The 45997-nt window shown below is 73.2% G+C and carries 43 protein-coding genes and 1 pseudogene (1 of these 44 only partly in view); 24 read left to right on the forward strand and 20 right to left on the reverse strand.

The genetic code is table 11. The annotated features are described in order from the left end of the window. The 3 genes in view from AL2_RS22455 to AL2_RS22465 are tightly spaced (at most 5 nt apart) and all read right to left on the reverse strand, a layout consistent with a single transcriptional unit that may run on beyond the window. Window positions 1-721, reverse strand: the 5' portion of a protein-coding gene (locus AL2_RS22455) for a carbohydrate ABC transporter permease (protein ID WP_067636548.1). 104 nt of this gene lie to the left of the window's left edge; only the first 721 of its 825 coding nucleotides appear in the window; it begins with the start codon at window positions 719-721; its stop codon lies beyond the left edge, outside the window. Then, window positions 718-1707 carry a carbohydrate ABC transporter permease gene (locus tag AL2_RS22460; RefSeq protein WP_210747950.1) on the reverse strand — a complete coding sequence of 330 codons (990 nt, stop codon included), beginning with the start codon at window positions 1705-1707 and terminating at the stop codon, window positions 718-720. The genes AL2_RS22455 and AL2_RS22460 overlap by 4 nt, the downstream gene beginning before the upstream one ends. Before the next feature lie 5 nt (window positions 1708-1712). Then, complete coding sequence (locus tag AL2_RS22465; protein ID WP_067636550.1) at window positions 1713-3029, reverse strand: ABC transporter substrate-binding protein; 1317 nt, start codon at window positions 3027-3029, stop codon at window positions 1713-1715. A gap of 210 nt (window positions 3030-3239) precedes the next feature. Between AL2_RS22465 and AL2_RS22470 the strand changes: the two genes are divergently transcribed. The 9 genes and pseudogenes from AL2_RS22470 to AL2_RS22510 form a co-directional block, all read left to right on the forward strand. Continuing rightward, entirely contained in the window at window positions 3240-3941 is a 702-nt protein-coding gene (locus tag AL2_RS22470; protein WP_245666837.1) for a nucleotidyltransferase domain-containing protein, read from the forward strand. After that, window positions 3938-4684, forward strand: a complete 747-nt coding sequence (locus AL2_RS22475; protein WP_245666839.1) for a nucleotidyltransferase domain-containing protein — start codon at window positions 3938-3940, stop codon at window positions 4682-4684. The genes AL2_RS22470 and AL2_RS22475 overlap by 4 nt, the downstream gene beginning before the upstream one ends. 111 nt (window positions 4685-4795) lie before the next feature. Continuing rightward, on the forward strand, window positions 4796-5452 hold the full coding sequence (gene ribA / locus AL2_RS22480) for a GTP cyclohydrolase II (RefSeq protein WP_067636552.1): 657 nt from the start codon (window positions 4796-4798) through the stop codon (window positions 5450-5452). 11 nt (window positions 5453-5463) lie between these two features. Further along, window positions 5464-6270, forward strand: coding sequence for a CDP-alcohol phosphatidyltransferase family protein (locus AL2_RS22485; RefSeq protein ID WP_083946793.1), 807 nt, complete (start codon window positions 5464-5466; stop codon window positions 6268-6270). Further along, window positions 6227-7198: a zinc-dependent alcohol dehydrogenase gene (locus AL2_RS22490; protein ID WP_067636555.1), complete on the forward strand. Its 972-nt coding sequence runs from the start codon at window positions 6227-6229 to the stop codon at window positions 7196-7198. Before AL2_RS22485 ends, AL2_RS22490 begins: the two co-directional genes overlap by 44 nt. A gap of 59 nt (window positions 7199-7257) precedes the next feature. After that, on the forward strand, window positions 7258-7656 hold the full coding sequence (locus tag AL2_RS22495; protein WP_067636557.1) for a 6-pyruvoyl trahydropterin synthase family protein: 399 nt from the start codon (window positions 7258-7260) through the stop codon (window positions 7654-7656). Then, window positions 7653-8726 carry a glycosyltransferase family 4 protein gene (locus AL2_RS22500; protein WP_218003691.1) on the forward strand — a complete coding sequence of 358 codons (1074 nt, stop codon included), beginning with the start codon at window positions 7653-7655 and terminating at the stop codon, window positions 8724-8726. The genes AL2_RS22495 and AL2_RS22500 overlap by 4 nt, the downstream gene beginning before the upstream one ends. Further along, window positions 8723-9517 (forward strand): small ribosomal subunit Rsm22 family protein, encoded by a 795-nt coding sequence (locus AL2_RS22505; protein WP_067636561.1) that lies wholly within the window; start codon window positions 8723-8725, stop codon window positions 9515-9517. The genes AL2_RS22500 and AL2_RS22505 overlap by 4 nt, the downstream gene beginning before the upstream one ends. After that, window positions 9514-10278 (forward strand): annotated as a pseudogene (locus AL2_RS22510) (lysylphosphatidylglycerol synthase transmembrane domain-containing protein); the annotation flags it as partial. The gene AL2_RS22505 and the pseudogene AL2_RS22510, both read left to right, overlap by 4 nt. Before the next feature lie 3 nt (window positions 10279-10281). On the opposite strand, the gene AL2_RS36645 reads toward AL2_RS22510, so the two are convergent. The 3 genes from AL2_RS36645 to AL2_RS22520 are packed head-to-tail and all read right to left on the reverse strand — an operon-like array spanning window position 10282 to window position 13554. After that, a complete protein-coding gene (locus AL2_RS36645) occupies window positions 10282-11043 on the reverse strand; it encodes a creatininase family protein (RefSeq protein WP_157438300.1) in 762 nt (253 codons plus the stop codon). Window positions 11044-11077: 34 nt separating this feature from the next. Beyond that, on the reverse strand, window positions 11078-12232 hold the full coding sequence (gene metX, locus AL2_RS22515; RefSeq protein ID WP_083946794.1) for a homoserine O-acetyltransferase MetX: 1155 nt from the start codon (window positions 12230-12232) through the stop codon (window positions 11078-11080). Further along, window positions 12229-13554 (reverse strand): bifunctional o-acetylhomoserine/o-acetylserine sulfhydrylase, encoded by a 1326-nt coding sequence (locus AL2_RS22520; protein ID WP_067636565.1) that lies wholly within the window; start codon window positions 13552-13554, stop codon window positions 12229-12231. The genes metX and AL2_RS22520 overlap by 4 nt, the downstream gene beginning before the upstream one ends. 389 nt (window positions 13555-13943) lie before the next feature. On the opposite strand from AL2_RS22520, the gene AL2_RS22525 reads away from it, so the two are divergent. From AL2_RS22525 to AL2_RS22540, 4 genes are all read left to right on the forward strand, one after another. Beyond that, window positions 13944-14507 (forward strand): DUF1349 domain-containing protein, encoded by a 564-nt coding sequence (locus AL2_RS22525; protein ID WP_067636567.1) that lies wholly within the window; start codon window positions 13944-13946, stop codon window positions 14505-14507. 55 nt (window positions 14508-14562) lie between these two features. After that, a complete protein-coding gene (locus tag AL2_RS22530; RefSeq protein ID WP_067636569.1) occupies window positions 14563-15531 on the forward strand; it encodes an alpha/beta hydrolase in 969 nt (322 codons plus the stop codon). 146 nt (window positions 15532-15677) lie between these two features. Further along, complete coding sequence (locus tag AL2_RS22535; protein WP_067636571.1) at window positions 15678-16058, forward strand: VOC family protein; 381 nt, start codon at window positions 15678-15680, stop codon at window positions 16056-16058. A gap of 13 nt (window positions 16059-16071) precedes the next feature. Next, window positions 16072-16869 (forward strand): SDR family oxidoreductase, encoded by a 798-nt coding sequence (locus AL2_RS22540; RefSeq protein WP_067636573.1) that lies wholly within the window; start codon window positions 16072-16074, stop codon window positions 16867-16869. A 79-nt stretch (window positions 16870-16948) separates the two neighbouring features. Here the strand turns inward: AL2_RS22540 and AL2_RS22545 are convergent, their stop codons facing one another. Then, on the reverse strand, window positions 16949-18028 hold the full coding sequence (locus tag AL2_RS22545) for an ROK family transcriptional regulator (protein ID WP_067636575.1): 1080 nt from the start codon (window positions 18026-18028) through the stop codon (window positions 16949-16951). A 244-nt stretch (window positions 18029-18272) separates the two neighbouring features. Here AL2_RS22545 and edd point away from each other — a divergent pair, with 244 nt between their 5' ends. From edd to AL2_RS22565, 4 genes are read left to right on the forward strand one after another with little or no spacing between them, the layout of a single operon-like run. Next, window positions 18273-20084: a phosphogluconate dehydratase gene (gene edd, locus AL2_RS22550; RefSeq protein ID WP_067636577.1), complete on the forward strand. Its 1812-nt coding sequence runs from the start codon at window positions 18273-18275 to the stop codon at window positions 20082-20084. A 49-nt stretch (window positions 20085-20133) separates the two neighbouring features. Further along, window positions 20134-21105, forward strand: a complete 972-nt coding sequence (glk, locus tag AL2_RS22555) for a glucokinase (RefSeq protein WP_067636579.1) — start codon at window positions 20134-20136, stop codon at window positions 21103-21105. Next, window positions 21102-21722, forward strand: a complete 621-nt coding sequence (gene eda / locus AL2_RS22560) for a bifunctional 4-hydroxy-2-oxoglutarate aldolase/2-dehydro-3-deoxy-phosphogluconate aldolase (RefSeq protein ID WP_067636581.1) — start codon at window positions 21102-21104, stop codon at window positions 21720-21722. The genes glk and eda overlap by 4 nt, the downstream gene beginning before the upstream one ends. Window positions 21723-21758: 36 nt before the next feature. After that, window positions 21759-22142, forward strand: a complete 384-nt coding sequence (locus tag AL2_RS22565; RefSeq protein ID WP_067636583.1) for a PPOX class F420-dependent oxidoreductase — start codon at window positions 21759-21761, stop codon at window positions 22140-22142. 29 nt (window positions 22143-22171) lie between these two features. Here the strand turns inward: AL2_RS22565 and AL2_RS38130 are convergent, their stop codons facing one another. Then, complete coding sequence (locus tag AL2_RS38130; protein WP_168444608.1) at window positions 22172-22330, reverse strand: hypothetical protein; 159 nt, start codon at window positions 22328-22330, stop codon at window positions 22172-22174. 74 nt (window positions 22331-22404) lie between these two features. On the opposite strand from AL2_RS38130, the gene AL2_RS22570 reads away from it, so the two are divergent. Then, window positions 22405-23331, forward strand: a complete 927-nt coding sequence (locus tag AL2_RS22570; RefSeq protein ID WP_245666841.1) for a LysR family transcriptional regulator — start codon at window positions 22405-22407, stop codon at window positions 23329-23331. On the opposite strand, the gene AL2_RS22575 is transcribed toward AL2_RS22570, so the two are convergent. Then, window positions 23332-25962, reverse strand: a complete 2631-nt coding sequence (locus AL2_RS22575; RefSeq protein ID WP_083946781.1) for an ABC transporter permease — start codon at window positions 25960-25962, stop codon at window positions 23332-23334. It abuts the gene before it with no gap. Window positions 25963-26091: 129 nt separating this feature from the next. On the opposite strand from AL2_RS22575, the gene AL2_RS22580 reads away from it, so the two are divergent. After that, window positions 26092-27426 (forward strand): sensor histidine kinase, encoded by a 1335-nt coding sequence (locus tag AL2_RS22580; protein WP_210747951.1) that lies wholly within the window; start codon window positions 26092-26094, stop codon window positions 27424-27426. Then, entirely contained in the window at window positions 27423-28103 is a 681-nt protein-coding gene (locus tag AL2_RS22585) for a response regulator (RefSeq protein ID WP_067636588.1), read from the forward strand. Before AL2_RS22580 ends, AL2_RS22585 begins: the two co-directional genes overlap by 4 nt. Window positions 28104-28114: 11 nt before the next feature. Here the strand turns inward: AL2_RS22585 and AL2_RS38365 are convergent, their stop codons facing one another. Beyond that, window positions 28115-28618 (reverse strand): DUF1707 SHOCT-like domain-containing protein, encoded by a 504-nt coding sequence (locus tag AL2_RS38365; RefSeq protein WP_067636590.1) that lies wholly within the window; start codon window positions 28616-28618, stop codon window positions 28115-28117. Between the two features lie 2 nt (window positions 28619-28620). Further along, on the reverse strand, window positions 28621-29298 hold the full coding sequence (locus AL2_RS22595) for a PadR family transcriptional regulator (protein ID WP_083946782.1): 678 nt from the start codon (window positions 29296-29298) through the stop codon (window positions 28621-28623). Between the two features lie 206 nt (window positions 29299-29504). Between AL2_RS22595 and AL2_RS22600 the strand changes: the two genes are divergently transcribed. Further along, window positions 29505-31487: a bifunctional phosphatase PAP2/O-acyltransferase family protein gene (locus AL2_RS22600; protein WP_067636592.1), complete on the forward strand. Its 1983-nt coding sequence runs from the start codon at window positions 29505-29507 to the stop codon at window positions 31485-31487. A 39-nt stretch (window positions 31488-31526) separates the two neighbouring features. Here AL2_RS22600 and hpnH read toward each other — a convergent pair whose 3' ends face one another. From hpnH to hpnC, 6 genes are all read right to left on the reverse strand, one after another. Beyond that, complete coding sequence (hpnH, locus tag AL2_RS22605) at window positions 31527-32531, reverse strand: adenosyl-hopene transferase HpnH (RefSeq protein ID WP_067636594.1); 1005 nt, start codon at window positions 32529-32531, stop codon at window positions 31527-31529. A 3-nt stretch (window positions 32532-32534) separates the two neighbouring features. Next, the gene (shc, locus tag AL2_RS22610) at window positions 32535-34424 is read right to left on the reverse strand and encodes a squalene--hopene cyclase (protein ID WP_067636596.1); all 1890 of its coding nucleotides are present in this window, start codon (window positions 34422-34424) and stop codon (window positions 32535-32537) included. A 16-nt stretch (window positions 34425-34440) separates the two neighbouring features. Next, window positions 34441-35451: a polyprenyl synthetase family protein gene (locus AL2_RS22615; protein ID WP_218003692.1), complete on the reverse strand. Its 1011-nt coding sequence runs from the start codon at window positions 35449-35451 to the stop codon at window positions 34441-34443. Window positions 35452-35571: 120 nt separating this feature from the next. After that, on the reverse strand, window positions 35572-36891 hold the full coding sequence (gene hpnE, locus AL2_RS22620; protein ID WP_245666842.1) for a hydroxysqualene dehydroxylase HpnE: 1320 nt from the start codon (window positions 36889-36891) through the stop codon (window positions 35572-35574). Between the two features lie 87 nt (window positions 36892-36978). Continuing rightward, window positions 36979-37896, reverse strand: a complete 918-nt coding sequence (locus AL2_RS22625) for a phytoene/squalene synthase family protein (protein WP_067636599.1) — start codon at window positions 37894-37896, stop codon at window positions 36979-36981. A gap of 61 nt (window positions 37897-37957) precedes the next feature. Beyond that, window positions 37958-38818 carry a squalene synthase HpnC gene (gene hpnC / locus AL2_RS22630; RefSeq protein WP_083946783.1) on the reverse strand — a complete coding sequence of 287 codons (861 nt, stop codon included), beginning with the start codon at window positions 38816-38818 and terminating at the stop codon, window positions 37958-37960. A 126-nt stretch (window positions 38819-38944) separates the two neighbouring features. Here hpnC and AL2_RS22635 point away from each other — a divergent pair, with 126 nt between their 5' ends. After that, entirely contained in the window at window positions 38945-39928 is a 984-nt protein-coding gene (locus AL2_RS22635) for a DUF2804 domain-containing protein (RefSeq protein ID WP_067636601.1), read from the forward strand. Here AL2_RS22635 and AL2_RS22640 read toward each other — a convergent pair. Together AL2_RS22640 and AL2_RS22645 are read right to left on the reverse strand one after the other, a co-directional pair. Next, on the reverse strand, window positions 39891-41648 hold the full coding sequence (locus tag AL2_RS22640) for a glycoside hydrolase family 2 protein (RefSeq protein ID WP_067636603.1): 1758 nt from the start codon (window positions 41646-41648) through the stop codon (window positions 39891-39893). The two genes, AL2_RS22635 and AL2_RS22640, sit on opposite strands and share 38 nt — an antisense overlap. Further along, complete coding sequence (locus AL2_RS22645) at window positions 41645-42949, reverse strand: MFS transporter (protein ID WP_067636605.1); 1305 nt, start codon at window positions 42947-42949, stop codon at window positions 41645-41647. The genes AL2_RS22640 and AL2_RS22645 overlap by 4 nt, the downstream gene beginning before the upstream one ends. Window positions 42950-43088: 139 nt before the next feature. Here AL2_RS22645 and AL2_RS22650 point away from each other — a divergent pair, with 139 nt between their 5' ends. Further along, window positions 43089-44654 (forward strand): carboxylesterase/lipase family protein, encoded by a 1566-nt coding sequence (locus AL2_RS22650; protein ID WP_067636607.1) that lies wholly within the window; start codon window positions 43089-43091, stop codon window positions 44652-44654. A gap of 69 nt (window positions 44655-44723) precedes the next feature. On the opposite strand, the gene AL2_RS22655 is transcribed toward AL2_RS22650, so the two are convergent. Further along, window positions 44724-45002 (reverse strand): DUF1905 domain-containing protein, encoded by a 279-nt coding sequence (locus tag AL2_RS22655; protein ID WP_067636608.1) that lies wholly within the window; start codon window positions 45000-45002, stop codon window positions 44724-44726. A gap of 749 nt (window positions 45003-45751) precedes the next feature. On the opposite strand from AL2_RS22655, the gene AL2_RS38645 reads away from it, so the two are divergent. Beyond that, a partial coding sequence (locus tag AL2_RS38645) for a hypothetical protein (RefSeq protein WP_218003693.1) occupies window positions 45752-45997 on the forward strand: 246 nt, incomplete at its 3' end.

Consider the following 45997-nt stretch of genomic DNA (forward strand, 5'->3'; position numbering starts at 1 on the left):
TGCCGAACGGCTGGTCGAACCCGGAGACGCCGGTGAACTTGGAGATCGCGACCGTGGCGGTCTGCATCTCCTTCTTGTTGACCATGGACAGCGCGATGAGGAACTCGTTCCACGCCGCGATGAAGGTCAGGATCGCGGTGGTGAACACCCCGGGCGCCGCCAGCGGGACGATGATCTTGCGGAACGCCTGGCCGCGGGTGCAGCCGTCCACCATCGCCGCCTGCTCCAGCTCCAGCGGCAGCTGCCGGAAGAACGCGGTGAGCAGCCACACCGACAGCGGCAGCGCGAACCCGAGGCTGGGCAGCACCATCGCCTGGTAGGTGTTGATCCACCCGATGTCCGTGAAAAGTTTCAGCAAGGGAACAAGCTGCGAGATCCCCGGGAACATCGTGGTCGCGATGATCAGCCCGAGCACCGCGTTCTTGAACCGGAAGTCGAGCCTGGCCAGCGCGTACGCGGTGAAGGTGCCGATCAGCAGGGTGAGCACGGTCGTGCTGCCGGCCACGATGACGCTGTTCAGCAGGGCCCGCCCGAATCCGTTGTCGCCGGAGAAGACCGCGGAGAAGTTCTCCCACGACCACCGGGCCGGGACGATCGAGTTGTCGAACTGGTCCTGCGGGCGGCGGAACGCCGAGATCGTCATCCAGTAGAACGGCGCGAGGCAGTAGACCGCCACCGCGGCGAACCCGAGATAGGACAGCAGCCGCTTCGTCTGTGTCATGCCGCCTTCCTCCGTCCCCGTCTCGACTGCCGGCGGGCCTCGCCGATGATGTCGGCGCCGAGCAGCTTCACGAACAGGAACGCCATCAGCGCGATGTACAGGAACAGGACCGTCGCGTACGCCGCCGCCGACCCGTACCGCAGGTTGGACGCCTCGAACCAGGCGATCATCGTCAGCGTCTCCACCGACTTCTGGTTGACGCCGATCAGCACGGCGGGCAGGTCGAACATGCGCAGGACGTCCAGCATGCGGAACAGCACGGCGACCAGGAGCGCGGGCTTCACCAGCGGCAATGTGATGCGGAAGAACTGCTGGACGGGCCCGGCGCCGTCCACCCGCGCGGCCTCGTAGACCTCCCGGGGGATCATCTGCAGCCCGGCGAGGACGAGCAGCCCGATGAACGGGGAGGTCTTCCAGACCTCGGCGATGACGACGGCCGCCTTGGCGGGGAAGCCGTCGGCGGTCCACAGGATCTGCTGCCGCAGCACCGCGTTGGCGGCGCCGTCCGCCTGGAAGATCCACCGCCACAGCAGGCCGGAGATCGCGGTGGGGATCGCCCACGGGACGAGGATGCCGGCGCGCACGATCGCCCGTCCCCTGAACGCCTGATGCATGATCAGCGCCATCGTGACGCCGATCAGCGTCTCCAGGACCACGGTCGTCAGCGTGAAGAACGTGGTGTTGGAGAAGGCGTTCCAGAACGCGTCGGCGCGGTCGCCCTGGAAGATCGCGGTGTAGTTGTCCAGGCCGACGAACCGGTCGCCCTCGACGACGAACCCCTGCGCGTCCAGGCCCTCGCCGCGCGCGTACAGCGACTCGCGGAACCCGGCGAGAACGGGGTAGCCGATGACCAGTGCGAGCACGAGCAGCGTGGGGGACAGCAGCAGCGCCGCCAGCCGCTTCGTCCCCTGCACGTCGCGCGTGCGTCGGCGGGGCGCGTCCGCCGCGGGGGTGCCCGCGGCGGACGGCGTCTCGGTCGTGGTCACGTGGCTCACTGCGCGGTCAGCGGCTGGAGCTTGGCCTGCAGGTCCGCCAGGGCCTGGCCGGCGGGCTTCTTGCCGGTCACCGCGTCGTACATCTCGCCCTGGATCGCGGCGGTCACGTCGCCGTACTTCACCGCGACCGGGCGCGGCTTGGCGTTCGTGATGGCCTGCTTCAGGACGGGCAGGTACGGGAACTTCTTCACCATCTCCGGGTCGTCGTACAGCGCGGCGATGGTCGGGGCCTGCGAGGTGGCGAGCAGGTTGTCGCGCTGGGCCTGCTCACCGGTGAGGTACCGGATGAAGTCGAGCGAGGTCGCCTTGTTCTTGGCGAAAGCGGAGATCGCGAGGTTGTGGCCGCCGAGGTTGGCGACGCCGGGGCCGTTCAGCCCGGGCAGCGGCGCGACCGCGAACTTGCCCGCCACCTTCGACGAGCCGTCCTTCTGTCCGGCCAGCGCGTACTGGTAGGGCCACTGCCGCTGGAAGACCAGCTTCCCGGACTGGAAGTAGCGGCGCCCGCCCTCGGTGTCGAGGGTGACGGCCTCCTTGGGCATGTGCTCCTTCTTGGCGTTCACGAGGAACTCGACGCCCTGCCTGGCCTGCGGGGTGGTCAGCGCCGGCTTGCCGTCCGCGCCGATGATCGAGCCGCCGGCGCTGCCGATCGCCTCGACCGCGCTGATCGTCAGGCTCTCGGTCTTGTTGACCTCGGTGAAGAAGCAGTCGATGCCGCCCTCGCCGGAGAGCTTCTTCACCTTCTCGCAGTCGTCCCACATCTCGTCGTAGGTCTTCGGCGGCGCGGAGATCCCGGCCTTCTTGAGGAGGTCCTCGCGGTAGTAGAGCATCCCGGCGTCGGACGTGGACGGCACCGCGTAGAGCCGGTCGCGGTACTGCCCGGTGGTGATCGTCGCGGGCAGCATCTTCGACAGGTCGATCTTGTTCTTGGGCAGTTCGGCGAGCCAGCGGTTCGCGGCGAACTCGGCGGTCCACACCACGTCGAGGTTCAGCACCGAGTAGGCGTCCGACTTGGTCGTGGCGTTCTGGATCATCTGCTGCCGCTGGTCGTTGGGCTCGTCGGGCAGCTCGATGACGCGGACCTGCTCCTTCGCGTGCTCGGCGTTCCAGGCGTCCACCTGCTTCTGCAGGTTGCCCGAGCGGTCCTTGCCGGTGACGAAGGTGATGGGGCCGCGGCCGTCCAGGGCCGCCGCGCCCGCGCCGCCCGCGGAGCCGCCGCCGTCATCGCCGCCGCAGGCGGAGAGCGAGAGCGCGACGGCGGCGCAGACGATGCCGCCCGCGAGAGGTGCGCCGCCGATCAGGGGGATGCGCCGCATGGTGTCCTCCTTCGCGGGACGCGCCCTCGCCGGGGCCGCCGTCCCGCAGGTCCGTACTGGGGGTGACTGGACCGGGACGTTAGCAACGCGTTGCAGGCTCGTAAACCACTTGCAGAAAGTTTCAGCAAGTTCGTGCCCATTCTGTAACCGACTTACAGCGCCCGGACAATCGGGTCGACGCGCCCGCGGACGCTGCGCCAGGCTGCCCCCGTGACGATCTCCGACCATGGCGCCGCGCTCGACCTCGTCCGGGACCACACGATCCTGTCGGTGGTGACCGGGTCGCGAGCCTACGGGCTGGCGACCGGCGACAGCGACGTCGACCGGCGCGGCGTCTACGCAGCCCCGGCCCCGCTGTTCTGGCGTTTCACCAAGCCGCCCGCCCACGTGGACGGCCCGCTGCCCGAGCAGTTCTCCTGGGAGCTGGAGCGGTTCTGCGAGCTGGCGCTCGCCGCGAACCCGACCGTCCTGGAGTGCCTCTGGTCGCCGCTGGTGGAACGCGTCACTCCGGTGGGGGAGGAGCTGCTGGCCGTCCGGCCGGCCTTCCTGTCCCGGCACGCGCACCGCACGTTCCTCCGCTACGCCGAGGCCCAGTTCCGCAAGCTGGAAGGCGACTTGCGCAGCGGTGGCGCGCCGCGCTGGAAACACGTCATGCACATGCTGCGGCTGCTGGTGAGCGGCCTGCACCTCGTCCGGCACGGGGAGCCCCGCGTCGGCGTCGGCGACCTGCGCGACCGGCTGCTCGCCGTCCGCCGCGGCGAGGTCGCCTGGGACGAGATCGAGACCTGGCGCGCCTCCCTCGCCGCCGGCTTCGACGAGGCCCTGGAGCACAGCCCGCTGCCGCCCGAGCCCGACCGCGCGACGGTCGAGGACCTGCTGATCTCCATCCGCCGCAGGAGCGTGACCTGGTGAAACTCCCCGAAGGCATGATCGAGCGCTTCGCCGCCGACCATCCTTACCCGCGCGCGTTCCTCACCGTCAGCGGAGCGCATCTGTACGGGTTCCCGTCCGAGGACTCCGACATCGACCTGCGCGGCGTCCACCTGCTGCCGCTGGAGGAGATCGTCGGCCTGGAGAAGGGCGACGAGACGATCACGCTGATGTGGGACCACGACGGTGTGGAGGCCGACGCGGTCACCCACGACCTCGCCAAGTTCTGCGCGCTGCTGCTGCGGCGCAACGGCTACGTCCTTGAGCAGGTCATGTCGCCGCTGGTCGTGGCCACGTCCGAGGTGCACGCCGAGCTGAAGGCGCTCGTGCCGGGGCTCGTCACGTCCAACCACGCGCACCACTACCTGGGGTTCGCGCGGTCGCAGTGGCAGCTGTTCGAGAGGTCGCGCGAGCTGAAGCCGCTGCTCTACACGTTCCGGGTGCTGCTGACGGGCGTCCACCTGATGCGGACGGGCGAGGTCGAGGCCGACCTGACCCGCCTCACCGGCGACGGCCCGTCCTACCTGCCGGACCTGATCGAGGCCAAGCGCGCCGCCGAGCACGGCGCCCTCCCGGCGGACGCGCCCGCCGCGTCGCGCCTCCAGGACGACGTCGCCGCGCTCGCCGCCCGGCTGGAGGACGAGCGCGACCGCAGCGCCCTGCCCGGGTCCCCCGCGGGCCGCCGCGCTCTTCACGACTTGGTGGTTCGCACGCGCCTAGGCTGAACCCTGCGGTGCCTCCCCTGCGTGCCACCGGTTATACGGACCGTTTGGACGCAACCACCCGGATATGTGGCCACGTACCAGAGGTGATTGCGGAGCCGAGGAAGGGGAGCGATGCACGAGCAGGGCATCGACCAGAAGGACATCGCGGAGGCGGATCTGCGGACCAGGCGCGGCGTGTTCCGCGCCGTCGCGTTCCGCGACCCTGTCGACGGGCACGAGCACATGGCGCTGGTGCGCGGCGACGTCCGGGAATGCGGGGACGTGCTCGTCCGGATGCACTCCGAGTGCATGACGGGCGACATCTTCGGCGCCACCCGCTGCGAATGCGGGGACCAGCTCGGCGCGGCGCTGGACACGATCGTCCGCGAGGGCGCCGGCATCCTGGTCTACCTCCGCGGGCACGAGGGGCGCGGGATCGGGCTGGTGGCGAAGGTGCGCACCCACATCCTGCAGGACGACCAGGGCCTCGACACCGTCGACTCCGCCACCGCGATCGGGCTGCCGGTCGACGTCCGCGACTACGGCCCGGCCGCACGGATCCTGCGGCACCTCGGCGTCCGGTCGGTGCGGCTGATGTCGAACAACCCCGACAAGGTCCGGGCGCTGGAGTCCTACGGCGTGCTCGTCGCCGCCCGGGTGCCGCTGCTCGTCCCGGTCAGCGACGACAACGTCCGCTACCTCACCGCCAAGCGCGACCGCCTCGGCCACGACCTGCCCCAGCTGGACGCCGCGGTTCTCGGTGAGGCACCGGTCAGCGAGGTGCACTGATGGTGCGGCCCATGACCTTGACGCGGCCGCCGCTGCGGCCGCCGCTGCGGGCTCCCGTGCCGCTGCCGCGCCGGCCGCGCCTCACCCGGGGGCCCGAACTGGGGCTCGCGGTGGCGGCGCAGCTCGCGCTGCTGGCGGTGCTTCGTCCCGGCCACGCGGGCCTGGCCGTGGGCGTCGGATACGCGCTGGCGTCGTGGGCGCTCCTCACCCGGGCCTTCCGGCGGCGGCGCACGCTCGGACCGGCCGATCACGTGACGCTGGCGCGGGTCGTGCTCACCGGAGGAGTCGCGGCGCTGGTCGCGGGGCATCTCGCCGGCGCCGGGCACACCGCGGCGCTGGTCGCGGTCGCGTCGGTCGCGCTCGTCCTGGACGGCGTGGACGGGCAGGTCGCCCGGCGCACCGGGACGGCGTCGAAGCTCGGTGCGCGGTTCGACATGGAGACCGACGCGCTGCTGGTGCTGGTGCTGAGCGTCGAGGTCGCCTGGTCGGCCGGGGCGTGGGTCCTCGCGATCGGCGCCATGCGGTACGCGTTCGGCGCGGCGGCCTGGGCGGCGCCGTGGCTGCGCGCCGACCTGCGGCCGAGCGTCGCGCGCAAGACCGTCGCGGTGGTGCAGGGCGTGGTGCTGGTCGTGGCCGCGGCGGGGGTCGTCCCGTACGCGGGCCTGCTGGTGGCGGCGGCGCTCGCGCTGCTGGTGTGGTCGTTCGGGCGGGACGTGCGGTGGCTGTCGGCGCGGCGGGACCGGCGCGCCGGCACGGCCCGGGGGAGGAGCACGGATGGAGCGCGACGCGCGCGCCTTCTGGATCCGGTCGCCCGGTAAGGGGGAGATCGGTGACCTCGTCCTGCCGGAGCCGGGGCCGGGCGAGGCAGTCGTCCGCACGCTGTACTCCGGCGTGAGCCGCGGGACCGAGGCGATCGTGTTCCGCGGCGGCGTCCCGCCGAACCAGCACGCGATCATGCGGGCGCCGTTCCAGGACGGGACGTTCCCCGGCCCCGTCAAGTACGGGTACCTGAACGTCGGCGTGGTCGAGCACGGGCCGCCCGAGCTGGCCGGGCGGACGGTGTTCTGCCTCTACCCGCACCAGACCCGGTACGTCGTCCCGGCGAGCGCGGTCAGCGTCGTCCCGGCCGGTGTGCCGCCGGAGCGGGCCGTCCTCGCCGGGACGGTCGAGACGGCGGTGAACGCGCTGTGGGACGCGGCGCCGCTCGTCGGCGACCGCATCGCCGTGGTCGGCGCCGGGATGGTCGGCTGCTCGGTCGCGGGGGTCCTGGCCGGGTTCCCGGGGAGCCGTGTGCAACTGGTCGACACCGACCCGTCCCGAGCTTCCGCGGCGAAGGCGCTCGGCGTCGAGTTCGCCACGCCGGAGCGGGCCCTGGGCGGCTGCGACCTCGTCGTCCACGCGAGCGCGACCGAGGCGGGGCTGGCGCGGGCGCTGGAGCTGCTCGCGCCGGAGGGCGAGGTCATCGAGCTGAGCTGGTACGGGGACCGGCGGATCAGCGTCCCGCTCGGCGAGTTCTTCCACTCGCGGCGGCTGACCATCCGGGGCAGCCAGGTCGGCGCCGTGCCGCCGTCCCGCCGGGCGGGCCGGACGTTCGCCGACCGGCTCGCGCTGGCGCTGCGGCTGCTCGCGAACCCCGCCTTCGACGCGCTCATCACCGGGGAGAGCCCCTTCGCCGAGCTGCCGGAGCTGATGCCGCGGCTCGCGAACGGCGAGATCCCCGCCCTCTGCCACCGGATCGTCTACTGAGCCGGATCTCAACTGAGCCGGATCCCTACTGTGTCGGATCGTCAACGAGGAGGACGCTCTTGTTCGGCATCACCGTCCGCGACCACGTCATGATCGCGCACAGCTTCCGCGGCGAGGTCTTCGGGCCGGCGCAGCGGCTGCACGGCGCCACGTACGTGGTGGACGCGACGTTCCGCCGGGCCGGTCTCGACCCGGACGGGCTCGTCGTCGACATCGGGCTCGCCACCCGCGAGCTGGGCGAGGTCCTGGGCGGGCTGAACTACCGCAACCTGGACGAGGAGCCGGAGTTCGCCGGGGTCAACACCTCGACCGAGTTCCTCGCCAAGGTCATCGCCGACCGGCTCGCCGGCCGGATCCACGCGGGCGCGCTCGGCGAGCACGCGCGCGGCCTGTCCGGCATTACGGTGACGCTGCACGAGTCGCACGTCGCCTGGGCCAGTTACGAGCGGGACCTGTGACCGCGCCCGAGATCTGCGTCGTCGTCCCCGGCGGCATCGACGACGCCGGCGCCCCGAGCGGCGGCAACCACTACGACCGGCGGCTGTGCGACGAGCTGGCGGCGTCGGGGCGTCCCGTCCGCGAGGTGCCGGTGCCGGGGTCGTGGCCCCGCCCGGACGCGGCGGCGCGGGAGGGCCTCGCCCGCTCGCTCGCCGCGCTGCCCGACGGCGCCGTCGTCCTGATGGACGGCCTGGTCGCGTGCGGGGTCCCGGACATCGTCGTCCCGGAGGCCGGACGGCTGCGGCTGGCGGTCCTCGTCCACCTCCCGCTGGCGGACGAGCCCGGACAAGCCGACCTGAACGCCGGGGAGCGGAAGGTGCTGGAGGCCGCCGGGGCGGTCGTCGCCACGAGCCCCTGGGCCAAGGACCACCTCATCGCCCATCACGGGCTCGACCCGTCGCGCGTCCACGCCGTCGTCCCGGGCACCGACCCGGCGCCGCTCGCGTCCGGCGCCGACGGCGCGACCCGCCTGCTGTGCGTGGCGTCGGTGACCCCCCGCAAGGGGCACGACGTCCTCGTGGAGGCGCTCGCCGCCGTCGCGCACCTGCCCTGGCGCTGCGAATGCGCCGGCCCCCTCGGCAGCGACCCCGGCCACGTGGCGCGCGTGCGCCGGCTGATCGCCCGGCACGGCCTCGGCGACCGCGTCGACCTGCGGGGGCCGCTGGCCGGGAAGCGGCTGGACGACGCCTACGCCGCCGCCGACGTGCTCGTCCTCGCGTCCCGCGCCGAGACGTTCGGGATGGTGGTGACCGAGGCCCTCGCGCGCGGCATCCCCGTCGTCGCGACGTCGGTGGACGGCGTCCCCGACACGCTCGGCTGGGACCCGACCGGCGCCGTCCCCGGCCTCCTCGTCCCGCCGGACGACCCGGCCGCGCTGGCCGCGGCGCTGCGCCGCTGGCTCGTCGAACCCGAGCTGCGGGGCCGCCTGCGCGCCGCCGCCCGGCTGCGCCGCGGCATGCTGCCCGGCTGGAACGACACGGCCCGCCGCATGGCGACCGTCCTGTCCCGGCTGCGGAGGGAGGCACGATGAGCTTCGACCCCGACTGGCTGGCGCTGCGGGAGAGCGCCGACGCCGCCGCCCGCGCCGCCGACCTGCTCGAACCGCTCCGGGCCGCACTCCCGCCGGACGGGCCGCTGGTCATCTGGGACCTCGGCTGCGGCACCGGCTCGCTCGGCCGCTGGCTGTCCGGGCGGCTGCGCGGCCCGCAGCACTGGATCCTGCACGACCGCGATCCGGCCCTGCTCGACCTCGCCCGCGCCAACGACTACGTCACCGCCGACGGGCTGCCCGCGACGATCGAGACGCGCGCGTTCGACCTCGCCGCGCTGCGGGCGTCGGACCTGGTCGGCGCGTCGCTCGTCACCGCGTCCGCGCTGCTGGACGTGCTCACCGCCGCCGGGATCGAGACGATCGCCGCGGCGGCCGCCTGCCCGGCGCTGCTCACCCTGTCGGTCGTCGGCCGCGTCCGGTTCTCCCCGTCCGAGCCGCTCGACGCCGTGGTCGCCGCCGCCTTCGACGCCCACCAGCGCCGCGGCGGCCTGCTCGGGCCGGACGCCGTCACCGCCGCGATCAAGGCGTTCGGGCGGCGCGGCGCGACCGTCCTGACCCGTCCGAGCCCATGGCGGCTCGGCCCCGGCCAGTCCGCGCTGACCGCCGCGTGGCTGCGCGGCTGGGTCGGCGCCGCCGTCGAGCAGCAACCGGACCTGGCCCCGTCCGCGGACGACTACCTGAGCCGGCGCCTCGCCGACTGCGCCGCCGGCCGGCTCACCGCCGAGGTCCACCACCTGGACCTGCTCGCCATACCTGGGAGAACTTCATGAAGAGGCTCTGGCCTTGGGGGCGCCTGCTCGTCGGGCTGGGCATCCTTGCCGGGCTGCTGTGGTGGCACAGCACGGACGCCTTCGTGGCGGCGCTCCACGCCATCGATTCCGAATCCGTGGTCCTGGCCCTCGCCATCGGCCTGCTGACCACGGTGCTCAGCGCGGCCCGGTGGTGGCTGGTCGCCCGGCGCGTCGGCCTGCGCCTGCCCATGGCCGGCGCCGTCACGGACTACTACAGGTCCCAGTTCCTCAACGCCGTGCTGCCCGCGGGCGTCCTGGGGGACGTGCACCGGGCGGTGAGCCACGGCCACCGATCGGGTGACGTCGCCCGAGGGGTGCGGGCCGTGTTCCTCGAACGGACCGCCGGCCAGGGCGTCGCCATCGTCGCGGGGCTCGCCGCGCTGTTCGCGTACCCGGCCCTGGTGTCGGCGATGGCCCCGGCCCTCATCCCGGTGGGGATCGCCCTGGCGGGGGTGCTGGCGCTGGGCCGCTGGAAGCATCCGGCCCTGGCGTCCACGTTCACCGACCTGCGCGCCGCTGCGGGCGCCTGGCCGGGCATCGTCGGCCTGTCGGTCGCGGCACTGGGCGGACATCTGGCGCTGTTCGTCGTCGCGGCCCGCCTGGCCGGCGCGACGGCTCCGGTCGCCACCCTGCTGCCGCTCCTGCTGCTCGCGCTGCTGGCGATGGTCCTGCCGATCAACATCGGCGGCTGGGGGCCGCGCGAGGCCGTCCTCGCGCTGGCGTTCGGTGCGGCCGGGCTCGGCTCAGCGCAGGGCCTGACCGTCTCGGTCGTCTACGGGGTGCTGAGCCTGGTCGCGTGCCTGCCCGGCGCCGCGACCCTGCTGCTGAAGCACCGCGAGGACGTCCCCGAACGCCGCGACAAGGCTCCGCAGCGCGTCCCGGCCCTTGCCGGCGCGGGCCAGTGAAGGCTGCCCGATGACGCCCGACGCCGTGTAGGCGGCCATCCCCGCCGTCAGCAGATGCCGCCGGTCATCGGCCAGATGATCGGCGGTGTCGTACCCGTCCCGGAGCAGGCCGGGGTGGGCGTGCAGCAGGATCGACGCCTCCAGTTCCCCGGCGTGCATGTCGCTGTCCCCGGACGTCTCGACGCCCGCCGCCTTCCGCGCGGCCTCCCAGTCCTCGAACCCCGGGAAGAGGGCCATGTCGCCGTGCGCCTCCTGCACGACGTTGCCCAGGACATAGTTCCCGCCGTGCCCGCTGACCAGCACGAGCTTCGGGACCCCGGCCCCGCGCAGCGACTCGGCGACGTCCCTCACGACCGCGTGCAGGGTGGCCGCGGAGATGCTCACCGTCCCGGGCCAGCCGGCGTGCTCGTGCGAGCACGAGATCGTCACGGGCGGGAGCACCTGGACCGCGTGCGCCTTCGCGATCTCCTCCGCGAGCGTGCAGGCGATCACCGTGTCCGTCGCGAGCGGCAGGAACGGCCCGTGCTGCTCGAAGCTGCCCACCGGCAGCACGGCCACGGGGACGTCCGGAACCTCGGCGCTCGTATGCATCGGCAACATGCCCCAACTCTGCCGCATCCGCCGGGGCCGCGGCTCAGCCGCCGAGCACTTCCCGGACGAGCGCGCCGACCTGGCCGATCTCGGTGAGGAAGCCGTCGTGGCCGGACGTCGACCCGATCACCCGCGGCCGGTCCGCCCCCGGGATGCCGGCCGCGAGCTCCTCCTGCTGGGACAGCGGATAGAGCCGGTCGGAGTCGACGCCCGCCACCAGCGTCCGGGCCGTCACCCGGCGCAGCGCGGCGGCCGTGCCGCCTCGTCCGCGGCCGACGTCGTGGCCGTTCATCGCCTCGGTGAGCACCACGTAGCTGCCCGCGTCGAAACGTCCCACCAGCTTGCCCGCGTGGTGGTCGAGGTAGGACTCCACCTGGTAGCGCCCGGACCGCCACGGGTCCTCGCCGTCCTGCGGGCGGCGGCCGAAACGGGCCTGCAGCTCCGGTTCGCTGCGGTAGGTGATGTGGGCGAGCCTGCGGGCCGTGCCCAGCCCGGCGTGCGGGCCGTCCCCCGGCGCGGCGTCGTAGTAGTCGCCGCCGCGCCAGCCCGGATCCGAGCGGATGGCGTGCAGCTGCACGCCGGCCATGGCGATCTGCTCGGCGCTCGCCGCGGCCGTGCTGGCGAGCAGCAGCAGCGCCGCGGTGCGCTCCGGATACGTCACGGCCCATTCCAGGGCGCGCATCCCGCCCATCGAACCGCCGGTGACCAGCGCCCAGCGGCCGATCCCCAGCGCGTCCGCCAGCCGCGCCTCGGCGGCGACCATGTCGCGCTGCGTCAGGTACGGGAACGAACCGCCCCAGGGCCGCCCGTCCGGCCGGGGCGAGGACGGCCCGGTACTGCCCTGGCAGCCGCCCAGCACGTTGGGGGCGACGATGAACCAGCGGTCGGTGTCCAGCGGACGGCCCGGCCCGACCAGCCCGTCCCACCAGCCGGGCGTGGGATGCCCGGGTCCGGCCGGCCCGGCGACGTGGGCGTCCCCGGTGAGGGCGTGCAGCACCAGCACCGCGTTGGAGGCGTCGGGGGCGAGCCGCCCCCAGGTCTCGTACGCGAGCCGCACCCCGGGGAGCGCGCCGCCGGCCTCCAGCGGCAGCGGCCGGTCCAGGGTGACCCACTGCCGCCGCCCGGGCGGGTCCCCCTCCCGCCAGGCCCCGGAGGCCGGCGGGAGGGAGACCGGTGCGGTCTCGGAGTCGGTGCTCAGGACGCGCCCTTCGCCGCGCGGAAGCCGGCCTCCAGATCGGCCTTGAGGTCGGTGACGCTCTCGATGCCGATGCACAGCCGCACCAGCCCGGGGGTGACGCCGGCGGCGGCCAGCTCGTCCTCGTTGAGCTGGCTGTGCGTGGTGGACGCCGGGTGGATGATCAGGCTGCGCACGTCCCCGATGTTGGCCAGGTGGCTGAACAGCTCGACGCCCTCCACGAACCGCCGTCCCGCCTCGATGCCGTCGCGCAGCTCGAAGGTGAACACGGCGCCCGAGCCCTGCGGCAGGTAGCGCTGGGCGGCCTCGTGCCACGGGCTGGACGCCAGCCCCGGGTAGTGGACGGCCGACACCTCCTCGTGCTGCTCCAGCCACTCGGCCAGCTCCTGCGCACTGGCCGACTGCCGCTCCATCCGCAGGCTGAGCGTCTCCACGCCCTGCAGCAGCAGGAACGCCGAGTGCGGCGCGATGGCGGGGCCGAGGTCGCGCAGCAGCTGGACGCGCAGCTTGATCCCGTAGGCGCCGGGGCCGAGCGCCGGCCAGTACTGCAGGCCGTTGTAGCTCGGGTCGGGCTCGGTGAAGTCGGGGAAGCGGTCGGGGTGGGCCCCGAAATCGAACGTTCCACCGTCCACGACCACGCCCGCGATGGTGGTCCCGTGGCCGCCGATGAACTTGGTCGCCGAGTGCACCACGACGTCGGCGCCGTGCTCGATCGGCCGCACCAGGTACGGGGTCGCGATCGTGTTGTCCACGATCAGCGGCACGCCCGCCGCGTGCGCGATGTCGGCGACGCCCCGGATGTCCAGGACGTTGCCGCGCGGGTTGCCGATGCTCTCGGCGAACACCGCCTTGGTGTTCGGCCGGATCGCGGCCCGCCAGGCGTCCAGGTCGTCGGCGTCGACGAAGGAGACCTCGATGCCGAACTTCGGCAGCGTGTGCTGGAACAGGTTGTGGGTGCCGCCGTAGATCGTGGAGCTGGAGACGATGTGGTCGCCCGCGCGCGCCAGGTTCCAGATCGCCATCGACTCCGCGGCCTGCCCCGAGGCCACCGCCACCGCGCCGACCCCGCCCTCCAGCGCCGCGATGCGCTTCTCGAAGGCGTCCTGCGTCGGGTTCATGATGCGGGTGTAGATGTTGCCGGCCTCGGCGAGCGAGAACAGGTTCGCGGCGTGCTCGGTGTCGCGGAAGACGAACGAGGTCGTCTGGTAGATCGGCACCGCCCGCGCGCCGGTGGCCGGGTCCGGCTCGCTGCCGGCGTGCACCTGCTTCGTCTCGAACGACCAGCCGGCCTCGGCGGACGGGGCGGGGTCGGCGTGCTCACTCATGGCTCTCCTCGGGCTGTACGGGGGCGACGGGGACTGCGGTGGGTTCGTGCGGGTCCGGCGCCATCACGAGCGTGCGGAATGCGATGGTGCGAGCGGGTGGGCGCCGGGGGCGCGGGGGTGCGCGCCGGGGGGGATCGCGGGACGGCGCCGGGCAGGGGGCGGCGGCGTCAGTGCGTCGCGCGGCAACAGCTGCAGCTGGTGACGCGCCCGTAGTCGACATGGCGGCGCGCCACGAGCATGGTCATTTGCGCAGTTTACCCTGGTCAGCCTGTCGCTTATGAGTAACCTGCATCACACCCGAGCCGGATTCGGCCTCCGTCGGCCTCGCGACGCGAAAGGCGCATGAAAGGAGGTAGAGCTAACTCCACCCCTTCCGTAGATTTCAGGTCATGATCAGTGGTGAATGGCTCAACCCGCCCCCCGGGGCCGTGCGGGACGGCTCCGCGCTGCTCGTCACCGCCGCGAAGGGCGGCGACTTCTGGCGGACGACGTCCTACGGCTACGACCGCGACAGCGGACACGCCCTCCTGTCCCGCCTCGGGCCCGAGGCCGCGATCGAGGTCTCGTTCATCGCCGACTACGACCAGCAGTTCGACCAGGCCGGCATCCTCGTGCGCCTGGACGAGGAGACCTGGATCAAGGCGGGCGTCGAGTACTGCGACGGCGCCCTCCAGTTGGGCGCGGTGGTGACCCACCGGGTCTCCGACTGGTCCTCGGCCCCCGTCCCCTGGACGGGCCGGGAGGTGACCCTGCGGGCCAGCCGCTCGGGCGACGCCGTGACGATCCGGGCCCGCGCCGGCTCCGGCCCCTGGCAGATGATCCGCCTCGCCCCCTTCCCGCCGGGCGTCGAGGCCACCGCCGGGCCCTACTGCTGCGCCCCCGAACGCGAGGGCCTCACCGTGCGCTTCACCGGCGTGACCGTGGGCCCGCCGGACGAGACCCTGCACCCATAGGCACCCAAGCACTTACTTGGTATGCTCCCGGCCTGCGACGGCGGGAGGACGCACGATGACGCTCGCACCGGTGATCGAAGAACGCGCGGGATGCGGCCGGCCCGCGCGGCTGGCCGCCCGCCTGGCGCGGCTGCTCGTTCGGCCGCTCATCACCCACCTCCCGTGGACCCCGTTCACGCTGCGCTTCGCCCCGCTGCTCGACCTGGGCGCGGCCCTCCTGCCGCCGCCGCGCGGAACGAAGGTCGCCAAGGTCCGGAACCTCGGCTGCGCGGCCGAATGGGTCCGCGGCCGGGGCGTGCCCACCGGATCCCGCCAGGTGATCCTCTACTTCCACGGCGGCGGCTTCGTCGCCTGCGGCCTGCGCACCCACCGCCGCATGATCGCCCGCATCTCGCAGGCCGCCGGCATGCCCGTCCTCTCGGTCGCCTACCGCATGCAGCCCCGCGTCCCCATCCAGACGTCCATCGACGACTGCGTCGACGCCTACCGGTGGCTCCTGGAAAGCCGTGAACCGGACGACATCGTGATCGCCGGCGACTCCGCGGGCGGCTACCTCGCCTTCATGGGCCCCCTCCACGCCCTCCGCGCCGGCCTGCCCCGCCCGGCCGGCATCGTCGCCCTCTCCCCCTTCACCGACCTGGACATCACCGCGAAGATCGCCCACGCCAACGCGGCCCTGGATCCCTTCATCCCCGCCCCGCGCATGTGGGACATGGTCCGCACCTGCTTCCCGGACGCCGAGTACACCGACCCGTGGCTGAGCCCCGTCCACGCGGGCCTCTCCGGCATGCCGCCCACGCTCATCCAGGCCGGCTCGATCGAGGTGCTCCGCGCCGACGCCGAGCTGATGGCCGAACGCCTCGGCGCCGCCGACGTCCCCTGCACCCTGCAGATCTGGGAAGGCCAGATGCACGTCTTCCAGATCTTCGCCGACATCTCCCGCGAGGGCCTCGCCGCCATCAAGGAGATCGGCGCCTTCGCCCGCCGCACCACGACCGCCGCCAGCCGCTCCCAGGCCGCCTAGCGCCCCCCTGCCGGACACCTCCCCGTCATCCTCCCGTGCGTCGCCGCCCTCGCGGCCCGGACGGCCGAGCCGTCATCGCCGTCCTCCTCGCCGAGCCGCCGATCTCGGGCCTTGGCCGGCCGGGTTGGTGCGGCTAGCCTTCCGGCATGCACCGCAGCCGGCTGGTCGGGATCCTCATTGACACGCCTGCCGCGCAAGCCGGAGCGGCGGCGGACTTCTGGTCCGCGGCGCTGGGCGGGCAGGCGTTTCCCGCGCCGGGCGAGGAGCAGTTCACCGTCGTGGCCGGCGCCGTCGCCGGGCTGTTCACCGTCGTCCAGGCGGTCGACGACGCGCCGCGCTACCACCTCGACATCGAGACCGACGACCTGGCGGCGGAGGTCGCCCGCCTGACGGCGCTGGGCGCGGAACCGGTGTCGAGCTGGCAGGAAGCCCATACCCTGCGCGCGCCGGGCGGCCACCTGCTCTGCGTGGTGCCCGTGCACAGCGACCCCGAGACGTTCGCCAACTCGGCCCGAACCTGGCCGTAGCCCTGGAGTAGCCATGCGCAAGACGGTCGTCACCGGCAGCACCAGGGGAATCGGTTTCGCGCTCGCGCGTGAACTGGTGCGGCGGGGGCATTCCGTGGTCGTCACGGGGCGTACCCAGGCGGCGGTGGACGAGGCCGCCGGGCGGCTGCGGAATGAGGCGCCCGACGGCGTGACGGTGCATGGGCGCGCTGTGGACGTCACCGATGCCGCGCAGGTCGAGGCGCTGTGGAACGCCGCGGTGGAGGCACTCGGCGGGGTCGACCTGTGGATCAACAACGCCGGTGTCGCCCACACGACCCGTCCGATCGTCGAGACCCCGGCCGACGAGGTCCGATCGATGGTCACCACGAACATGCTCGGCACCGTGTACGGCTCCCAAGTCGCGGTCCGCGGCATGCGCGCCGATGGCGGCGGCCAGGTCTTCAACGTCCTCGGCGGCGGCAGCGACGGCCGCGTCCGGCCCGGCATGGGCGTCTACTCGGCCACCAAGCGCGGTCTTGATTCCTTCACCCGCGCACTGGTGAAGGAGGCCGCCGGGACGGGAGTGCGCGTCGGCTGGATCAGCCCCGGAATGCTCATCACCGAGGGATGGCTCCGGGAGGCCGCCGCCGCGCCGGATCAGGTGGCGGACCAGCGCAGGATCCTCAACATCCTCTGCGACCACGTCGACGACGTCGCCCCCTACCTCGTCGGCAAGATGCTGGCCAGCACCAAGAACGGGGACGCCATAGCCTGGCTCACCACGAGCCGCATGACCCGCAAATTCCTCGCCCCGCGCAAACGCGACGTCCTCGCCCGCTACGGCCTCTGACCTCGCGAAACACTTCCCACCGGTTTCCGCTGCCCGGACGCGAACGGGGCCTGCGGCGGCGCCCGGAGCGCTGGCCTGATCAAGTCGCGTCGATGGCGGTGGGGGAGAGGATGTTGGTCAGGACCATAGCGGCGCAGCCGGTGAGGCCCGCCTGTTCGCCGAGGCGGCTCGGTTCGATGCGGAGGGTGCGGGTCGCCAGGGCCGTGGAGCGCTGGTAGACGATTTCGCGCAGTCCCGCTATCAGGGGTTCGTCGGCGCCGACCAGGTCGCCGCCCAGCACCACCACGGCCGGGTTCAGCAGGTTGACGGCGGTGGCGACGACCTCGCCGATGCGGCGGCCGGCGTCGCGGAGGAGGGCGACGGTGGCGGGGTCGCCGGAGCGGGCCAGCGCGGCGAGGCCGGGCAGGTCGTCGGCGGGGGAGCGGGCCAGGAGCGCGGTGCCGCCGGCGATCGCCTCGACGCAGTTGACGTTGCCGCAGCGGCACGGTGCGTCGAGCGCGGACGGGACGGGGACGTGGCCGATCTCGCCGGCCGCGCCGAGGGCGCCGCGCTGGATGCGGCCGCCCGCGATGACGCCCGCGCCGATGCCCGTGGAGACCTTGACGAACAGGAGGTCCTCCACCCCGGGGTGGGCCTGGTGCTCGCCGATGGCGGCGGCGTTGACCTCGTTGTCGAGGTAGGCGGGGACGCCGAAGCGGTCGGCGACCGGGCCGGTGATCTCCACGGTGTCCCAGCGTCCGGCGGCGTGCTCGACGGCGTCGGGGACGCCGAGCCCGGCGCCCCGGACGGACGACTCGTCGATCCCGGCGGAGGTGAGCAGGGACGTCCACTCGTCGAGGAGGCTGGGGAGGGTCTTGCCCGGGGACGTCTCGGCCGGGGGGCCGTCGGTGCGGGCGAGGACCGTCCCGGCGAGGTCGCAGACGGCGAGCTGTCCGCGGGACTGGCCGAGGTTCGCGACGAGGACCGTCCCGCCGGCGGCGTTGAACTCCAGCCGGGCCGGGGGGCGTCCGCCGGTGGACGGGCCGGTGCTCCGCTCGACCACGAGGCCGCGGGCGATCAGCGACGCCACCCGGGACGCCACCGCGGGACGGGACAGGCCGGTGAGGCGGCCCAGGTCGGCGCGGGTGGCGACGCCGTCCTCGCGGATCAGGCTCAGCACGTCGCCGGCCGTGGAGGGACGCGCCGAGCTCCGCTCGTCCTTTGGATGGCGGTGAGTGGGGGCTGGAGGACGGTGGTCGGCGGGGCGGGGCATCCGGCCAGTCAAGCACGACCCCTTTTAGTCCGTCTAGTTGGCGCAAGCTAGCGACTTTTGTCATCCAAAATTCATAAGAAGGGTTGAAGAGATGACCTATGTCTCGGTAGCTTGCTGAACCGAGACATCCCCCCTGGTCTGGAGCGTTCCGATGGCCGTACATCCCGTGCTGGAGGCAGTGACCCAGCGCGTCGTCGAGCGGAGTGCCGGAACGCGCGGCGCGTACCTGAGCCGGATCCGCGACGCCCGGACCGAGGGCCCGGTGCGCACCGGCATGGGCTGCGCGAACCTCGCCCACGGCTTCGCGGCGTGCGGCGTCCAGGACAAGCTGTGGCTCAGGGGCGACGTCACGCCCAACATCGCGATCGTGTCGTCCTACAACGACATGCTCTCGGCGCATCAGCCGCTCCAGGACTACCCCGACATCCTGAAGGGCGCGATCCGCTCGGCGGGCGGGACGGCGCAGTTCGCCGGAGGCGTGCCCGCGATGTGCGACGGCATCACGCAGGGCCGCGCCGGCATGGAGATGTCGCTGTTCAGCCGGGATGTGATCGCGATGGCGGCGGCCGTGGCGCTGTCGCACGACATGTTCGACGGCGCGCTGATGCTCGGCGTCTGCGACAAGATCGTCCCGGGGCTGGTGATCGGGGCGCTGTCGTTCGGGCACCTGCCGGTGATCCTGGTGCCGGCCGGGCCGATGGCCTCGGGGCTGCCGAACGGCGAGAAGGCGAAGGTCCGCAAGCGGTTCGCGGCCGGGGAGATCGGGCGCGAGCAACTCCTCGCCGCCGAGGCCGCGTCCTACCACTCGCCCGGCACGTGCACCTTCTACGGGACGGCCAACTCCAACCAGATGCTCATGGAGGTCATGGGCCTGCACCTGCCGGGGGCCAGCTTCGTCCCGCCGGGCACGAAGCTGCGGGACGCCCTGACCGAGGCGGCCGGCAGGCGCATCCTGAAGATCACCGACCTGGCGGACGAGTACACGCCGATCGGCGAGCTGCTGGACGAGCGCGCGTTCGTCAACGGCGTCGTCGCCCTGCTCGCCACGGGCGGCTCCACCAACCACACGCTGCATCTGGTCGCCATGGCCGCGGCGGCGGGCATCGAGCTGACCTGGGACGACTTCGACGAGCTGTCCACGGTGACGCCGCTGCTGACACGCCTCTACCCGAACGGCACCGCCGACGTGAACCACTTCCACGCGGCGGGCGGCACCGCGTTCCTCATCGGCGAGCTGATCGACGCCGGGCTCCTCCACGAGGACGCGCGGACGGTCGGCGGCGCCACCCTCGCCGAATACCGCAAGGTCCCGGAGTTCCTCGACGGCAAGGCCGAGTGGCGGGACACCGTCACCGGATCGGGAGACACGAGCGTGCTGCGCCCGGTCGCGGAACCGTTCGACACGCACGGCGGCCTGCGCACCATGCGCGGCAACCTCGGCCGCGCGGTCATCAAGGTGTCGGCGGTGAAGCCGGAGCACCGGGTGATCGAGGCCCCGGCCCTCGTGTTCGACACGCAGGAACGGCTCCAGGAGGCGTTCGCCGCCGGGGAACTGGACCGGGACGTGGTGGCGGTCGTCCGCAACCAGGGCCCGCGCGCCAACGGGATGCCGGAACTGCACCGGCTCACCCCGCCGCTGTCGGTCCTGCAGGACCGCGGCCACCGGGTCGCGCTGGTCACGGACGGCCGTATGTCGGGCGCCTCAGGGGCGGTGCCCGCCGCGATCCACGTGTCACCGGAGGCGGCGGCGGGCGGGCCCCTCGCCCGCGTCCGCGACGGCGACCTCGTCCGGCTCGACGCGGACAGGGGGGTCCTGGAGGTCCTCGTCCCGGACGAGGAGTTCGCCGCCCGCGAGCCCGCCGCCGCGACGTCCGGCCAGACCTACGGCGCGGGACGGGAGCTGTTCCAGGTCTTCCGGAACGCCGTGGGGCCGGCCGAGCGAGGCGCGGGGGTCTTCGCATGAGCGCGGCGAACCGGGGGGAGCGGCAGATCGTCCGCCACGGGAGGCGCGCATGAGCTGGCTCGTCGCCGATGTCGGCGGGACGAATGCCCGGTTCGCGCTGGTGGACGGCCCGGACGGGGTCCCGTCCGACGCCGGGTCGCTCCCCACCCGCGACTATCCCGGGCTCGCCGAGGCCGCGGCCGCCTATCTCGACGCGGCCGGCGCGCGTCCGTCCGCCGCGTGCCTGGCGGTGGCGGGCCCGGTCGTCGGCGGGACGTACCACCTGACCAACGCCGGCTGGCCGAGGGGGACCCTGGAGTCGGTGCGCGCCCACCTCGGCGTGCCGCACCTCGACATCATCAACGACTTCGAGGCCCTCGCCTACGCCCTCCCGCGCCTCACCGCGGACGACCTGATCGTCATCGGCGAGCAGGCCCCGGCTGCCGACGCGGCGGTCGCGGTGGTCGGCCCCGGCACGGGCCTCGGCGTCGCCGGGCTCGTCCCGGCGCCGTCCGGCTGGGTGCCGGTGCCCGGCGAGGGCGGCCAGGTCGACCTCCCCGCCGCGACCGACCGGGAGATCGAGGTGACGCGGCTCCTGCGCGCCGAGAAGGGCGCCGCCACCGCCGAATACCTGCTCTCCGGCGCCGGCCTCGCCCGCATCCACCGGTACCTGGGGACGCTCGACGACGACCCCGGCGAGGAACTCACCGCCAAGCAGATCTGCGAGCGCCGCGACGACCCGCGGTGCGACGAGGCGCTGCGGATGTTCTGCGCCCTGCTCGGAGCGCTCGCCGGCAACGTCGCCCTCACGTTCGGCGCCCGCGGCGGCGTCTACCTCGGCGGCGGGATCCTGCCGCGCATGGTGGACGTGCTGCGGGACAGCGCGTTCCGTGCCCGCTTCGAGGGGAAGCCCCCCGTCGAGGACTACGTGCGCGCCATCCCGACCGCGCTGATCGTCCACCCCGGCCCGGCCCTGGTCGGCGCCGCCGTCCGGCTCGCGCAGAGCCTGCCCGACGTCCTGCCCGATAGGGAGCCCGCATGATCGCCGAAGACCTGTTCGACCTCGTCCCCGTCGTCCCCGTCGTGGTGCTGGACGACGCAGGGGCCGCCGTCCCGCTCGCCCGCGCCCTGGTCGAGGGCGGCCTCCCGGTGATCGAGGTGACGCTGCGCACCCCGTCCGCGCTGGAGGCGATCACCCGGATCGCGGCGGAGGTCCCGGACGCGGTGGTCGGCGCCGGCACGGTCGTCCGGCCCGAGGACGCGGAGCGGTCCGCCGCCGCCGGAGCCGGGTTCCTGGTCAGCCCCGGCTGCACGCCCCGGCTCCAGGCCGCGATGACGGCGACCGGGCTGCCGTTCCTGCCGGGCGTCGCGACCGCGTCGGAGGCGATCGCGCTGCTGGAGGGCGGGATCACGGCGATGAAGTTCTTCCCCGCCGAGGCCGCCGGCGGCACCGCCTACCTGAAGTCGCTCGGCGGGCCGCTCCCGCAGGTCCGGTTCTGCCCGACCGGCGGCGTCAGCCGACGGAACGCCGCCGAATACCTCGCGCTGGAGAACGTCGGCTGCGTCGGCGGTTCCTGGCTGACCCCGGCGGACGCCGTCCGCGACGGCGACTGGGACCGCATTCGCGAACTCGCCTCGGAAGCCGCAGCTCTACGGTGATGTCACGCCCGGGAGCGGGTATCTCGTCTCCTGGATATGAACACCACAACAACGCTTGAGAGCTGGAAGAAGCAGAAGACCTTCCTGCTGACGTCCTACCGCAAGGACGGAACGCCCGTCGGGACGCCGGTCAATGTCGTCGTGCTCGGCGACCACGCCTACTTCCGCACCTACGACAAGGCGTTCAAGTCGAAGCGGCTGGCGCGCAACCCGGAGGTGGAGATCGCGCCGAGCACCTTCCGGGGGAAGGTCACCGGTCCGGCGGTGCGCGGACGCACCCGGCTGCTCACCGAGGAGGAGTCGCAGCCGATCCGCCGGCTCCTGGCCCGCAAGCACCCGTTCCTGCAGGGCTTCGCGGTGCCGCTCGCCCACCGGGTGAAGCACTACCGCACCCTCCACTACGAGGTCACCCTCGCCTAGCTCGGGTCCGTGCGCCGGGCCGCGGGTGGTCATCCTCGGCCCGGACCGTGGGGGCAGGGACCGGCGGTCAGGGGCCGGGCGGTGCCGTGGGGGAGCAGGTCCATGCGGAGGCGCCCGCACGAGCAGCGGGTCCAGACGACGATGCCCTCGCTGGTGAGGTGCCGGGAGACAAGCGTGTTCTCGTTCATGTACCGCAGTCTGCAACCGGCCGAACGTTGCCGTCCATTTCAGATTTCCGCATTGGATCATGCAATATGGTTACATGATTGATCTGCGGCGGCTGCACATGCTCCGGCTCGTCCACCAGTACGGCACGGTCACGTCCGCGGCGGAGTCGCTGCACCTCACGCCGTCGGCGGTCTCCCACCAGCTGCGCGAGCTGGCGCGTGAGCTGAAGGTGCCGCTGCTGGAGCCGCAGGGCCGCAAGGTGCGGCTCACCCCGGCCGCGCACCTGCTGATCGAGCACGCCGACGGGCTGCTCGCCAAGTGGGAGGAGGCCCTCGCCGACCTGGAGTCGCACCGCGCCGGGGCCGCGGGCCCGCTGCGCATGTGCGGGTTCACCACGGCGGTCGGCGGGCTCGTCGCCCCGGCCGCCGGGGCCCTGCTCCGGGACGATCCGGACCTCAAGGTCGAGGTCCGCGAATGCGACACCGACGTGGCCATGGGCCTCCTCGCCGCCGGCGGGACCGACATCGCGGTCATCGAGCCCACCGTGTACGCGCCGCCGCCCGGCGACCCGCGCTTCGACCGGGAGCCGCTGCTGGAGGAGGCCTACGACCTCATCGTCCCGGCCGGGCACCCGCTCGCGCACCGGCCCGGCGTCCGGCTGGAGGACGCGGCGGACGAGACGTGGATCAGCGTCGATCCCGACGTCTGCGCCCACCACCAGCAGGTCGCGACGTACTGCGCCGCCGCCGGATTCACGCCCCGGTTCGCGCACAACGCCACCACCTGGTCGGTGATCTGGGCGCTCGTCGCGAACGGCCTCGGCGTGTCGCTCGTGCCGCGGCTGGCCGGGGGACCGTCCGACCAGCCGGTCGTCGCGGTCCCGCTGACAGGCCACGGCGTCCCGACGCGGCGCGTGCTGACCTGCGTGCGGCGCGGCAGCCGCGACCACCCGCTGATCGCGCGCGGGCTGCGGGCCCTCCACGACGCCGTCCCGGCGAACTGCGCCCGAGCGGCGGCGTAGCTACTCCGTCGCGATCGCCCGCAGGACGTTCATCCGGGCGGCGCGGCGGGCGGGCCACACGGCGGCGATGACGCCGATCAGCGCCCCCGCCGCGACGTACACCGCCAGCCGCAGGTAGGGGATCGCCAGCACCTCCATGCCGGCGTCCCCCTCCGCCATCGCGTGCTGGACGACGATCCCGAGCACGATCCCGGCGGCCACGCCCAGCACCGCGCCGAACAGCGAGACGGCGACCGCCTCGCAGCGGATCATCCGGCGGAGCTGGCGGCGCTGCATGCCGACCGCGCGGAGCAGCCCGATCTCGCGGGTCCGCTCCGTCACCGCGAGCGCGAGCGTGTTGACGATGCCGAGCGCGGCGACGATCACCGACAGCACCAGCAGCCCGAGGACGAGGTCGAGGAACAGGCCGATATCCCCGGCGGCGTCCTCCTTGACCTGGGCGCGGTCCCTGAGTTCGAGGTTGGGCCACGGGGCGAGCGCCGCCTCCAGCGCGCTCCGGGACGCGGCCGTCACGTTGATCTCGATGCGGTCGATGGGCGCGTCCGGGGCGTGCGCCCGGTAGCCCGCCCAGTCGATGATCATGCTCGGCGCGGACGCGGTGATGGACGGACGGTCGGCGTAGACCCCCGCGATGCGGAACGTGCGTCTCGCCCCATCCTGGTACCGGCCTTCGATCGTGCTCCCGACCGTCCAGCCCTGCGCTTTCGCGACGCTGCGGCCGACGAGCAGCTCGTCGCCGTGGACGCGCGGCGACCCCGACTCCAGCGGCAGCCGGAAATGGCCGAGCAGCTCGCCCGGCGCCCCCGCCGCGGCCGTCCGCACGGATCCGTCCAGCTCGAACCGGGCCGTGCGGATCGGGATCGCCGACCGCACGCCCGCGACGCCCGCCGCCGCGCGCACGGCGTCCGGCGCCACCGGCGTGATCTGGCTGCGCCCGGTGACCCGGTAGTCGGCGGTGAGGCCCGCGTCGAGTTGCCGGTCCACCGACGCCGCCATCGACTGGACGATCACCGACACCGCCGCGATCAGCGCCAGCCCGATGATCAGCGCGGCGGCGGTCGCCGCGGTCCGCCGGGGATCGCGCAGCGCGTTCCGCGCGCCCATCCGGCCCGCGCTGCCGCCGAACCGCGCGAACGGCCAGGCCAGCACGCGGATCGCGGGACCGCTCAGCAGCGGCGACGCCGCGACCGCCGCCGTCATCAGCGCCAGCGCGCCGGCGCCGGTCACGACCAGCTCGTCCGCCGCGGAACCGGCCGCGACGAGCCCGGCGCCCGCCGCGAAGGCGGCACCGGCGCCGATGACCCGGCCCCGCAGCGGCCGCGGCGCGGCCGTCCCCTCGCGGAGCGCCGCCACGGGCGGGATCCGCGCCGCGCGCCGGGCGGGGAGGAACGCGGCGGCCAGCGTGACGAGCGTCCCCACCGCGCAGGACACGATCACCGTCGTGGCCGACACCACCGGCGTCCCGAACGGCAGCGCCTCCCCTCCCGTGGCGACCGTCATCAGGCGGCCGAGCCCGATCGCGACGCCCACACCGGCCGCCAGGCCCAGCGCCGATCCGGCCAGCCCGACCCCGGCCGCCTCGCCGAGCACCGACCGCGTCACCTGCCCGCGCGACGCCCCGACCGCGCGCAGCAGCGCCAGCTCCCGGATCCGTCCGCTCACCAGCATCGCGAACGTGTTGAAGATGATGAACGAGCCGACGAACACGGCGATGACGGCGAAGACCAGCAGGAACGTCCGGATCAGTTCCAGGATCGACGTGACCGGCGCCGCCCGCTCGTCCGTCGACTGCCGCCCGGTGATCGCCTCGACCCCGGGCGGCAGCGCCGCCGCGACCGCGTCCCGGAGCCGCTCCTGCGACACGCCGTCGTCCGCGTGCACGACGATCCGGGCATACGTCCCCGGACGGTCGGCCAGCAGCCGCTGCGCGGTGGCGGACGTGAACGCGGTCATCGCGAGCTGGTCGCTCAGCGCCGAGTCGCCCACCTCGAACAGGCCGGTGAGCCGGAACGTCCGCTCCCCGGACAGCAGCGCCACCGTCACCCGGTCGCCGATCCGGTAGCCGGAGCCGCGCGCGGTGGTGACGTCGATCGCGACCTCGTCCGCGGCCGACGGCGGGCGCCCGGACGTCAGGCGGGGCAGCGACAGGTCCGGGTCGCCGTCCCAGGCGACGCCCGTCTGCGGCTCGGCGCCGGCGATCTTCCCGTGCCGGTCGACGACGGCGGCGAACCCGGTGACGACCCCGTGCGCCTTCGCCACCCCGTCCACGCCCTGGACGGCCGCCAGCACCGACGCCGGGACGGGACGCTCCGCCGACCGCTCCCCGAGCCCCGGCTCGAACGCCCGCTGCGACCGGACGAGCACGTCCGTGCCGCGGCCGAGCTCGGCGAAGGCGCGGTCGAACGAGCGGTCCAGCGTGGCGGAGAAGATCAGCGTGCCGGCGACGAACGCGACCCCGGCGACCACCGCGACCATCGACAGCAGCAGCCGGGCGCGGTGCGCGGCGAGGCCCCGCACGACGAGCCTGACCAGCGGCGGGGTACGGAGGGCCGTCCGCCCGCGGAGAAGGCGCGTGACCGGGTGCGGGGTGCGGAGAGGCGTCCGCCCGCGAAGGAGGCGCTTGACCATCATGCGGCCGATTTCAGCCGAGGGAAGGGCCCGCCGGCAGCGCGGTTCGTCGTGGCCGGACCCTACGAACGGGCTTGGGCACACGACTTTCGTAGGGGTGGCCGGCCCGTGTCAGGTGCGTACCGTATTGGGATGAGCGGAGTGCAGCGGGCGAGCGTCCCCTCACGAGGAGCACGTGCGCGCCTGCCTGCACGGCTATGGGTCCTCGCTGGCCTCCTCCCACCCGGACGGCCCCGTGACCTGATCGCCGATGGCGTCGTCGTGCTGTCCGGGGTGGCCGTCACCTGGTTCACCGTCATGGACCCGTACACGATCGTCCGCTGGCGCGGCGGCGCGGTGCTGCTGCTCCTGCTGGTGCCCGCGCTCGCCCTGCTCTTCCGCCGCCGCGCCCCGATGACGGTCGGCTGGATCACCGCCGGCGTCGCCGTCCTCGGCTGGCTGGTGGAGCTGGCCGCCCCCGGCACGCTGCTGCGGGTGGACGCCGATCACAGCCTCGACCAGGTGATCTGGTGGCCGCCGACCGCGCCGCTCGCCGCCTACGCGGCGATGGCGTTCCCGCGCGAGGGCGGCCGCCCGGCCTGGCTCCGCGGACTGCCCGTCGCCGCGCTGCTCGTCCCGATCGCCCGGATGGGCGACGTGCTCCCCGAATCGGCGATGCGGCACTTCATGGCCGGGGAGACCGGCAGTGTCGATGCGACGATCTTCCGCAGCGTCGCCGTCGTGACCGGCGCCGCGCTGCTCGGCATGTACACCGCGGCCCGCCGCCGCGCCCTGCAGGCCCTCACCGAACGCGCGGAGCGGGCCGAGCGGGAGCGGCATCTGCTCGCCGAGCGGGCCCGCGCGGAGGAGCGCGCCCGGCTCGCCGCCGAGATGCACGACGTCGTCGCGCACCGGGTGACGCTCATGGTGCTGCAGGCGGGGGCACTGCGCGTCCAGGCGCCGGACGAGCCGACCCGCACCGCCGCCGAGGAGCTGCGCGGCACCGGCTGCCAGGCCCTCGAAGAGCTGCGGGATGTCATCGGGCTGCTCCGCCGCGCCCCCGGGCAGGCCCCCGCGGAACCGCTGCCCGACCTGTCCGCGCTGGTGGCGGAGTCGGCGGCGGTCGGCGTCCCGGTCGAGCTGGCCGAGCACGGCGACCCGCCGTCCGCGTCGCCCGCCGTCGGACGCACCGCGTACCGGATCGTGCAGGAGGCGCTGACGAACGCGCGCAAGCACGCGCCGGGCGCCGCCGTCCACGTGGACGTCCGCTACCGCACGGACGGGGTGACGCTGAGCGTCCGGAACGCCGCTCCCGCCCGCGCGCCGGACGCCGAGCTGGCCGCCAGCGGTTCCGGGACGGGCCTCGCCGGCCTCCGCGAACGCGTCGAGCTGATCGGCGGGACGTTCACGGCGGGCCCGCACGAGGACGGCTTCCGCGTCATGGCGTCCCTGCCCGCCTACGTCCCCGTCGCGAGGCCCGCCTCATGAGCGCCCGGGCGGCGTCCCCTCAGCGGCAGACGCAGATCACGGTGCTGCTGGTGGACGACGAGCCGATGGTGTGCGCGCACCTGCGCACGATCCTCGGCGCGGCCGACGACGTCGAGGTGGTCGGGGAGGCGCACGACGGGGCCTCCGGCGTCGAGGCGGTGGTCCGGTACCGCCCGCACGTCGTGCTCATGGACCTGCGGATGCCGGGCGTGGACGGCCTCGCCGCCATCGAGCGGATCGCCGCGCTGCGCTCCCCGCCCGTCGTCGTCGCGCTGACCACGTTCGACGCCGACGAGTACGTGCTCCGTGCGCTGCGCGCGGGCGCGGCCGGGTTCCTGCTGAAGTCGACGCCGCCCGAGGACCTGGTGAAGCTGGTCCGGGTCGCGGCGGACGGGCACACGGTGATGTCGGCGGCCGCGACCATGCGGCTGCTCGGCGCCGCCACCGGGCGCGCGTCCGACCGGGACCGGACGCGCGCTCTCCTCGACGGCCTCACCGAGCGGGAGACGCAGGTGCTGGCCTGCCTCGGTGAGGGGCTGTCCAACGCGCAGACCGCGCGCCGCCTCCACCTCAGCGAGGCGACCGTCAAGGGCCACGTCTCCCGTGTCCTCGACAAGCTCGGCTGCGCGAATCGCACGCAGGCCGGGCTCATCGCCCGCGACGCCGGCCTCCCCTGACGCGGGCCGGGTCAGGCGCCCGGCAGGTGCCGGCGCGACCGCCGCACCCCGAACGCCAGCAGGACCGCGCGGACCACCCAGACGACCAGCGCGACCTGCAGGACGGCCAGGAACCCGGCGCCCGGCCCGACCGTGAACGCCAGCACCAGGAACACCCCGAGCAGCAGCGGGAACGCCGGGAAACGCGGCCCATGACGGTGGGCCATGTGCCGGTGATGGCTCTGCCACGCGGGGTGCCCCGGCCCGCCGAACACAGGCCCGCCGAACACGGGCCCGCCGAACACGGGCGGGGCGCCCGCAGCGGCCGCCTTCACCGGTTCGGGCAGCCCGGTCGGGGACGGCAGGTCCTTGACGAGCGTGCGCAGGTCGCCGCGCGTCCTCGCGGACAGCACGGCGTCCATGCGCTCGTCCAGCTCTCCGCGGTCCAGGCGTCCCTCGGCGAAGTGGTCGTGCAGGGCCACCATGACGGCGTCGCGCTCGGCGTCGCCGATGCGGATCTCGTCCTGATGTGCCATCTCTACTCCTCGTCTTCAGCGGTCGGGTCGTCTGCCGTGGCCGGCCTCGTGTCGTCGAGGTCGTCGGCCAGGATGCGGTACAGGTCGCGCCGGGTCTCCGCCAGGACGTCCCTCGCCTGGGCGACCTGCTCGGACGACCCGGAGTGGACGATCTGCATCACCGCGGCCCCCGTCTGCGCGGCCTGCTTGAACAGTTCGGGGACGCCCTCGCCGAAGTCGGGCGTCATCTCCGCCCACGGCTCGGCGAGCCGGTCGGCGTTCTCCTCGACGTGGGCCCGGCCCTCGTCGGTGAGGTGGAAGGTGCGGCGGCCGCCCGCCTCGTCCCCGCTGATCAGGCCCTCGTCGGCGAGCTGCTGGAGGGCCGGGTAGACGGCGCCGGGGCTGGGCTTCCAGGCCCCGCCGCTGCGCTCGTTGATCTCCTGGATGATCTGGTAGCCGTTGCGCGGCTCCTCGGCCAGCAGCACGAGGATCGCCGCGCGGACGTTCCCCTTGCGCGCCCGGCCGCCGCCGGCGCCCCGGCCCCACGGGCCGCCGCGCCCGCGCGCCCAGGGTGGACGCGGGCCGTGACCGAACCCGCCGGGCCCGCCGCCGAAGGGCGCACCGGGCGCGCCGCCGAACAGCGCGCCGAGGTTCGGGAAGTCACCGCGTCCCCAGGGGCCGTGTCCGTGTGTGTGTCCCATGTTCTGCACCACCTTCTGAGATCTCTCTATGATCCCTCGCGATACGACAACGATATATCGAAGACGTACGGATCGGCCAGTTGGTTCCCGGACATTCCGGCGACAGGGGAAGGCTTCGCTCTCGGTGAACCGGGCATGATCCCCGATACCGGGCGGCACCGTCTGATTCCGCGAATCCTGGGTAGGCACCAGATCCGAGGGGGACGATGGGCACACACGAGGCGGTGGCCGCGCCGGACGCGGCCGTGACGCCGGGCGCCACGGGCGACAGGCCCCGCGCCAGGGCCGAGCTGCTGCTCGGCCTGGCGCTCTTCGCGGTGTACTCGCTGGTCACGATGCTGCCGGAGGAGGTGAGGCGGCCGGAGGCCCGCGCCCACGGCGAGATGCTCTACCGGCTGGAACGGGCCCTGCACATCGACATCGAGCCGGCCCTCAACGGCTGGCTGGCGGACCAGCCGGCCCTGCGCGTCCTGGCCAACTACGAGTACGCGATCACCTACATCGCGAGCGCGCTGGCACTGCTCACCTGGTTATTCATCCGCCATCCCGAGCGGTACCGGACGGCCCGGAACTCCTTCGTCATGCTCAACGTGGCCGGCCTCGCGTGCTTCGCCCTGTTCCCCGTCATGCCGCCGCGGCTGATGCCCGACCTCGGGTTCGTCGACACCGTCACCGAGGGCCGCACCTGGGGCTCGTGGGGCTCGCCGATGGTCGAGCACGCCGACCAGTTCGCCGCCGTCCCGTCCCTGCACATGGCCTGGACGATGTGGGTCGGCGTCGAACTCGCGCGCGTGAAGGCGAAGCGCTGGGTGCAGTGGTTGAACGTCACCCACATCCTTCTTACGCTCTACGTCATCTTGGCGACCGCGAACCACTTCCTGGTGGACGCGGTGGCCGCCGTCCCCTTCGTGGTGGTCCCCGTGTATCTCGCCGAACGCATCGCCCACCCTCCGGCCGCCCGCGTCCAGGGTCCCGACGCCTTCTTCCTCGCCGTGGAGACGCCCGCCGCCCCGCAGCAGGCCGGCGGCGTCATCATGCTCGACACCTCGCGGGGCGAGGTGGGGCGCGACGATCTCGTCCGCGTCATCCGGGAACGGCTGCCCGGGCTGCCCAGGTTCCGGCAGCGGCTCGTCCGGCGGGGCCGCTGGCGCCGCCCCGTCTGGCACGACCACGACCCGGTCGACTGGGAGTGGCACGTCGCCGAACGGCACGTCGACGGCATGGCCGGGCTGCGCGCCGCGGTCGCCGAGATCCAGTCCGAGCGGCTGCCGCTCGACCGGCCGCCGTGGCGGATGGTCGTGATGAAGGGCGCCGAGCCCGGCCGCACCGCCGTCGTGTACCTGATGCACCACGTCGTCGCCGACGGAGTCGGCATCGTCGCGCAGGCGATGTACCTGATGGAGCCGCCGCCCGACAACCTCGGCGCCAAGTTCCCGCGCAAGCCGTTCCAGAAGGCCCTCGCCACCGTGGTCGGGCTCGGCCAGCTCGCCACCGCCGTGACGAGGCCGGAGCGGCTGCCCGGCGGCGGGACGTCCGGCCGCCGGTTCGGCTCCATGCAGCTGCCGCTGGCGACGGTCCGGGACGTGGGGCGCCGCTACGGCGCCCGCGTCACCGACGTCGTGCTGTGCGCGGTCGCGGGCGCGCTGAACCGCGTCGTCAGCGAGGACGACGGGCGGCCCGACAGCTGCCGCGTCGCCGTGCCGCTCATGATGCGTCCGCCCGGCAGCGCGATGGTCGGCAACCACACGACCGCCGTCATGGTCGACCTGCCGGTCGGGAAGATGGCCGAGGCCGACCGTCTCGCGCTGATCGCCAAGCGCAGCCGCGTGCTGCGGTCCGGCACCCGCGCGCAGGCCGCGTGGTTCGTGATGTGGCAGGCGGGACGCGTCATGCCGGGGCCGCTGCACGCCCGGTTCGCCCGCATGTCGTACAGCGGCCGCTTCCTGCAGGGCACCGTGTCCAGCCTTCCGGGGCCGGACAAGCCGCTGCGGCTGGCCGGCGCGCCCCTCACCGCCGTGTACCCGATCGTCCCGCTCGCGCCCGGCGCGCCGCTCGCGATCGCCGCGCTCGGCGTCGACCGCGAGCTGTGCTTCGGCGTGTCCCTCGAACCCGGCCTGGCGGACGACGCCGACGCCTTCATGGACGCCGTCCACGACGTCATCGAGGAACTGCGCGACGAGCCGGAGTGACCCCGGGCGCCGGCCCTCGCCGAGGGCAGGCGCGCGGGATCACACGCTCCGTATCGCGCGGATCGACTCCTTGAGCGAGCCCATCGTCGCGAACACGGCGGTGGGCTCGTAGCCGCAGTGCGCCATGCAGTTCGCGCAGCGGTCGTCGCGTCCCCGGCCGTAGGCGTCCCAGTCGGTGGTGTCGAGCAGCTCCTGGTAGGAGTCGCAGTAGCCGTCGTCCATCAGGTAGCAGGGCCGCTGCCAGCCCTTCAGCGAGTACGACGGGATCGCCCACGCCGTGCACCGGAAATCGGCCTTCCCCTCCAGGAAGTCGAGGAACAGCGGCGAGTGGTTGAACCGCCAGCGCTTGCGCCTGCCGTCCGCGAACGCCTTCGCGAACAGGTTCCGCGTCTCCTGCACGCCGAGGAAGTGGTCCTGGTCGGGCGCCTTCTCGTACGCGTACGCCGGCGAGATCATCATCTGGTCGACGCGCAGGTCGTCGTTCAGGTAGTCGAGGACGTCGATGACGGTCTGCGGGGTGTCGGTGTTGAACACGGTCGTGTTCGTCGTCACCCGGAACCCGCGCTCCCGGCACATCCTGATCGCCTCGACCGCCTGGTCGAACACGCCCTCCTTGCAGACGGACGCGTCGTGCCGTTCCCGCAGCCCGTCGATGTGCACCGCCCACGCGAAGTAGCGGGACGGCGCGAACCGATCGATCTTCTTCGGGATCAGCGCGGCGTTCGTGCACAGGAACACGTACCGCTTCATCTTGATCAGCCGGTCGACCAGTTCGCCGATCTGCGGATGCATGAGCGGCTCGCCGCCCGCGATCGACACCATCGGCGCGCCGCACTCCTCGATGGCGGCGACCGCCTGCTCGACCGGCATCCGCTGCTTCAGCACGTCCGCCGGATGCTGGATCTTGCCGCAGCCGGCGCACGCCAGGTTGCACGCGTACAGCGGCTCCAGTTCGACGATCAGCGGGAACTTCGACCGCCCCGCCAGCTTGTTGCGCAGGACGTACCCGCCGACGCGCAGGCTCTGGCGCAGTGGCATCGCCATCTGTCAGGACCCCTTCAGGTACCGGCCGAGCGCCGCGAGCGGGAACACCAGCCGGTACAGGTGGTAGTTGATGTAGAAGTCGCCGGGGAAGCCGGTGCCGGTGAAGTGGTCCTCGTCCCACGTCCCGTCCGGGCGCTGGCGCTCGGCGAGCCAGCGGACCCCGCGCTCGACGGCCGGGCCGCGCTCGCCGGCGGCGAGCAGCGCGAGCAGCGCCCACGCCGTCTGCGACGCGGTCGACGCGCCGTGCCCGACCCACGACCGGTCGCGGTAGGAGCGCAGGTCCTCGCCCCAGCCGCCGTCGTCGCGCTGGTGCCGCTCCAGCCAGCCGACCGCGTCCCGGATCACCGGCTTCTCCGGCCGGACGCCCGCCGCGATCAGCGCCGGGACGACGCTGCCCGTCCCGTACACATGGTTGGCGCCCCACCGGCCGAACCACGACCCGTCGGGCTCCTGCGCCTTCAGCAGCCACACGACGGCCCGCTTCACCAGCAGCGAGTCGGCCATGCCCCGGTGCGCCATCGCCTCCACCACATGCGCGGTGACGTCGGCGGACGGCGGATCGATCACCTCGCCGAAGTCGCAGAACGGCAGCCTGCGGCACAGCTCGCGGGTGTTGTCGGCGTCGAACGCGCCGAACCCGCCGTCCCTGGACGCCATCCCCGCCATCCAGCGGACCCCCCGCTCGATCGCCGGTTCCGCCATCGGGTGCCGGACGCGGTTCAGCGCGATCACGACCTCGGCGGTGTCGTCGACGTCGGGGTAGCAGTCGTTGTCGAACTCGAACGACCAGCCGCCCGGCGGCAGGCCGGGGCGCCGCACCGACCAGTCGCCCGGCCCCTTCACCTCCTCGCCGATCACCCACTCGGCGGCCCGCTCCAGGGCGGGGTGGCCCTCCGGCAGGCCCGCGTCGGCGAGCGCGTTCATCGCGAGAGCGGTGTCCCAGACGGGGGACTGGCACGCCTCCAGGCGCCGCCCCTTCTCGTCCCGGATCGTGAACCGCTCGAGCCCGTCCAGGCCGCGCTGTACGACCGGGTGGTCGAGGCCGTAGCCGAGCAGATGCAGCGCCAGCAGCGAGTACACCCACGGCGGCTGGATGCCGCCCCACGACCCGTCCCGCTCCTGCCGCGCGACGATCCACTCGCCGGCGCGGCGCAGCGCCGCGTCCCGCAGGCCCTTGAGCGGGCGCCGCCGGTAGAGGTGCAGGGCCTTGTCGAGCGCCCCGAACGCCGCGCCCCAGCCGGGCAGGCCCCGCCCGCCCTTGCGCGGGACGTCGTAGTCGGGGACGAGTTCGTCCAGCTCGAACGGCAGCGGCCGGACGGGACGCAGCGCGCCCACCACCGCCAGCGGGACGATCGTCTGCCGCGCCCAGCACGCGAAGTCGTAGACGTTCAGCGGGAACCAGCGCGGCAGGAACACCATCTCCGGCGGCACCACCGGCAGGTCGTCCCACGACCACCGGCCGAACATCGCCAGCCAGAACCGGGTGAACACGCGGGCCGCCGGGACGCCGCCCTCGCTGCGGATGTAGGCGGCGGCGCGGATCATGTGCCCGGCGTCCGGCAGGTCCCCGGCGAGCCGCAGCGCCACGTACGCCTCGACGGTCGTGGACAGGTCCGGCGGGCCGTCGTGGAAGTTCGCCCACGTCCCGTCCGGGGCCTGCTGCGACCGGATCCAGCGGGCCGCCTCGTAGGTGTCCTCGTCGGTGCGGATGCCGAGGAACTCGCGCAGCAGCAGGTCCTCGGCGTCCATCGTGACGTTGGTCTGCAGCTCGCCCTTCCACCAGCCCTGCGGGGACTGGAGCAGCAGCAGGTGGTCGCGGGCGGCGTCCAGCGCCTCGGCGGCCGTCCGCGATCCGGTGCGCTCCGGTGTTTCCGGCGTTTCCAGCGTTGTCATCGTGATCCCGGATCTCTCAGTGGTCCCGGCGGGTGACGAAGTCGGCGATGCGGAGGAACTCGGCGCGGACGGGCTCCGGCAGCCGGGCGGACAGCAGGTGCTCGGCGGCGCGCTGGATGCGGCTCTCCGCCTCGATCTCGGCCCAGGCGCGCCCGCCCGCGGCCTCCACGAGCGCGGCGGTCTCGGCGACGTCCTCCTCGGACGGCTCGGGCCGCGCGTAGAGCTCGGCGAGCGCCGCCGCCTCCGGCGTGCCGGAGTTCAGCGCCGCCACGACCGGCAGCGACATCTTGCGGGACCGCAGATCGGACATGGCCGGCTTCCCGGTGGTCGCGGGGTCGCCCCAGATGCCGAGCAGGTCGTCGACGAGCTGGAACGCGACGCCGAGGTCCGTGCCGAACGCCTCCAGCGCGTCCGAGAGGGACTCGGACGCCCCGTCCAGGACGGCCCCGATCGAGCAGGAGCACGCCAGCAGCGCGGCGGTCTTGTCGGACGCCATGGCGACGCACTCGTCCACGCTGATCTGCCGCCGGGTCTCGAAGTCCATGTCGAGCGACTGACCGGCGATGAGGCGGCGCACGGCGGCCGACAGCGCGCGCGCCGCCTTCGCCGAGCCCTGCCCCGGCGCCTCCAGCAGGACCTCGCCGGCAAGGGCGAGGAGCGCGTCGCCGGCCAGGATCGCGGACGCCTCACCGAAGACCGTCCATGCCGCCGGACGGTGCCTGCGCGTCCGGTCGCCGTCCATGATGTCGTCGTGCAGGAGCGAGAACGCGTGGGTCAGCTCCACCGCGACGGCCCCCGGCAGGGCGCTCTCCGGCGGAGCCACCGCCGCGCGCGCCGACAGCAGCGCGAGCGCCGGGCGGAGCGCCTTCCCCGCCGGCGCCTTGCGCGGGTGGCCCTCCTCGTCCGTCCAGCCGAGGTGGTAGGCCGCCACACGGTACGTGCGCGGATCGAGCCGGCCGACGGCGGCGCGCAGCGCCCCGTCGACCAGCTCCCGGACATCGGTCATCGAGACCGGAACGGTCGTCACAGCGTCCTCACCCTGCCCAAGTTGTGGTGGACCGGTCGAGGACGGGCGGAGACAGTGGTCACAGCGTCCTCACCTTGCCCAGGTCGTCGCGGATCGGTTGAGGACCGGCGGATGCGCGCGTCACCGGTCCCTCACCCCCTCCAGGTGGCGGCGGACCAGCCGCGCTGCGGTGAGGCCGCTGCGCACTGCTCCCTCCATCGTGTCGGGCCAGCCCGTGTCGGTCCACGCGCCGGCCAGGAACAGACCCGGCGCCCGTGTCGCCGCGGCGGGCCGGGCCGCCGCGCTGCCGGGCCGCTGCCGGAACGTCGCCCGCCGCTCCCGCGTCACGAACAGCTCCCGGACGGCGGCGTCCCGCGCGGCCGGCAGCAGCCGCCGCAGTTCCGGGACGAACCGGGCGCGCAGCTCGGCGGTCGGCATGTCGATCCACCGGTCGGCGGCCGACAGCGACACCGCGAGGTACTGGCCGCGGCGCAGCCCGCTCACCGCCGTCCGGTCGAACACCCACTGGACGGGCGAGGCGACGGCGGCGGCGAACGGCGCGTCCATCACCCGCCGGTCGAAGACGACGTGCACGTTCACGATCGGGCTGGCGTCCAGCTCGGGCCAGCGCAGCGGCTCGGGCAGCGCCTGCGCGGGCAGCAGCCGCGCCGCCGCCTCGTGCGGCACCGCCAGGACCACCGCGTCGGCGGCCACCGGGACGCCGTCCACGACCACCTTCGGGTCGGTGGTGACGGCCTCGACCTTCGCCTTCAGCCGGACGGTCCCGCCCATCTCCGCGATGCGCCGCAGCGCCGGGCCCCCGTGCAGCTCCTCCAGCGGGACGAGCGGAACCCCGATGTCGGCCGCGTCGGCCCGTCCCAGCAGCGCCCGCTTGCACACCATCGCGGACAGGCCGAGCGCCGCGTCGTCCACCTCGGCGTTGAGCGCCGCCGTGATGAACAGCCCCCACAGCGCGTGCCGCGCCCACGTCCGCTGGCCCCGCTCGGCCAGCCACGTCCCCGCCGACATCGTGTCGAGCACCGGGTCGGCGGGGTCGAGGCGGCCGAGCCCGGCCGCGGCGCGCAGCGCGCGGAGCCGGTCGCCGGGCGCCAGCGGCGAGTACCGGGCCAGCGCGGGCACCAGGTGCAGCGGGCTCGGCAGCCGCGCCCGGCGCAGCCGCGCCCGCTCCGCGCCCGGCCGCAGGACGGCGACGTCGAACCGGTCCTGCACCTCCACCAGGTGGTCGGCGCGCAGCCTGCGCAGCAGCCCCTGGTACGCCGAGCAGCACCGCAGGAACACGTGCTGCCCGTTGTCGACGCTCAGCTCGCCCCGGACGAACGAGTGCGTGGCGCCGCCGAGCCACGGGCGTGACTCGACGAGCGTCACCGGCACGCCCGACTCCTGCAGTGCGATGGCGGCGCTGATACCCGCGAGCCCGCCGCCCACGATGACCACGCTCACGATGCCACCCCCGACTCCTGCGCCGCTCCCGGCGGTTCGCCCACGCTCATGACGCCACCCCCGGCGCCGGCGTCCGTCCGGCGCCGGTCACCGCTCGACTCCCGACAGTGCGCGCGCCGCCACCACAGCCTTCTGCCAGGTCGGCAGCGACACGCGGCCGTTCAGCGCGATGGACGGCTGCGCCGCGATCGTCTCCAGCAGCCGCCGGTAGATGCCCGCCATCGCCGCCGTGCAGGCGGCGCTGCGCCGGTCCAGCAGCGGCAGCAGCCGCAGCCCCTCCGCGTACCAGGCGCGGGCCCGCTCCGCCTGGAAGCCGACGAGCTTGTTCAGCCGCCACGGCGGGTCGATGAACGTGCCCGACTCGTCCAGCTCCAGCGTGCAGCCGAACCGGTCCAGGTCCTCGCGCGGGATGTAGGCGCGGCCCGCCAGCCGGTCCTCGCGCAGGTCGCGCAGGATGTTGGTGAGCTGCAGCGCGACGCCGAGCGAGTCGGCGAGGCCCTCCGCCCGCTGCCGGCCGTCCGACCCGAACACCCCGAGCGACAGCCGCCCGACCGTCCCGGCGACCCGCTGGCAGTACCGCAGCAGGTCGTCGAACGTGTCGTAGTCGGCGCCCCGCACGTCGTCCTCGCAGCCGTCGATCAGCTCGTCGAACGCGTCAAGGGGGATCGGGTAGCGGCCCGCCGCGTCCGCCAGCGCGGTCAGCACCGGATGCCCCTCCAGCGCCCGGACGTCCGCGCGCCGCCGCAGCACCTCCTGCACGGTCAGCAGCCGCTGCCGCGACCGGTCCAGCAGGTCGAGCCGCACGCACGCCGGCTCCGGGCCGTCCCCGATGTCGTCGATGCCGCGCGCGAACGCGTAGATCGCGCTCATCGCCCGCCGCTTCGGCGCCGGCATCAGCCGGATCCCGTAGGAGAAGTTGCGGGCCTCCTCGTGCACCACCCGCTCGCAGTGCCGGTACGCCTCGACCACCCGCTCGGACCGCTCGCACGCCTCCGACACCGTCATCGCACACCCCCTCTGAGGGCGGGGTGCGTCAGCGCTCGCACGCCTCCGTCCGGCAGCACAGTCATCGTCCCCCTCCAAGAACACGCGCCCACCTGGCGGGCAGCGTGGCGTGCCGCGGGCGCGGCCGGTGCGCGAGCACGTCGTAGCGCCCGCGCCGCAGGGCCGACAGAGCCGCGCGGCCGCCGGCCACGTAGCCCGCGACGGCGATCCGCGCCCATCCGGTCAGGCCGGCCATGAGCGGCGGCGCGCCCCGGTCCAGCAGCTCGGCGGCGCGGCCGGCCTGCAGCGCCAGCACGCCGCGCAGCCGCGTCGGCGTCACCGGGCGCCCCAGGTCCGCCTCGGCGCAGCCGAACCGCCGCAGGTCCGCGCCGGGCAGGTAGACGCGCCCGGCCCGGTAGTCCTGGCCCGCGTCCTGGCAGTGCTCGATCACCTGCAGCGCCGTGCACACGTCGTCGGACGCCGCCACCAGGGCGGGCCGGTGCGCGTGGAACAGGTGCAGGACGATGCGCCCCACGGGCGCGGCCGACAGCGCGCAGTAGCCGACCAGCTCGTCGAACGTCTCGTACCGGTGGACGGCCTGGTCCTGCCGGTTGGCCCGGACCAGGTCGCGGAACGGCGCCGCCGGGATCCGGTGCGCGTGCACCGTCCCCGCCAGCCGCCGTAACTGCGGCAGGTTCGGCGTCCGGCCGGCGAACACGCGGTCCAGGTCGTCGTCCACGAGCCCGAGCAGCTTGGACCGCTGCTCCGGCGGCGCCTCGTCGCCGATGTCGTCGACGAGCCGCGCGAAGCCGTAGACGGCCCGCAGATCGGCGCGGTGCCGGGCGGGCAGCAGCCGCGCCGCCACCGGAAAGTTCTCCCGCGCCGCGAGCCGGTCCAGCGCGCGATCGTGCTCCTCGGCGCTCCAGGGCGGTTCAATGATCACCTTGGGAAGATCGACCGGTATGGCACCAGAGAAACTCTGGCCGAGGTATGGAGTTATTTAAACGCCGCGTGTCCTGCCCCTGAACCGCTGCGGGGACGCCGCCCGCCGAGTCGGTACGCTCGGGTGATGGGGACGCACGAGCGCGAGATCACCGAACCCGTCGACCTGTGCCTTCCGGACGGGCGGCTCGACCCGGACGCGGTCGGCTGGACGCGGCGGCCGCTGCACCGCGCGAACCTGCGCGGGTGGGGACGGGCGAAGCGGTGGGAGTACTGGGGCATCGTCACGCCCCGGCACATCATCGGGCTGGTGGCCTCGTCGCTCGACTACGCCGGAGTGCACGGCGTCTACGTCCTCGACCGCGAGACGGGCGAGGAGACCGGGAAGGACGCCGTGGTGCCGTTCGCGCGCGGCGCCGTGTTCCCCGATCGGAGCGGCGCCGGCGAGGCGTCCGTCCGGGGCGGGGGAGTGGCGGTCGGCGTCCGGCAGGGTCCGTCGGGATCGCGGGTCCGGGCCGTGGCGCCCGGGGTGATCGATCTCGATGTCGAGGTTCCCCTGCCGGACGGGCACGAGTCGCTCGGCGTGGTGATCCCGTGGGGGCCGCGGCGCTTCCAGTACACGGTCAAGGACGTCGGGCGTCCCGTGCACGGGCGGCTGACGCTGCCTTCGGGGGAGCACGAGATCGGGGAAGGCGCCTTCGCCGTCCTCGACCACGGGCGCGGCAAGTGGCCGTACCGGATGACGTGGAACTGGGCGGCGGCCGCCGGGCCGGGTCTGGCGCTGCAGTTCGGCGGCAAGTGGACGGACGGCACCGGCATGACCGAGAACGCCGTCGTCGTGGACGGCCGCCTCCACAAGATCGGCGAGGAGCTGGACTGGACCTACGACCGGTCCGACTGGTCGCGCCCTTGGACGATCAGCGGGAAGCGGGTCGAGATCGAGTTCCGCCCGTTCCACGAGAAGGTCGCCCGGACCGAGCTCGGCGTCGTCGGCACGGAGACCCACCAGTGCTTCGGGCATTTCAGCGGTCGCGTCGAAGCCGACGACGGTGCGTGGCTCGACGTCGACGGGCTCACCGGGTGGGCGGAGGAGGCCCGCCAGCGATGGTGAGCCGGGCGTTCACCGCACGCACCAGACCCTCGGGGAGCTTGCAGATCTCGCGGTCGTAGGTGAGGAGGCCGTTCAGCTCGTCCTCCACGTCCGAGAGCTGGGTGTAGACGGTCGCGCTGAGGCCGCGCGGGATCGCCGGGACGATCTGCCGCGCGTGCAGCCGCGCGAAAGCCGCGCCGAGCCGGTCGCGGGAGTCGTAGCGCTTGTAGCCGAAGTCCTCGTCATTGAAGGCGTGGCCGCCGACCCGCAGGTTGTATCCGCCGTATTCGGACAGGACGAGGACGCGCGGGTCCCGGCGGCGGGGCACGCGGAAACGCCGGAAATAGACGTGCAGGCTGCGCAGGTCGCCGGCCTTCTGGTCGTGCCATCCGCTGGCGTGGTCGATGGTGCGCGTCGGGTCGAGCGCCCTGGCCTCGGCGGCGATGTCCGCCGCGTCGAACTGGCCCCAGCCCTCGTTGAACGGCACCCAGACGGCGATGCTCACGACGTTGCGGAGGTGCTCGATCGTGGCCCGCATCTCTTCGCGGAAGCGCTCGCGGGAGGCGGCGTCGGCGCGTCCGAAACGCCTGTGGTTCGTGTCGTTCAGGCGCAGCGGGGACACCGCCGGCGCCGTGACCACCTCCGGGCGGTACGGGCCGCCGCCGTTCACCATGTCCTGCCACACGAGGATGCCGAGCCGGTCGCAGTGGTAGTACCAGCGGCTCGGCTCCACCTTGATGTGCTTGCGGAGCATGGTGAAGCCGAGCTGCTTCATCGTGGCGATGTCGTGCACGAGCGCCTCGTCGGACGGCGCGGTGTACATGCCGTCCGACCAGTAGCCCTGGTCGAGGACGCCGGCGTGGAAGTACGGGCGGCCGTTGAGCAGCAGCCGGAGCACGCCGTTCTCGTCGGGGCCGGTGCCGAACGACCGCATCCCGACGTAGCTTTCGACGCGGTCTGTGCCGAGTTCAACAGTGATGTCGTAGAGGAAGGGGTCTTCGGGGCTCCAGGGGCGGACGTCCGGGATGGGGATCCGCACGGGTTCGTTGGCCGGCGTTTCGGCGTGTGCGATGGCCTGGTCGCCCGCTCGTATCTCGATACGGGCCGGTTCGCCGGTGCCGGCGTGGACGGTCACTTCGACGCATGATTCGTCCAGGTGCGGGACGAGCGTGAGCCGCTCGACGTGCACCTCGGGGACGCACTCGATCCACACCGTCTGCCAGATGCCGGACTGGGCCGTGTACCAGATGCCGCCGCGCTTGAGCTTCTGCTTCCCCCAGCCCCGGTCGCCGCTGTCGGACGGGTCCCGAACCTCGACGACGAGGGTTCCGGTGCCGTCCTCCAGGAGGTCGGTGATGTCGAAGCCGAACGGCAGGTAACCGCCTTCGTGCCGTCCGGCCTCCCTCCCGTTGACCGCCACCCGGCAGGTCTGGTCGACGGCGCCGAAGTGCAGCAGGACCCGGTGGCCTTCCGGGCGGAACCCGTCCGGCAGCCGGACGCTCCGCCGGTACCAGAGCGTCTCGTCCGGGCGGAGTTGCCTCCCGACGCCCGACAGCGCCGACTCGGGCGAGAACGGCACGACGATCTCGCCGTCGTACTCCGCCGGCTCCTCGTCCGCGAACGCGTACTCCCAGCGCCCGTTGAGGTTGAGGAAGCTGCCGCGGACGAGCTGCGGCCGGGGATGCTCCGGCAGCACCGCGTCCGGATCGAGCGCCCTGCCCCACCTGGTGAGCAGCGTCATCGCACGGCCTCCCTCATCCTCGCGTCCCGGCGGCGCAGCGCCAGCACCGGCGGGACGATCAGCACCAGCACGGCCGCCGCCGCCAGGAAGATGGCGGGCGTGGGGACGTGCTTGAGCACGCCGAGCTCCTCGTAGCGCTCGTCCGCGCCCTTGATGACGGCGGCGCCGAGCCACGGTCCCACGAGCATGGGGACGAGGATGGCGAACACCATCCGGAGCCCCTGCACGTGCCCGGCCCGTCCCGCCGGCGTGCAGTCCCGGACGAGCGCGCCGACCGGCGCCAGGACCAGCATGAACCCCGACATCAGCACCAGCCCGGCCCCGATCACCGGGACCATGCCGCGCGCGAGCGGCATCAGCAGCAGGCCCGCCGCGTACACCGCGATCGCCGGGGTGAGGAACCGCACCTTCCCGACCCGGTCGATCACCCGCCCGGCCAGCACGCTGACCGCCGACGCCCCCGTCAGGACGACGGCGAGCACCACCGCGTACCCCTCGATGTCCAGGTACCGCTGCAGGTAGATGAGCAGGTACGGCAGGAAGACCTGCGTGGAGATCCCCCACACGCACCAGGCCGCCAGCGCGAGATACAGCCCGGGGTTCCGGCGCATCGCCGCCGGCCGCAGCCCGTGGACGAGCGCGCCGAGGTATCCGTCCGAGTGCCGCTCCACGGGATGATCCCGGACGAACACCCACGCGACGACACCCGCCGCCGCGATGATCAGCCCGATGACGAGGAAGAACAGCGGCCACTGCCCGTCCCGCGTCATCCAGTCGAATCCGCCGAACACGACGAGCATCGACATCAGCGGCATGACGGCCAGCACCGACTCGACCCGTCCCCGGTTCTCGGTCCGGGTCACGTCCGTCACCCACGCCTGGAACGCCGCGTCGTTCGCGCCGGACCCGAGGAACGACATCACGCAGTCGAGGACGACGACGGTGGCCGCCGCGACCACGACCGCGTCGGCGAACGGCGCGACCTCTGCGACCGTGTCCACGCTGATCAGCCCGAACGCCGCCGTGGACAGCCCCCAGGCGATGTATCCGCCCGCGATGAAGGCGCGCCTGCGGCCCATCCGGTCGGACAGCGCCCCGATCGTCATCGTCGCGACGGTCGCCGCCACCGCGCTCGCCGCCACCATCGCCGCGATCACGTCGGGGTTCCCGCTGATCGTGTCGTAGACGAACACGTTCAGGTACATGTTCTCGACGGTCCAGGCGAGCTGCCCGACGAAGCCGAGCGCGACCAGGGTCGTCCAGAGCCGCCGTCCCAGCGAGACGGTGTTTCCCGTTGTCACGGACGAGACAGTACAACCATCACTTACCGAGGCATTCGCGCCTTGCCGTCCGGGAGGGTTGCATCAATCCTAGAATCGAGTTCTAATTTGGATCCGGGGGATCGGGGGCACCAGAAGCGTCGTGCTGAAAGGGGGCCCTGTGAGGCTCACCGGCATCCCATTGCTCGCGTCCGCTCTCGTCCTGGCCGGGGCGGCTCCGGCCGTGGCCCAGCCCGGCCCGCCGGATCCGGCCGCCGTCGTCCGCACCGACCTCGGCCTGGTGCGCGGCCAGGCCGATTCGGATCACCGGCTCTTCCAAGGCATCCCGTACGCCGCACCACCGACCGGGAACCTGCGCTTGAGACCGCCGCAGCCGGCGCGGCCGTGGCAGGGCACGTACGACGCGACGTACCCGCGAAGCCAGTGCGCGCAGCTCGCCCCGCCCTACGGCGGCGAGACGACCTACGGCGAAGACTGCCTCTACCTGAACGTGACCACGCCCACCCGCGCACACCGCCGGCAGGCGCTCCCGGTCATGGTGTGGGTGCACGGCGGCAGCAACACGACCGGCAGCGGAAGCGTCTACAACGCCGCCAAGCTCGCCGCAGACGGCGACGTCGTGGTCGTCACCGTCAACTACCGGCTCGGCCCGCTCGGCTGGCTCGCACACCCGGCCCTGGAGACCGGCGCCGACCGCCGCTACCAGGCGGGCAACTACGGGCTGCTCGACCAGCAGGCCGCCCTCCGCTGGGTACAGCGCAACGCCAGGGCCTTCGGCGGCGACCCGCGGAACGTGACCCTGTTCGGCGAATCCGCGGGCGCCGCGGACTCCTGCGCCAACCTCGTCTCGCCGTCCGCCGCCGGACTGTTCCACAAGGTGATCCCGCAGAGCTTCAGCTGCGCCACCCCGGTCCGCTCCGAAGCCTCGGCCGAGGCCGACGGGGAGGCCCTCGCCAAGGCCGTCGGATGCGACGAGGGATCGTCCGCCGCGTGCCTGCGCGCATTGCCCGTCAAGACGCTGCTGGAGACCTTCGACGCCAAGGGGATGAGCGCGGGCCCCGTCGCGGGCGGCGACCGCGTCCTGCCCCTGCAGCCCGTACAGGCGATCGAGCGGGGCCGCTTCAGCCGGGTGCCGGTCATGCACGGCAACACATTGGACGAGATGCGCCTGTACGTCTCGCTCTACTACCCGCGTCCCATCACCGCGGCACAGTACGAGACCATCGTCCGCTCAACCTACGGCGCCGGCGCCGACGCGGTGCTGGCCCGCTACCCGGCCGGCGACTACCCCGACCCCAGGATCGCCCTCGCCACGATCCAGACCGACGCCGGCGGCGCCCTGTCGTCCTGCCTGCACCAGGACGCGTTCCGGCTGCTCAAGCGCGCGGGCGTGCCGGTGTACGCCTACCAGTTCGCCGACCGCACCGCGCCTCCGCTGATCGACGTCCCCGGCTTCGAGGAGGGTGCTGAACACGCCACGGAGCTGACGTTCCTGTTCCCGGGCCTGCTCGGCGAGCTGAACCCGCAGCAGGCCCGTCTCTCCGACGCCATGGTCGCCTATTGGACGTCCTTCGCCCACGACGGCAGGCCGAGGGCGACGCACGCGCCCGACTGGCCGCGCTTCCGGTCGTCCGGCGACGTCCTGTCCCTGGCGCCCGGCACCGATGGCATCCATCGGACCGACACCGCCGAGACCAGTAACTGCTCCTTCTGGAACTCGCTCTGATCGGGTTCATTGGTCGTCGAGCTGGTCGTCCAGATGGGCGTCGTGTTGGTCGTCCGGTTGGGCGTCTCGTCAGCTGAGGCGCTCGGCGAGGTGGACGGTGACATCGTCACCGATGTCCTTGCCGAGCGCCTGGCGGAGTTCTGCCTTCACGGCGAGCTTGTGGTTGCCGTCGCCCAGCGCCATGAAGGACCCCTGGAACGGGTGGCCGTCGACGGTCCCCTTCACCTTGACCAGGCCCCGCGTCTTGAAGAACTCCGCAGACTCGGGCCAGATGACGTACGTCCAGCCGCCCTTGGCGGGACTCTTCTGCAAGCGGGCCGTGAACTCCTTGTCGAGCGGTGTGGTCATCGTTCCTCTCCTATCGCCGGCGCGTTCCTCCTGCGAGGTGTAGACCGTCGAAGGTGGTGATACTCATCGGGCGGGTGTCGCAAGAGCTCACATGGCTCACATGGCTCACATGAGGGGCCTTCCGGAGGTCGGTGCGCCCGTTCCTGTTGTCGCTGGTGTCTTCTTGAGCGTTCCCTGTGGGCGTCCCCGCGCACCTTGGGGTGTGCGCGTGGCTGAGGTCTTCTTTTTACCGGTTTTAGTGTGGTTGCTGCTCCTGGGCGGCTGAGGTGGCCTTCCGAAGGCGGGTGCGTCCGTTTCTGTCGTCACCGGTTGCTGTCACGTTGGTTGCGGTAGGTGGCTGGGATGATCGGTTATTTCGCGGCCCGGGTGCGTGGTTGCTGTTCATTTTGCGCTACGCGCAAGATCGGCGAGGGATTGGGCTTGTTTATGTGCGGCGTGCTCGTGCTTCGGTGCGCTGATCATTGGTGCTGACGCGCGCGTAGCGCGCTTTGTGACCATGCCCTGTGCCTGCCCTTTCCTGGACATGATTCCGCAACCCGTCCACCGCAACCAACGTGACTTCAGCCGGTGACCGCCTGCGGGTTCGCGCCAAGCCGCAGGGGCCACCTCAGCCGTCCACCCGCAGCAACCACCCCATCCCGATAAAGCCGTGCTCAGCTGTCTCCGGCCGTTGGATGGGCGCCGACCGCAAGGAGCGTCCTTTCGTTTCAGTGATCCGCAAAGTGAACGTGACGTGTCCAAAATGTCCAGTGAAGCTGGCGAAGATTTGCGCTAGAATTAAAGGACGAGTTCGGGTTGTGGTGGGAGGTAAAATCGTCGTATCGATGTCTGCGGTGGTCGTTGCTTCCCGGCGTGAATGGGAAGATCGGGAATGGTTCCCTCCTAGTCCGCAACTGGCCGTCTGCCTTTCCGGCGACAAAAGCCGCCTGGCTGACCTGACCGATGACGAGCTCCTCCAGGTTGCCGCCGCCGCGCGCCGCCAGACCTCGTGGGCC

The sequence above is a fragment of the Actinomadura latina NBRC 106108 genome (assembly GCF_001552195.1).
GTDB lineage: Bacteria > Actinomycetota > Actinomycetes > Streptosporangiales > Streptosporangiaceae > Spirillospora > Spirillospora latina.

Coding starts and splice junctions, on each gene's coding strand:
- AL2_RS22465 (WP_067636550.1), bottom strand. CDS start 3,029: ATGCGGCGCATCCCCCTGATCGGCGGCGCACCTCTCGCGGGCGGCATC.
- ribA (WP_067636552.1), top strand. CDS start 4,796: ATGCACGAGCAGGGCATCGACCAGAAGGACATCGCGGAGGCGGATCTG.
- AL2_RS22485 (WP_083946793.1), top strand. CDS start 5,464: ATGACCTTGACGCGGCCGCCGCTGCGGCCGCCGCTGCGGGCTCCCGTG.
- AL2_RS22490 (WP_067636555.1), top strand. CDS start 6,227: ATGGAGCGCGACGCGCGCGCCTTCTGGATCCGGTCGCCCGGTAAGGGG.
- AL2_RS22505 (WP_067636561.1), top strand. CDS start 8,723: ATGAGCTTCGACCCCGACTGGCTGGCGCTGCGGGAGAGCGCCGACGCC.
- AL2_RS36645 (WP_157438300.1), bottom strand. CDS start 11,043: ATGTTGCCGATGCATACGAGCGCCGAGGTTCCGGACGTCCCCGTGGCC.
- AL2_RS22520 (WP_067636565.1), bottom strand. CDS start 13,554: ATGAGTGAGCACGCCGACCCCGCCCCGTCCGCCGAGGCCGGCTGGTCG.
- AL2_RS22525 (WP_067636567.1), top strand. CDS start 13,944: ATGATCAGTGGTGAATGGCTCAACCCGCCCCCCGGGGCCGTGCGGGAC.
- AL2_RS22530 (WP_067636569.1), top strand. CDS start 14,563: ATGACGCTCGCACCGGTGATCGAAGAACGCGCGGGATGCGGCCGGCCC.
- AL2_RS22535 (WP_067636571.1), top strand. CDS start 15,678: ATGCACCGCAGCCGGCTGGTCGGGATCCTCATTGACACGCCTGCCGCG.
- AL2_RS22540 (WP_067636573.1), top strand. CDS start 16,072: ATGCGCAAGACGGTCGTCACCGGCAGCACCAGGGGAATCGGTTTCGCG.
- edd (WP_067636577.1), top strand. CDS start 18,273: ATGGCCGTACATCCCGTGCTGGAGGCAGTGACCCAGCGCGTCGTCGAG.
- glk (WP_067636579.1), top strand. CDS start 20,134: ATGAGCTGGCTCGTCGCCGATGTCGGCGGGACGAATGCCCGGTTCGCG.
- eda (WP_067636581.1), top strand. CDS start 21,102: ATGATCGCCGAAGACCTGTTCGACCTCGTCCCCGTCGTCCCCGTCGTG.
- AL2_RS22565 (WP_067636583.1), top strand. CDS start 21,759: ATGAACACCACAACAACGCTTGAGAGCTGGAAGAAGCAGAAGACCTTC.
- AL2_RS38130 (WP_168444608.1), bottom strand. CDS start 22,330: ATGAACGAGAACACGCTTGTCTCCCGGCACCTCACCAGCGAGGGCATC.
- AL2_RS22570 (WP_245666841.1), top strand. CDS start 22,405: ATGATTGATCTGCGGCGGCTGCACATGCTCCGGCTCGTCCACCAGTAC.
- AL2_RS22575 (WP_083946781.1), bottom strand. CDS start 25,962: ATGATGGTCAAGCGCCTCCTTCGCGGGCGGACGCCTCTCCGCACCCCG.
- AL2_RS22580 (WP_210747951.1), top strand. CDS start 26,092: ATGAGCGGAGTGCAGCGGGCGAGCGTCCCCTCACGAGGAGCACGTGCG.
- AL2_RS22585 (WP_067636588.1), top strand. CDS start 27,423: ATGAGCGCCCGGGCGGCGTCCCCTCAGCGGCAGACGCAGATCACGGTG.
- AL2_RS38365 (WP_067636590.1), bottom strand. CDS start 28,618: ATGGCACATCAGGACGAGATCCGCATCGGCGACGCCGAGCGCGACGCC.
- AL2_RS22595 (WP_083946782.1), bottom strand. CDS start 29,298: ATGGGACACACACACGGACACGGCCCCTGGGGACGCGGTGACTTCCCG.
- AL2_RS22600 (WP_067636592.1), top strand. CDS start 29,505: ATGGGCACACACGAGGCGGTGGCCGCGCCGGACGCGGCCGTGACGCCG.
- hpnH (WP_067636594.1), bottom strand. CDS start 32,531: ATGGCGATGCCACTGCGCCAGAGCCTGCGCGTCGGCGGGTACGTCCTG.
- shc (WP_067636596.1), bottom strand. CDS start 34,424: ATGACAACGCTGGAAACGCCGGAAACACCGGAGCGCACCGGATCGCGG.
- AL2_RS22625 (WP_067636599.1), bottom strand. CDS start 37,896: ATGACGGTGTCGGAGGCGTGCGAGCGGTCCGAGCGGGTGGTCGAGGCG.
- AL2_RS22635 (WP_067636601.1), top strand. CDS start 38,945: ATGGGGACGCACGAGCGCGAGATCACCGAACCCGTCGACCTGTGCCTT.
- AL2_RS22640 (WP_067636603.1), bottom strand. CDS start 41,648: ATGACGCTGCTCACCAGGTGGGGCAGGGCGCTCGATCCGGACGCGGTG.
- AL2_RS22655 (WP_067636608.1), bottom strand. CDS start 45,002: ATGACCACACCGCTCGACAAGGAGTTCACGGCCCGCTTGCAGAAGAGT.